The sequence below is a fragment of the Rhizobium moroccans genome (assembly GCF_057559155.1).
Genome location: NZ_JBHFJG010000036.1, coordinates 105,747 through 149,289 on the forward strand (window position 1 = coordinate 105,747; position 43,543 = coordinate 149,289).

Genomic DNA, 43,543 nt, shown 5'->3' on the forward strand with positions numbered 1-43,543 from the left:
GCATCCCCCCCCCCCGCTTCCCGGAGAATACCCATGTCAAAGCTCTTGACCGTCCGCGATCTCGTCGTCGAGGTCCCTGCACGAAACGTGACGATCATTGGCGGGATCAGCTTTTCCTTAGAGGCCGGACAGACGCTCGGCCTGGTCGGTGAGTCCGGCTGCGGCAAGAGCATGACCTGCTATGCGATCGCCAACATGCTGCCGCGCGGGATCGCCCGCACCGGCGGCAGCATCGAGTTTGCGTGCGACCTGTTGAAGTCAGGCAAGGCCGCCGATCCGACGATCGCAATGATCTTTCAGGATCCGACCAGCAGCCTCAACCCGGTTCATACGATCGGATATTATCTGGAATCTGCGCTCTACCGGCATCAGGGTCTGAAGGGCAACGACGCCCGGCTCGAAGCCATGCGGCTGCTGGAACGGGTCGGCATCGACCGTGCCGAAAGCCGGCTGCGCGCCTATCCCCACCAGTTTTCCGGTGGCATGAACCAGCGTGTGATGATCGCCCATGCGCTGGCAGCCAAGCCGCAACTGTTGATCGCCGACGAACCGACCACAGCGCTCGACGTCACAATGCAGGCCCAGATTCTGCACCTGCTTGAGGAATTGAAGGCCGAGACGGGCATGGCTCTGATCATCGTCTCCCACGATCTCGGCGTCATTGCCCGGCTCGCTGACCGCGCGGCCGTGATGTATTGCGGCAAGATCATCGAGACCGCGCCCGTGGCCGAGTTGCTGCTGCGCCCGGCGCATCCTTATGCCCGCGCGCTGATCACCTGCATGCCGAGCATCGATCCCGCCGATCTCGAACCGCCCGTTCCCATTCCCGGTTCCGTTCCGCTTCTCGACAGCCTTCCCGGGGGATGCCATTTTCATCCGCGCTGCTCGCGCGCGAGCGGCGAATGTGCCGCCCATTTCCCTGCTCCCGCCATGATCGGTCCCGTTCACGAGGTCTCCTGTTTTCATCCGGTGGCCGCATGAACACGCCTCTGCTCCTTGCCCGTGATCTGACCAGAGCCTATCGTCACAAGGCCGGCTTCTTCGCCAGGCCGACCAGCCAGTTGGCGGCCGATTCCATCAGCTTCGAGTTCATGGCCCGCGAACGCATTGGCGTCGTCGGTGAATCGGGAAGTGGAAAATCCACCCTTGGCCGCCTTCTCCTCGGCCTCACGCCGCCGACCCGCGGCGACGTGTGGTTCGAGGGTGTCAACCACAGGGACCGCAGCGCGCAGGACTGGACGACATTCCGCAAGTGCACATCGTTGGTACAGCAGAACCCGCTGTCGGCCCTCAATCCGCAGATGACGATCGGCGAGCAGGTCGCCGAGGGAATACTGGTCCACCGTGTCGCCGGTCGGACCGAAGCATATGAGCGCACGGCCGCGATGCTGGAGCGCGTCGGCCTGTCCGGCGCCATGATGAACCGCTTCCCGCACCAGATGTCCGGTGGCCAGCGCCAGCGCGTCGTCATTGCCCGTGCGCTGATCCTCGACCCGAAGCTGGTCGTCTTCGACGAGGCAGTCTCCGCGCTCGACGTCTCCGTGCAAGCCCAGGTCGTGGCCCTGCTGAGATCGCTCTGGCAGCAGTTGGATCTCGCCTATGTCTTCATCACCCATGATCTCCGGATCGTGCGCCATCTGGTCGATCGCATCGTGGTGATGTACTTCGGCCGCATCGTCGAGACCGGTGACATCAGGGCCGTCTATGAACATCCGCGTCATCCCTACACGCGCGCGCTGCTCGCCTCTGTACCGACCATGGACTCATCGATCCGTAGTATCGAGCCGCCGATCAAGGGCGAACTCGATGCCGGCAAGGTATCGCAGGGCTGCGCTTTCCGATCGCGCTGTCCTTTTGCTATCGACAGGTGCGCTGTCGAGACGCCGCTGCTCCGGGCATTCGACCGACAGCAGGCGGCGTGCCACCGGGCCGATGAGTTCGTCGGGCCGATCAAATCGCAGGCAACTGCGCCGCAACAGAAGAAAATAGCGCGATGACCGGGTTCATTGTTGCCCGTGCCTTCAGGGCGATCGTCGTGCTGGTCTTCACCGTCACACTGGTCTTCATCGTGTTGCGCCTAAGCGGCGACCCGGCCCAGCAAATGTTGTCCGACAATGCCAGCCCCGAGGCGCTCGCCGCTTTCAATGCCAAATGGGCGCTGGATCGATCGATTTTCGAACAGTACCTGTTCTATCTCGCTAACGCGCTGCGAGGCGATTTCGGTGTCTCATTTGCCGACGGTCGCGAAGTCTTCTCGGTTGTTAGCGAGCGGATCCCCAAGACGCTCGCCCTGACCGTTCCGGCCTTCATCCTCAGCCTGCTGATCGGCATCCCGGCGGGCATCATTGCGGCTGTGCGCCGGGAATCCGCCGTCGACAAGGGCGTCATGGCAGGCGCCGTTCTCGGTTACAGCATTCCCAACTTCCTGCTCGGCCTAGTCTTCATCTTCGCCTTCGCGGTCTGGCTCCGCGTGCTGCCCAGTTCCGGCAGCTCGACCTGGAGACATGCGATCCTGCCCGTGGCCACCTTCGCACTGTTCAACGCCGCCGCTGTCGCCCGCTTCATGCGCTCGACCCTCATCGATGTGCTCGGCCAGCCCTACATCGCGGCGGCACGCGCCGATGGTGTCCCGAACTGGGAGATCATCCTGCGCCATGCCCTGCCGAATGCGGCGATCCCGATGGTGACGACACTCGGCTTCGTCGCCGGCGGCCTGCTCGGCGGCGCCGTTCTTGTCGAACCCGTTTTCGCCTGGCCGGGCCTCGGTAGCGGCTTCGTCAATGCGACAAGCACCGGCGATCTGCCGGTCGCGCAGGCGATGATCGTGCTGTTCACGGCCTTTATGGTGATAATCAACTTTGGTGTCGACGTTCTCTATGTCGTCCTTAATCCGAAAATCAGGAAGCACTGACATGACGGTCGTGACCTCATCCCGCCCGATCCGGGGTTCGTTATGGGCTCCCTTCCGCCGCATGCCGACCAGCATTGGCTTGTGCTGCCTGTGGATCGGCATCGTTGTCGCCATCGGCATCACAGCGCGCTGGATATCGCCTTTCGATTATCTTTCGCAGGACCCGCTTTCGCGTTTCGCGAGGCCCTTCGCGTCGGCAAGCCATCTGCTGGGTTCCGACTATCTTGGCCGCGATGTGCTGAGTAACGTGCTGGTTGCTACCCAGACCACGCTGATGATCGCGCTCGCCGGGTCGATCGTCTGCGCGCTGATCGGCATCACACTCGGCCTGCTAGCCGCTCATTTCGGTGGCTGGATCGACAACGTCCTCATGGGATTTGCCGATTCAATGGCGTCGATCCCTTTCATCATCATCGCGCTCGGCGTGCTCGCCATGTTCGGTTCCAGCCCGTTGTTGTTCGTCTTCCTCGTCGGCTTCCAGAACTGGGAACGCTATGCGCGCCTAACGCGCGGCCTCGTCATCAGCGCGCTGGAGGAAGGTTATGCGGAAGCGGCGCGCATCGTCGGCGTGCCGCCGCGACGCATCTACTTCCGCCATATGCTGCCCAATATCGCCGGCCCGCTCATCGTACAGTTCACTGTGAACTTTCCGGAAATCATCCTGCTCGAAAGCGGATTGAGCTTCCTCGGTCTCGGCATCCAGCCACCGGCGACCAGCCTGGGATTGATGGTGGCCGATGGCCGGACTTATCTGGCGATAGCCTGGTGGATCGCCGCGTTCCCCGGTGTCGTCATCGTCCTCACTACCCTCTCCATCAGCCTGCTCGGCGACTATTTGCGCGACCGTTTCGACGCGCGCCTGCGTTAGTCCAAAAAGGAAAAGACAATGAATCCGCTCCGAATGAACCTCGAAACCTTGCGCGTTGGCGGCCACCGTGGTCACAGCGCCGGCGCTCCGGAAAACACGCTGGCCGCATTTCGCAAGGCCTTCGAACATGCCGGACCGCTCGTCACCTGCGAGACCGATCTTAGCATGACGAGCGACGGCGAGCTTGTGCTGATGCACGACAAGACCGTCGACCGCACGACCAACGGCCACGGCATCGTGCAGAACATGACCTATGCGGAACTCTCCAAACTGGATGCTGGCAGCTGGTTCGGCAAGGAATTCGCTGGCGAGCGCATCCCGCTGCTGCGCGACGCGCTTCACCTCGGCCGTGAACTGGGTATCGTCTTCCAGCTCGAACTGAAGATCTATGACCGCAACGAGGTGATCATTGCAAAGCTGCGCGCCTTGATCGATGAACTGGGCTGCGCCGACCTGCTGCAGTTCTCCTCCTTCGACTTCGTTCAGCTGAAGGCTGTGAAGGCCGCGATACCGGAAGTGGCGACCGTCGGCCTGATGCATTCGCGCCTGATCGACCCCGCCGCTCTTGCCAGGCAAGCCGATCTCGATGCGATGAACATCGAGATCTATCACTTTGCAAGCGGCGAGGCGCGCCAGCTGCATGACGAGGATTTTGCCGTCTTCACCTATCTGCCGGGGGGCTATCATGAAAAGCTGATGCAATATGGGATCGACGTCGAGGCTCAGATCGTCCAGTGGGTTCGGGAAGGCCAGCTGGACCAGCTCATGGGCGACGATGTCGCGCAGATGGCAAGGCTCAAGGAGCTGGCGCGTGGCTGATGTGCGCGCCTCTCGCTCTTCCTCTATTTCGGTCAAGGCCATTGTTGAAGGCATCGCACGGGACGCTGGAAAGCTGGCCCTGACCCATTTTGAATCTCTGGCGAGTTTGCCGGTCGAAGCGAAGGGCCATCTCGACCTGGTGACCGCAGCTGACAGGGAGGTCGAGGAACTCCTGATCCGAAAGCTGCGGGACGCCTTTCCCGAGGATGGCATTTTCGGCGAAGAGGGTGGCAATGTCCCCGGCAGGTCCGGGCGCATCTGGGTTATCGATCCAATCGACGGAACGTTCAACTTTGTCCGCGGCAGCCAGAACTGGGCGGTGTCGATCGGTCTTTACGAAAACCGCCGGCCGGTGTTCGGCGTGATCCACGCGCCCGCCCGCGACTTGACAATTGCGGGCGGGACGGCGGTCCCGGCACAGCTTAACGGCAAGCCGATCAAGCCACTCCCGGCATTCGTCATGTCGCGGGCATCGACGGGCTTCAGTTTCCATCCCACGGTATCGACAGCTGACCGGCTCGAAGCCATTCGCTTCATCTCGGAAGACCTCGGCATCAGCTTCCGGCTTTGCGGCGCCGCCACGATCTCGCTGATCGAAGTCATGCTTGGCGAGACCGATGGGTACCTCTCCATTGGTGATTCAACCTGGGATGTGATGGCCGCGCTTCCAATTCTCGCAAGTCTCGGTGTCTCGCATACCATTGACTGGGATCGAACGGAGCTTTCCCAGAAGCTGCGCTTCGCCTGCGGTAGCGAGGCGTTTCTCGACAAGGTTAGACCGCTGCTGCAGACCTTGTCGATCGCCATCTGACCGCGGCCAGGCGGTTGATCGCTTTACGGCCGCTCCTCTTTTGTCCAAAGAACTCCGACGCAGTCGCGCAGCCAGCCGTGTCGGTCGAGAATGGCATGCGCCGTGCTTTTGGCAGGCACATCTATCTCTCTGGTCGATCAGTTTATCCCGCCAAACTTGGAATATGCCGCTCGACCAATCGCAGGAATCGTTGGTTGCGAGTCCCCGCAACCAATTCCTACTCCATTCCAGCCCACGCCGCAGGTCGTCGATCGCCGAGACTGAAGGCAAAACCGGCATCATCAATATGAAAGGGACGCCGTGGCGAGATATCTAGCTTAGGCGGTTTCGGATGGCTTTTGCGTGGCCAGGTACGCCCCTGAAGGGCCAGGGCTGGCTGCAATCCTGCTTTGTCGGATGACATCCTCCGGGCGCGACGTGGCGGCAGCTTTTAATGGGGGGAGATCGAGATGGGTCTTTCAAACGCAACCCATCGCCGCTCACGCCTCTGGCTGCTGCCAATGAGGATAGGTCACATAAGCGGTCACGGCACCGTTCTCGTGGGAGCGGATAGTCACCCTGTCGCCTTTCTGCATGGCGATGATCTCTCCGGGGCCTGCCGTCACTGTTTTGTGGCCATTGGAGACGGTGATCTTTCCTTCAAGGATCACCATTGTGTCGTGCACGGCCATCGTCTCTTCCAGGATCTGGTCTGGCCCGTAGCGCCCGAAACCGACGGTGACCGGCCCGCCATGGCGCTGATCGAGGAGGTTGCCGGTGAAGATGTCACCGTCCTGCCCTGGCGAGCGCTCGAATGCTGCGTCGGCAATGGTCAACTTGTGAATGGTCATGGACCGACTCCTTTGAGATTGGCTCGGGGAACCCGAGCTGGGGGGCTGGGAAAGGCGCTGACTCGACTGAACTGCGGAACAGAGCCGGGCGCTCCGTCCCGCAGGCTCTCAGTTGGTAATGAACTTCAAGATATCCGCACTCAGCACATCGGCATTGACCGTCAGCATGCCGTGAGAATAACCGGGATAAGTCTTCAGCGAGCCGTTCCGCAGAAGTTTGACCGCCTTCAAAGCCGAGGCGGCTATCGGAACGACCTGATCGTCCTCGCCGTGGAGCACCAGCGTCGGCACGGTGATTGCCTTCAAGTCCTCTGTCTGGTCGGTTTCCGAAAAGGCCTTGATGCCATCATAGTGCGCCTTGGCGCTGCCCATCATGCCCTGCCGCCACCAGTTCTGGATCACGCCTTCATGGACCGTCGCGCCCTCGCGGTTGAAGCCGTAGAACGGGCCCGCCGGGACGTCCCGGAAGAACTGGGCACGGTTGCTGGCCAGTGCCGACCGAAAGCCGTCGAAGACCTCAATCGGCGTGCCTTCGGGGTTGTCGTTTGTCTTCAGCATCAGCGGAGGAATGGCGGCGACCAGGACAGCCTTGGTCACCCGGCCCGCGGGCTCGCCGAACTTGGCCACATAGCGGGCCACTTCGCCGCCACCGGTGGAATGGCCGATGTGAACCGCGTTCGTCAGGTCCAGCGCCTTGGCGACGGCAAAGGCATCGGCCGCGTAGTGGTCGATGTCGTGACCTTCGGCAACCTGCTCCGAGCGCCCATGTCCGCGCCGATCATGCGCGACGACCCGATAGCCCTTCGACAGGAAGAAAAGCATCTGCGCATCCCAGTCGTCGGAACTGAGCGGCCAGCCATGGTGAAAAACGATGGGCTGGGCGTCCTTCGGACCCCAGTCCTTGTAGAAAATCTGAACGTTATCGTTGGTCGTGACAAAGCCCATGGTGAGTTCTCCTTCTGACAGTTTGAAAGTGACATGTTTGCCGGCACGCGCGGTGCTCGGCAGGAATGCGAAGCTCGCGGCAAGTGCTGCGCCCGCGATCAGGGCATCGCGGCGGCTGAGCGGCAGGCCTGGGATTGAGATTGGAGGCATGGAGAGGTTCCGTGGATTGACCCGGAAAGCGGATTTAAAGGGGTTATGAATGTGTCCTTGGCTGCCCTTCGAGCTTGAGCAGGTTTGCCGGTGGACATGCTCCCAAGTGCACGTCCTGAGGCCTTGATCTCATCTCGACAAACGATGCGATAGTCCGCCATGGCGCGAAGCTGTGTCGCTAAACGGGGAACGCCGAATGGATTTGGCCCTCGCGCGTCCTGAAGCCGATAACGCGGAAGGGAACGCCGTGGATCGCAGATCGTGGCTGGTGTAAGTCAACGCAAGAGCGGCGGACTATCCGAGGCAGGATTCAGCGTTGCAGGTCAGCCACGGGTGCAGTGCCAAACATGCTCTTATACTCTCGACTGAATTGCGACGGGCTTGTGTAGCCTACCTCATATGCCACGCGCGATACGTTGGTGCTCCCGGCGGTAAGAAGCTTTCGCGCTTCCAGGAGGCGTATATGACGTTGGAAGGCCAGCGGGCTAAATCCCGTGACAGCCTTGAAGTGCATGTGAAAGGAGGTGACGCTCATGCCGGAAGAGGCCGCCAGGTCGCGGATGACAATCTGTTCGCTGTGGTTGGCGGCGTGCCAGTCAGCCGCAGTCTTCAATCGCGGTCTTGCGCGCGAATTGAATGCGCAGGTAGTAGAGTAGGTCACCTCAACTCTTATCGCTGCACTCGGGATTACTTGCAGAGCTGTATCGCTGAAATCAGGGATTGCGTTCCACTTTTTGGGACACAGTTTTGCGAATATGGAGACTATTCAGCCTAAAACTGCAACGCTACCAACGCGGTGGAGACTGAATGGCGGGTATGGTCTATCTTCGGCGGGCGCGCGGTTGCTCGAGCATGTGAGATCGGAAGGGCGAATGCATGGCTGAAGCGAGCTTGGGGCAGACGATCGGGCCTGCGATCGTTCTGATGGGAGCGGCCGTTGTCGCGGTGCCCTTGTTTCGGCGGATCGGTCTCGGTTCGGTTTTGGGCTATTTCGCTGCCGGCGTGCTTGTCGGTCCGTCGGTGATCGGATTGTTCACCGATGCGCTGTCCATTCTGCATTTCTCCGAACTCGGGGTGGTGATGTTCCTGTTCGTGATCGGACTGGAGTTGCGCCCGTACAAGCTGTGGGCCATGCGTGGTCAGATTTTCGGGCTGGGCCTCGTGCAGGTCGCGGCGGCAACCGCGGCCCTGACGCTGACGGGCATGCTGGTTTTTGGCCTTTCCCGCCCCGTTGCCTTCATCGCAGGGGCAGGTTTCGTCCTTTCCTCGACGGCCGTCATCATGTCGGTCCTGCAGGAGCGCGGCGAGATATCGAGTGCCGAGGGCCAGAAATCGGTATCTATCCTCCTCTTCGAGGACCTGATGATCGTGCCGCTTCTGGCGGTGGTTGCCTTCCTGTCGCCTCTGTCCCAAGGACAGTCGGGGTGGATGGACGTTTTGCTGGCGATTGGCGCGTTACTGGTACTTCTGGGCGTATCAAGATGGGGCCTGAACCCGTTTTTCGCCTTGCTGGCGCGTGCGCGAACGAGAGAAGTGATGACGGCCGGTGCGCTGCTGGTGGTGCTTGGAGCAGCATTGCTGATGGCCGGCGCTGGTCTTTCCATGGCGATGGGCGCATTCCTTGCCGGGGTGATGCTGTCGAGCTCCAGCTACCGGCACCAGATCGAAAGCGATATCGAGCCGTTTCGCGGCCTGCTGATGGGCCTGTTCTTCATGGCCGTCGGCATGTCGCTCGACCTTTCCGTCGTTGCCGCGGAATGGCGGCTTCTGCTGTCCATGCTGGTCGCATTCACCGTCGCAAAAGGCGTCGTGGTCTATACAGTTGCTCGTTTGTTTGCCAGTTCCAGCCGCCAGGCATTGCACCGCACCTCGATGTTCCTGCAGGGCGGCGAATTCGCCTTTGTGCTCTACGCCGCCGCGTCCGCGGGCGGCGTGATCGATGCGCGCGAGAACGCGCTGTTCACCACCGTCGTGATCTTCTCCATGGTTCTGACGCCGCTTCTCATGATCGCGGCAGACCGGCTGCTGCGAAGCGAGGCCTCTATGGAGGGCGTTGAGGCGGCCCGGGATCTCGATGGACGGGTGCTCATCATCGGTTTCGGCCGCTTCGGACAGATCGCTTCGCAACTGCTGCTTTCCAAGGGAGTCAGGCTCTCCGTGATTGATATGAGTCCCGACCGGATCCGGGAAGCGGGGCGGTTCGGGTTCAAGGTCTTTTTCGGCGACGGCACCCGGCTCGATACTCTGCGCCATTCCGGCGCGGGTTCCGCCGAAGCACTGATGATCTGCATCGACGACCCGAAGGCCGGAATGCAGATCGTGGAGCTGGCGCAGCATGAATTCCCGCAGGCAAAGATCCTCGTGCGCAGCTATGATCGCGGGCATGCGGTGGACCTGATCCGCGCCGGCGTGGACTATCAGATCCGCGAGACGGTCGAATCCGCGTATCTGATGGGAGCGGAGGGCCTTCGCGCATTGGGTTATGCCGAGCTTGACGTGGAGGAAGCCGCCAAAGACGTCCGTCAACGGGACAACGAGCGACTGTCCGAGCAGGTGCAGGGTAACATCATGTCCGGCCAGGATCGCCTGCACGTCCGGCCCGTTCCTGAGCCGTTTAGCGGAGTAGCAGTGTCGAAATAGACAGCGGCAGGTACTCCATCGCAAGCTTCCCTCATCAAAAAGGAAAAGCGCATGAAAGCCGCAGTCTACGACAACCCCGGTCCTCCGGCAGTCTTGAGATATGCCGATGTGCCCGATCCGATTTGCGGGCCGGATGATGTTCTGATTGCCGTCGAGGCGATTTCGATCGAGGGCGGCGATCTGATCAATCGCCGGTCAACGCCACAGCAATTCCCTTGGATCGTCGGCTATGCTGCTGCCGGGACCGTTATCTCGATCGGGGCAAATGTGCGCGACCGGGCAGTCGGCGAAAAGGTGACTGCCTTCGATATGCATGGATCCCATGCGGAGCTCTGGTCCGTCCCCGCCTCGCGGACATGGCTGGTTCCGGACGGCGGTCAAATGGCACAGGCCGCCGCGCTGCCGATTTCCTTCGGCACGGCCTATCACTGCCTGATCACCAAAGGCGGCTTGCGTGAAACCGAGACGGTCCTGATTCAGGCTGCCGCTGGCGGCGTCGGTCTGGCGGCCATCCAACTGGCGCGTGACGCCGGGGCGACCGTTATCGCCGTGGCCAGCGGCAGTGAGAGACAGGCACGCCTGGCTGAGCTCGGCGCATCACATGTCATCGATCGCCTGGAGAAGGATGTCGTGGAGGAGGTTCTTCGACTGACCGGGCGTAAGGGTGCCGACCTCGTTCTCGATCCGGTTGGCTCGACCTTGCAGGCCTCGCTATCCGCACTCGCGCCCGAGGGTCGCCTCGTATTCGTCGGGAATGCAGGTGGCGGCAGCCTCAATGTCGACCTCTGGCAACCGATGCAGAACAATCAAACGCTTCACGGTGTCTTCATGGGGCCGCTTTTCGAGAGGCCGGCCGTATACAGGACCGTCAGCCAACTTCTCGAGGCCGTGACCGAGGGACGCGTGGAAGTCGTGATCGATCGCGTGTTTCCGTTGAGCGACGCATCGAAGGCGCATGAATATGCGGAGACAGCCAAGCCGCTGGGGCGTGTTGTGATGGTGCCCTGACTTTGAGGATACAATCGCCTCCTGTCGCATACCCATTTACATGCGGGGTAACCCTTTGGCACCAGGGCCGTGATCAAAGCACTCGATCAGCATTTCGGTCAGCACCCGGACTTTTCTTGCGGGATGCTGCCCGGGCGGTCTGACGACATATATTCCGGCCGGGGGCGGTGGATGGCGTTTCATGACCGGAACCAACTCTCCTGAGTCGAGATAATCTTTTATGAGGTCGTCAGGGAGTGCGGCGATACCCAGACCGGCTGCTGCGGCGACAGCGAGAGCGGCCCCGTTATCGGCCTTGAAGCGTCCCTGTGGGCGAACGGTTATCACCTTGTCTCCATCCATCACTTGCCAGGCTTCCGTTCCCTGCATGAGAGCCTGATGGGCGACAAGCTCGTCCGGCGTCTCCGGAGAGCCATGGGCTTTGATATAATCCGGGCTTGCGACGTAACTCCCATAGAGGGGACCGACGCGTTTTGCGATCAGGCTGGAGTCCTGAAGGGTGCCAACGCGGATCGCACAATCATAGCCTTCCGCGATCAGATCCACGAAACGATCACTGTAACAGGTCTGGATCTGAAGATGAGGATGGCGGCGTGCCATTTGCGCAATCACCGCTGCGAAATGCGTCGGACCGAAGGAAAGTGGCGCGGCAACCCTGAGGCGACCGCGGAGCTCACCGGCGGGCACAATTGTTTCCCTGGCCACATCGATCTCGGCGGAAACCCTGGCTGCATAGTCCCGAAACGTTGCGCCGGCCTCGGTCAGGGAAGCCCCGCGGGTGGATCGGGCAAGGAGCTGGACACCAAGCTCCGCTTCGAGCCGCATGAGCCGGCGGCTGACCATAGACTTGGAGACGCCAAGTCGCAGCGCGGCAGCTGAAACACCTCCGGCATCCGCTACTTCAACAAAAGTCCGCAGGTCTTCAATGTCCACTTTGGCGTTCCCCGTCTTGCGACACAGCTCATCAGGAACGAGCACTACCGCATCACAAACGGGAATGACAAGTTTCGTCCCGCGGCAGCGCCTCGGAGGGCGCATGTCTTTTGAGCAAACGCGCTTCAATAAACCGCCAACATAGGATGAAACCATGACCTTTCGTAACGGCCTTGATTCACTTCTCCGCCCTGAAGACTCCGTCCTCGTCCTGATAGATCATCAGCCCTACCAGCTGGCCAACCTCAACAGCCATGACCCGCAAGCTGTGGTCAACCAAACGACCGCGCTGGCGAAGCTGGCAAAAGCCTTCAATGTTCCGACCATTCTCACCAGCGTGATCGCGGCGCGCGGCGGACTTCTCTTTAAGCAGATCACCGACGTATTTCCGGACCAGGAAGTCATCGATCGCACCTGGGTGAACACCTGGCAGGACGAGAATGTGGTGAACGTCGTCAAGGCGACCGGCCGCAAGCAACTGATCATCGCTGGGCTGTGGACCGAGGTCTGTGTCGCAATGCCTGTGATACAGGCTGCCGGCGAAGGCTGGGACGTGACCGTGATCACCGACGCGTCGGGCGGGATTTCAAAGGAGTCTCATGAAGTTGCCATCCAGAGAATGATCGCGGCCGGCGCGAACGTGATGACCGTGATGGCGCTCGCTGGCGAATGGCAACGCGATTGGGCGCGCACCGGGCATGTCGAGGAGCTGACCCAGATTCTCATCCAGCACTTCAGCGGCAGCGGCATCGCGTATCTTTGGGAGCAGCAGTTGCTCAACACGCCAGTGCCGACCACCAAAGGCGGTCACTAAAATCTAACAGACAATGACGGGGTTCTCGATGAACGTATCGCAAGAGCCTGGACGGTGCGTTGAACCTCGTCGTCCCTTTTTCATGACAGGTCGAAGTATCTGAAGCACCCGCTTGATTGTGCGCATGATGAATTTCCAGCGTCAGTCACCGGCGTAAACTGGCAAATATCCAGGAGCCAAAAATGGAAATCGGTATCGACAGTTTCGCAGCTATCCTCCCGGATCCGGCGACAGGCAAGCTTCCTTCGGCGACCGAGCGCATGGCCGAGCTCATCGAGGAGGTCGTCGTCGCGGACCGCGTCGGGCTCGATGTGTTCGGCATAGGCGAGCATCATCGCGGGGAGTTTCTCGACTCCGCACCGACTGTCATTCTGGCTGCGGCAGCGGCCCGGACCAACCGGATCAGGTTGACCAGCGCGGTGACCGTTCTGAGCGCCGCCGACCCGGTGCGGGTTTTTCAAGAATTCGCAACGCTCGATCTGATCTCTAAGGGCCGCGCGGAAATGGTTGTCGGCCGAGGTTCGTTCGTTGAGGCCTACCCGCTCTTCGGCCTGGATACGCGGGATTATGACGACCTTTTTGCGGAGAAGCTCGATCTGTTTCTCAAGCTTGGCGAGACGACGAGCATCAACTGGGAAGGTCGTTTTCGCCCACCGCTCAGGGGGCAAGGTGTTTTCCCGCGTCCTCATCAATCACGGCTCCCGATATGGATCGGGGTGGGTGGAACGCCGCAATCCTTCGTTCGCGCCGGTGCGCTTGGCCTGCCGCTGATGATCGCAATCATCGGCGGCAGCTTCGAGCGCTTCCGTCCGCTTGTCGATCTCTATCGCGAAGCTGGCAGCCGCGCGGGGCATAGCCCCGAAGTGCTCAAGATCGGCGTTCACGCAATGGGTTTTGTCGGCGAGACCGACACTGCAGCGAAGGACGCTTTCTTTCCCGGCTGGGCGCATCTCACCTCGAAGATCGGTCGAGAGCGCGGCTGGTCGCCCCCGTCGCGCCAGCAGTTCGAAGCCATGGCAGGTCCGGAGGGCGTATTCCTGGTCGGCGATCCGCAGACGGTCGCAGCCAAGATGCTGCAGGCCAGTGAAACGCTTGGCGGCGTCTCTCGCATCACCTTCCAGATGAGCACAGCCTCTCTCGACACGGCAGCGATGAAGAGATCGATCGAACTTCTTGGCACTGAAGTCGCGCCAATCGTGAGGGCAGCGCGATAGCTGAAGGCCAGGCCGTATCGCAAAGCGGGGAACGCCGAATGGATATCGAGGATCTACGGTCTTTCGTCGAAGTTGCCGATGCCGGGGGCGTTTCTCCCGCGGCACGTCGACTGGGGGTCTCCAAGTCAATGGTCAGTCGGCGCCTCATCCGGATTGAGGAAGCGTTCGGCATCCAACTTCTTGCAAGAACGACCCGTGGCGCCGGTCTCACGGAAGCTGGGACTACGTTTCGAGAACATGCCGCCAGGATTTGTGCCGAGATCGACCTTGCGCGGGAAACGATCTCGCCTGCTGGTGATCTTCGCGGGCGCCTGCGGGTGGCCGTCCCGTTAACATCGGGCCCGATACACTTTGCACCCGTGCTTGCGGAGATGGCACGCCACCACCCGCGGCTTCAGATCCATGCCGACTATAGCGATCGCTTCGTCGATCTGATTGCGGATGGCTATGATTGCGCGATCCGGGTCGGGGCCTTGCGCGACTCGAACCTGATTGCAAGACGCGTCGGTCAGATTTACGGCAAGCTGGTAGCGAGCCCGGACTATATCAGAGCGCATGGTTCGCCTGAAACGCCGGACGAAATCGTCGCTCATCAAGCCCTGATTGGTGCCGAGGCGTGGCGGTTTATGGATGGCGACAAGGTCGTCACTGTGCAGCCGCAGGGGCGCTTCAGTTCCGACAACGGCGCGGCGCTCGCCAGCGCGGCCGCAGCAGGGCTTGGTATAGCGTGGCTTCCCGATTGTGTTACCCATGAATATCTTGCGTCCGGCGCACTCGTTCCAGTCATGACCCGCTTTCCGCTGCCTGTCGGTGGGGTCTACGTCGTGCGGCCATCCAGCCCGCACCCCGCGCGAAAAGTACGCATCCTCTCCGAGTTCCTGATCGGATCATTCGAAAGAAGCCCGCTTTTGTAGGGTCTGCGTGTTGACACATCGACTGCGCGTTCCGCCTTTTGCGACACAGTTCACCGCGCCGCGCAACTAGTCGCGGAGGCGCTCACCCGTTAGTCACTTGGGGCCATGCAGCGACCCCTGCGCTCCACGCAGGCAGGAGATCGCCAAACGGATGAGGTGAAGGCGCATGAGTTGGAACCCTGCAATCGAACCAGGCTGTCCTGACGAGGTCGGCATCGATTCGATCCAAACCCTTATCGTGCCGCGCTCTCGCGACCTTGGCGGCTTCGAGGTTCGGCGCGCCCTGCCGGCGCCGAAGCAGCAGATGGTGGGACCATTCATCTTCTTCGACCAGGCTGGCCCTGCCGAGCTGTTGACCGGCCAGGGCATCGATGTTCGGCCGCACCCCCATATCGGTCTTGGCACGGTCACCTATCTGTATCGCGGTGACTTTCACCACCGCGACAGCACCGGGGCTGACCAGATCATCCGTCCCGGTGAGTTGAACTGGATGGTTGCTGGGCGAGGTGTTTCCCATTCCGAGCGGACATCCGCAGCAGCGCGGACAGGGCCGAACGGCTTGTTCGGGATCCAGACCTGGCTGGCCTTGCCGGAAGCCCACGAGGACATCGCGCCGATGTTCGAACACCACGGCAAGGAGACGCTGCCGATGATCGAGGATCATGGTGTGTCGGTGAGGCTCATTCTCGGGAACGCCTATGGCAAGTTCGCTCCCGCGACCATGTTTTCCGAAACATTCTATGCCGATGTCAGGCTTGAAGCAGGCGCTCGGCTGCCGATGCCGGACGATCATGAGGACCGGGGCATCTACATTGTCGAAGGCTCGATCTCGATCGCCGGCCGGGAGTTCGAAGCAGCCCAGATGATGGTGTTTCGTCCTGGCGACAGGATCACGGTCGCAGCCGGGGAAAAAGGCGCGCGGCTGATGATCTTAGGCGGGGCGACACTTTCCGGCCCACGCTACATCTGGTGGAACTTCGTCGCCTCATCCAGGGAGCGGATCGAGGAAGCCAAGGCTGAATGGCGGGCACAGAACTGGGGCGCGGGGCGCTTCGATCTTCCGATCGATGACCGGGATGAGCACATCCCGCTTCCAGAGTGATGGGGCGCGGGGAATTAGCATGTCAGCACGCCCTTTGAGGTCAGGCGCTATTGCGCGGCGGGTTGCGCCGCCGCTCCACGGTCCCTCTGGGGACTGGTGGGGGCAAGTGCGGTGGCGCGCGGGTGATCTATTTCTAACACGACACCGATATGCCGCTCTTTGCGCTTACCGCCTATGCCAAGAACGGCTTCTGGCAGTTGACCATGGTGCTTATGGACAGGTTCAAGAGGAGAAAGCCATGAGCAATGTTGCCGAAGCATCCGTCGTGGGCTTGAGCAGGCGGTGGCCTATGTCGAAGGCAGGGCCACCGCGAACGCCTATCGCGTCAATGTTCCCGAACGGATCGACGTGAAGGCGATCCACGCCAACCTCGACATGATGCAGGAAGAGTTCGCGGGCCGGTTCAGGCTTATCTTCAAGTTATCAACCGTGCGCCAAAGGCCGTTCAGAAGGCGTTGCAGGCGGCTTGACTGGAGCGGTCGCTTTGAACAAGCCGTCCTATGCAACGCTGATGCCTCGCCAGCGCCGCACGATGAAGATTTATGTCTTCAGCGGCACACTTTATCCCTCAACTCCACGATGGCATCCACTTCCACCAGCGCGTTGGCGGGGAGGCTTGAGACGCAGACTGCCGTTCGTGCGTGGCGTCCGCGATCGCCGTAAAGGGCGATGAAGAGTTCGGATGCGCCGTCGGCGATTTTCGGGCCGTCAGGGAAGCCCGCCGGCGCGGCAACGAATGCGCCGAGCCTCAGGACCTCCGCCAGGCAATCGAGGGAGCCTGCGGCGGCCCGAATGTTGAAGAGAAGGTTCAGAGCGCACATCTCAGCTGCCTTCTTCGCAGCAGCGAGGTCGTAGTCCGGCGCGACCGGACCGAAATAGCGCGGATTGCCGTTCCATTCGCAGATCTGCCCGGCAAGGAAGAGCAGATTGCCGCTCCGCTTGTAAGGAAGGAAATTGGCGCGGGACGGCGAGCTTTCCGGCAGAGAAAGGCCGAGCTCGGCGAGCCGTGCGAGCGTTTGATCGGTCTGGTCAGCCATGATAGTGCCTTTTCATCCTATCGTTTTTTCGGGCAGCATGTCTCGTATTCTCCTTATCAATCCGAACAGCAATCGGGAAACCACCGAGGCAATGGTCGCGATCGCCGCTTCCGCCATGCCCGATCACCACTTCGCGGGCAGGACGGCCCCCTTCGGGGAGAGCATGATCGTCGAACCGCAGGCGCTTGTGATCGGTGCGCGCGCCGTCTCCGCCATTCTCGCGGGTGAGATTGCCGAGGGGACGGTCTTCGATGGCGCGATCATCGCGGCTTTCGGTGATCCGGGCCTCGATGAGGCGCGTCGTCTCGGCACCGTTCCAGTCTGCGGGATCGGTGAGGCAAGCTTCCATGAAGCGGGTGCGGCCGGACGCAGTTTCGCAGTCGCCACGACGACACCTGCCCTTGAGCGGGCCATCGCGGAACGGGTCGAAAAGACGGGGCTTTCCAGCCGGTTCATAGGCTCCTTCTTTACCCCCGGTGATCCCTTTGCGGTTATCGCTGATCCCGCAAGACTGAAGGAAGAGCTTAGCCTGACGGTGGAGGCGGCAATTCGGGCCGGTGCGGAGGCCGTCATCATCGGTGGCGGACCTCTGGCCATGGCTGCGCGCGATCTGGGAAGGCGCCATGCGGTGCCGATCATCGAGCCGGTTCCGGCTGCCGCCCGGCGCATTGCCGCCATGCTTCATCCGTGTTGATACCCGGCGAGCCTTGCGGCAAATCCGATGAGCGAACGGTCGGAGCCGCGCGGGCCGATAATGGAAAGCCCGTACGGCGCGCCATCGACCTTGCCTGCTGGAAAGACCACTTGCGGAAGTCCGGTCATGCCCGCCACACATAGAAACGGCATCGCAAGGTGGCGAAAGCCGTCGAAGACTTCCTGCGGTGCGTCGAGCCGGAAGGGCGCATCATGCACTACCGGCGCCAGCAGGACGCCGTCCGTGCCGAGCATGTCATCCATTTTGTCACGGAAAGCAGCGCGCAGGGCATTTGGTCCTTCAGCTTCGGCGGCGCTGATGGATCGGGCCTGGGCGAAGCGCTCGTCGATACCGCGGGCAAGCGGCATGCCGCTCTTTTCGATCCAGGGAACGACGGATTGCTTGGCGTCATATGCCTGCAGGATACGATAGGCCTCATAAAGGGCATCAGCGCCGCCTGCGGGGTAAATCCTTGCTTCCTGAGCAGAAAGATCACCAAAAAAGGAGTCGTAAACGGCTTTCTGCTCTTCGCCGAGGCGGGCCACCATGTCGACGGGCCGGATGAGACGCGGGGTTTCCGGCAGTTCGATCCGATCGTTCCCAAATACGACGGCGCCGGTCTCGGCAAGGGTTTTCGCATCGCGAGCGAAAAAGCCGCAGGTATCGAAGCTCGCCGCAAGCTCCATGCAGCCCTCGAGCGAAATGCGAGCGTGGGTTGGGCGGATGCCCCATAGCCCGCAGAAACTGGAGGGCGCGCGGACGGATCCGCCCGTATCGGTCCCCAAGCCGATATCGGCAAGTCCGGCGGCGACCGCGGCAGCCGAGCCGGAGGAGGAACCGCCCGGTATCCGATCGGGTGCCGCGGCATTGATGGGTGTGCCGAAATGCACGTTCATCCCGTAAAGCGACCAGGCAAGCTCATCGGTATGGGTTTTGCCGACAAATCGGGCGCCTGCATCGAGAAGCTTCTGTACGACAGGCGCGGTTTTGGTCTTGATATCGCTTTCGGCGAGCTTGGTTGGGCAACCGCAGCCGGTGCGGTATCCGGCGACATCGAAAAGATCCTTGACGGCAAGCGTCAATCCGGCAAGCGCCCCCTCAGGGGAGGAGGCGACCGCCACAGGCGGGTAGGGCATGAAGGCGTGGACCGGGTCGTGTTCAAGAAGCATGGAATTCCCGTATGGAGTTATCAAGCGATCGCCGGCGCGGCGGTAAGGCCATTTGAGGCGGGTGAGTGCCCCTCTTCGAGATTGCAGGCCACCTGCCGGCCGGGGCTGGGGGCAAAGAAGGGCGGCAGCGCCCTCAGACATTGCGGCTGCGCTTCCGTACACCGCGGCGCGAAAGAACAGACATCCGGCTTCGTTTCCAGCGAGGGCGGCGAGCCCGCAATGGCATCAAGCCGCGTACCGCGGTCGACGCCATGCAGGTTCGCCGCGAGAAGACCGCGGGTATAGGGATGGCGCGCATCCTTGATGATATCGCGGGTGCTGCCGGATTCGACGACATTGCCGGCATACATCACCGCCACGCGATCGGAGATTTCCACCGCAACGCCGATGTCGTGGGTGACGAAAATAATGCTCATGCCGAACTCGCGCTGAAGTTCACGCAGGAGCAGGAGGATCTGTATCTGCACCGTGGCATCGAGCGCCGTGGTCGGCTCGTCGGCGAGCAGCAGCTTGGGGCGGCAGGCCAGTGCCAGCGCGATCATGGCACGCTGGCGCATTCCGCCCGACATCTCGTGCGGATAGTTCTTGAGCCGCCGCTCCGGTGAAGGAATACGCACCCGCGTCAGCATATCGAGCGCCACCTCGCGTGCTTCGGCACGGCCGACGCTCTTGTGACGCATGACCGTCTCGGCGATCTGGTCGCCGATCGTATAGACCGGATCGAGCGCCAATGCCGGCTCCTGAAACACCATGGAGACATCGCCACCGCGATAGGCCGAAAGCCGCGCGCCGGAAAGCGTCATGATATCCGTGCCGTTGACGCGGATCGTGCCGTCGATCTCCGCTCGCTTGGGTGGCAGAAGGCGCAGGAGCGTCTTGAGCGTTACACTCTTGCCCGAACCGGATTCACCCAGCAAACCCAGCATCTCTCCTTCCTGCAGGCGCAGATTGAGCCCATTGATGGCATGGACGGTCCGCTCGCCATTGAAGCGGACATGCAGGTTCTCGATCTCGAGCAAGGGAGCTTCGCTCATGCTGCGACCTCCTTGCCTGCAAGTGAATGGCCGGAAGACGGATCCCGCAGATGGCAGGCGGCGAGATGATCGGGATTTTCACCGAAAGTCGCAAGCGTGGGGGGCTTATCGCGGCACACATGCTCGGCAAACCGGCAGCGGGTGTGGAAACGACAGCCCGAAGGCGGATCGATCGGATTGGGCGGGTCACCGGCCAGTGGCGGCTCTTCCGTGCGATTGTCGGGGTCCATGGAAGGCATCGCCGCGAAAAGCGAGACGGTATAGGGGTGAGCCTGCTTCGCATAGATGGCTTCGACCGGCCCGACCTCCACGACTTCCCCGAGATACATGACCAGCACGCGGTCGGAAATATAGCGCACCACGTTCAAATCATGGCTGATGAAGACATAGGTGAGGCCGAATTCCTTGCGCAGCTCAGTCAAAAGATTGAGCACCTGTGCCTCGACCGATTTGTCGAGCGCCGAGACCGCCTCATCGAGAATGACGAGGCGCGGAGACATGGCAAGCGCGCGCGCGATATTGACGCGCTGGCGCTGGCCGCCGGAAAGCTCATGCGGATAGCGATGAGCGAAACGGTTGGGATCGAGCCCCACCCGCGCCATCAGGTCGCGTGCCCGGTCTTTTGGATCGGAAAGCCCCTGCACTTTCGGTCCGAAGGCGATCGAATCCGCGATGGTGAGGCGCGGATTGAGAGAGGCATAGGAATCCTGAAAGACCATCTGCACCGAGCGGCGCATTTCCTTGAGCGAGATGTCCGAGCCCAGAATATCACCGTCGAAGATGACGGAGCCGTCATCGAGCTCCGTCAGCCCGATCAGGAGGCGGGCGGTGGTCGATTTCCCGCAGCCCGATTCTCCGACGATGCCGAGTGTCTCGCCCTTACGCACTTCGAAGGAGACGCCATCGACGGCATGGACGGTAGCCGTCTGCCGGTTGAGGAGGCCGGAGCGGACCGGAAAATGCTTCTTCAGGTTCTGGGCAAGAATGAGCGGCTGTCGCGGACCGCCGCGATCCGCCGGGTGGGGAAGGACTTCAGTCTTTGACATTCATGGCACTCCTCAGCCCATCACTCAGAAGGTTGAGACAGAGCGACGTAATGAAGATCATCACGCCGGGCAGGGCGGTAACGATCGGGTTTACATAGATGGCGGTGCGCAACGTATTGAGCATCAGCCCCCATTCCGGCTGGGGCGGCTTGACGCCGATGCCGAGGAAGGAAAGCCCTGCGGCAAGGATCATGCACACGCTGGTAAGGCTCGTAGCATAGACGAAGATGGGGCCGAGCACATTGCCGAGCACATGCACGCGGACGATGGTAAATGCATTGCCGCCGGAGGCGCGCGCCGCATCGATATAGTCGAGCGAGCGCACGCTCGAGGTCACGCTCTCGGCAACCCGCGTAATCGGCGGGATGAAGACGATGGTGAGAGAGACAAGGCTGTTGACGATGCCTGCGCCGAGCGCACCGGAAATGGCGATCGCCAGAAGAACGGAGGGGAAGGCGAAGAAGATGTCGACGGTGCGCATGATAATCGTGTTCACCCACCCACCGACATAACCAGCCGCCACGCCGAGAACCGTGGCGATGAAAAAGGCGAACACCACCGGCAAGAGCCCGATGAGCAGCGTCAGCCGGCCGCCATAGATGAGGCGGGCGAGCATGTCGCGGCCCTGTTCGTCGGAACCGAGCGGAAGTCCCTCCGTGCCGATAGGCCGAAGCCGCTTGATCATGCTACCTCGATAGGGGTCTGCGAGATCGAGCCAGGGGGCGAAGATGGCGGCGAGGATCAGGAGAAGGAGAATGACGGCGCAGGCAACGGCGATCCTGTCCTTAAGGAAACGGCGCAGCACATTCGACCAGTAGCTCCGCGTCTTCGCCGCGGTAGCGGTGATCTCGGACGGCGACGATGCCGCCGATGGAGAAATGGCGGATGCCATGGCTCAGCTCCTCTTGATGCGCGGGTCGATTGCGGCTTGAGCGACATCCACGATGAGATTGGCGAAGATGAAGAACAGGGCGAGCACGAGGATCGTGCCCTGCAGCAGCGGCAGATCGCGCTGGAAGATGGCGTTTGACAGGAGAAAGCCCGACCCCGGCCAGTTGAATACGGTTTCGATGAGGATCGAGCCGCCGAGAAGATAGCCAAGCTGGATGCCCATGACGGACAGGGCAGTGGGAGCGGCGTTGCGCACGACATGACGCAGGACGGCACCTTGGTTGAGCCCTTTGGCATAAAGTGCCTGGACGAAATCCATGGAAAAAATCTCGCCGACCAGCGCCCGCACCGTGCGCGCTACGATGCCGATCGGCACCACCGACAGCGTGATCGCAGGCAGGACGAGATGGCGGATATGCGCCCAGTCCCATGCCCAGTCGGCGGAACCGCCGGAGCTGCCGGGGCCGGCGCCCATGGCCGGCAGCCAACCAAGTGTTACCGAGAAAACGATGACAAGGACAATGCCGAGCCAGTAGTTTGGCAAGGATACACCGGTGATCGCCACCGCGGTGATCGCCTTATCAACGACGGTATCGCGGAAATAGCCGGCCAGAAAGCCGAGAATGAGACCGACCGGAAAGGCGACGAAGCTTGCGGCTACCGCAAGCAGCAACGAGTTGCGTACCGCATTGAAAACCTCTCCCACCACCGGGCGCCCTGTCGCGATGGATTCTCCGAGATCCCCGGTGACGGCCTTGCCGATCCAGATGCCGTATTGGACGGGCAACGGCTTGTCGAGACCGTAGGCCGCGCGCATCGCTGCCTGCTCCTCCTGGGTCGCGTCGACCGCCATGATGGATGTCAGTGGATCGCCAGGGGCGATGTGCACGAGCAGGAAACAGATGATACTGACGCCAATGGCGACAGGCACGATATAGAGGAGACGGCGCAGGAGATAGATCAGCATAGGCTCTGCGTTCTTTTCGACGGTTATGATCCCCGGAGCCGCTGCCCTGCCGGGCAGAGGCAAAGAAGCCTCATTCCTCCATGGTGATGCTGGAGAAATTCTGGAACCAGTTTTGCGCCTGGACGTAGCCCTTGACCTTCGGGCTCATGGCGCGGGGAGCGACGTCATGCGTCACCATCAGGAAGAGGGCGTCGTTGACGAATTTCTCATGCGTACGTCGCATCACTTCATCCTGCTTTTCCGCATCGAAAGTGGTGCGAATCTCCTTGAACAGCGCCTCCATGTCGGGATCGCAATAATGGCCCCAATTGGTGCCGTTCGGTGCCGTCAGATCACAGCCGAGGTGACGGATAAAGCCTGTGAAAGGATCCTGGATGAAGTACGTGAAATTGATCGATTGCGAGCCTTCGACGCTCTTGTCCGCGGCGCCTGCGCGCCACAGATTGATCATCTGGTTCCATTCGACGACCATGAACTCGACATCGATATAGACTTCCGCAAGGCTCTGCTGGATGAACTCGTTCATTGGCAATGGCAACATCTGACCGGAGCCGGAAGGCGAGATCAGCGCCTTGACTTTGAGGCGGTTGTCCGGCCCATAGCCGGCCTCTTTCATCAGCGCCTGCGCGGCTTCCAGATCATATTTCACCTCGAAGGTAGGGTTGCCGAACCATTGGCTCGACGGCGGGAAGAAGCCTTTGGCCGGGACCATGAGCCCGCCAAGCAGTTCCTTCATGGAATCCCGGTCGATGGCGAGGTTTGCTGCCTTGCGCACGCGGATGTCATTCCATGGCGAGCCTTCAAGCCGCGATAGATGCCAGGTCCAGTTATGCGGGTAGGCGTTGGAGACGACCTTGAAGCCATTCGCCTCGATTGCCGAAATCGTGTCGGGAGCAGGCGCCTCGATCCAGTCGACCTGGCCGGACATCAGGGCTGCAGAGCGGGCGTTGGGCTCGGGCAATGGGATCAGCACCATACTGTCGAGCTTCGGCACGCGGGTCTTGTCCCAGTAATCGGGATTGGGGATGAATTCGGCGCGCTCGCGCGGCACGAAGCTTGCAAGCTTCCAAGGGCCGGTGCCCGAGGGTGCCTTCGCGACTTCTTCCCAGTTCTTGCCCTTCGCCTCCCAATTGGCCTTGGAAGACATGGTGATCCAGGAAAGCTGATAAGTGAGGGTTGCATCCGGCTCTTTGGTCGTGATTTCAAGCGTGTAGTCATCGATGGCTCGGTAGGAGGCAACAGCGGGAATGCGCGACTTGCCCTGCGCAGCCTGGCGCGGGTCGTATTGCTCGCTGTCCGCCTTCAGAAGCTTGTCGAGGTTCCAGACGGCGACTTCCGCCGTGAATTCGCTGCCGTCATGAAACTTCACACCCTTGCGTATCTTGAAAGTCCATTTGGTCTGATCGCTCGGATCGGCGCTCCATTCCTCGGCTAATCCCGGAAGGAGCTGAGAGGGCTTGTCGGCGCTGGTCAGGTCCCATTCGATAAGGGAGTCGTAGACCGTGTAGCCCATAAAGCGCTGCCCTTCGCCACCCTGATCGGTCTGGCCGGTCGTCAGTGGAATATCCGCGGCCGTCATGCCGATCCGCAATGTCCCGCCCGCGAAAGCCGAGGTGGCGAGAAAAGTAGCTGCGGCAGCGGCGAGGAGGGCTTTTCGAAGGATCGCTGAAACCATCATTGAACTCCTGAATATCAAACACGGAAGGGAGGCTTGCGTCCCTGTGTCGACATCGAAGCAAGCGCCATGCCAGACGAGAATTGCCAAAGCAGTTGCGAAAATTGAGGAAGCGAGCTGAGGGCCATGAATTGTTCAACTCGCCAATTGCTTAATTTTTGGGCAAAATTGAAATTGTATATAATTTGATCTTCCAGGTTCGACTAAATCAGCATACGGCGCGGAAGAATGCGGAGCCTGCCGGCCAGCCAATCGACAACCGGTGCTTCTCAACAGCAATCTGCTAACGGCCAGGCATATTGCTATCACGCTGAGAAATAGCGTCGGATACGGTGAGTGACGCAGCGTCAAAGCTCCCCACAGCGCGCGGATCCGGCCCGAGGGCGAGTGCGGGCGACGCTAAACTTTGGTCGAACGCAGATTCAGGAACGACACGGCGCAAGAGGCTGACCCCAGGCGCCATTCGCGGCGGCCGTGTCAAGCTGACCCACGACGAAATCGTTGCCCACAAGCGGGCTGTGACTGCGTGATCACCCGATTCTAGGCCGAGGGCAAAATCTCAGCTCCACGAAGTTGATCCGTCGAGGAGCTTACTGCTCAGCGCCGGGGCCGAGAGACTTCAGATATGCGATTATATCCTGCCGGTCCTGCTCATTGGTGATCCGCATGGTCATTGTCGTGCCGCGGACAAGCATCGCGGGGGCCGCCAGATAGGCATCGAGATTTTCCTCGTTCCAAACCAGCTCCGATTGAGAGAGTGCTTTCGAATACCGCGCTCCTTCAACTGAGCCAGCCTTGCGACCCAGGACACCCGCAAGCGACGGGCCGGCCCGATTTTGACCGTTTACCGTGTGGCAGCCGCTGCAACGGGAAAAGAGCGTTTCTCCGCGGGCTGAGTCGCCTTCAGCAGCGGCAAATGTGGGACAGAGCGCCAAACTGACGAGGGCGCAAGAGGCGACCAGCTTCATTCTATTCATGGATTGAATGCCCTTTCTACTCTACGCGTCGGCCTACGTGGCAAACCACGTTGCACAATGGTCTCGATCGACCTGGAACCCGCACTTAGGAGGTAATGACAATCAATCCGAGGCGATAGCTCAATCCTGCGTGATTATTGCCCGATCCTGCCGATATCAAAATAACTTGAGAAGATACCCGGACCAAATCGCAGTAGACGACACTCTGGTCAATCAAAGAAAATGAGCAGGACGATGTCTCTAAAACGGGATCTGCGCGAGGAATCGGCGAGCATACGCCAACGTATTTTGGATGGCCTCGCGCTTCTCCGTTGGGACGGCATGAACTTCGAGCATGCAGTGCCGGGACTTACGCTCTATCGTATCGAGGAACCGCCCGGTCCCTTTTCGACCATCTACGAACCGAGCCTGTCGCTTATCATCAAGGGAAGCAAACGCGTAAAGGTTGGCAACGAAACGCTCGTTTACGACGAATCCAGCTTCTTCCTGACGACCATCGGCCTGCCTATGTCTGGACAGATCTGCGCGGTAAGCGAGGGCGAGCCCTATATCGCAGCCACCATCCGGCTTGATCTGGAGAAGTTGCGGCGGATCATCGCCGACTACGATCCACCGACCGAGGTGCCGGAGCGTGACCTCGGCGTCGTCGTCGGCGTCTCCACGCCGGAAATGCTCGATGCGCTTTCACGGCTGATTTCCCTTGCGAATTCGCCGGGAGACATCCCGTTCTTTTCCACCCATATCCATAACGAGATTCTCTATCGACTTCTCACAAGTGAGCAAGGTGCGCGCCTGAGACGCTTTGCACTTGCCGGCACGAACAGCAACCGCGTGGCAAAAGCCATTGCGTGGCTGAAGGAGAATTATACGCGACCACTGCGTGTCGAAGAACTGGCGGAGATAGCAAATATGGGGGTTTCCACCCTGCATCGGCATTTTCGTGCGATGACAGCCATGAGCCCTCTACAGTTCCAGAAGCACCTGCGCCTGCATCACGCGCGGGAACTGATGCTTGCGCAATCACTCGACGCGACGACGGCCGCACTCCGTGTCGGTTACGAGAGCCCGACGCAGTTCAGCCGGGAGTATAGACGAGCATTCGGCCATCCACCTCTGCGTGACATCAGAGCGATCCTGAACTCCGATGAATCGGGCAGACCCAATTCAGTCGGTTAGCTCTCCGCATGCCGACCACGGCGTCGAAAACGCGCTCGAACGAATTGCTTCGGCAAAGCCGGTGAACGCGTTCTCAGCAAGTCGACAGGAATGGGCAATAATCCGGCAGGATTGATCCTACTTCTTTTCCGGTTGGACCTCTAAGCTGACGAGGAAATCTGGCGAACGGCCGCGGGTCTCAAGCCGCATGCCCGGCCACATATCCGGGACGGTATGCCCGGGTCGCGCGCCCCAACATAGGAGAAGAGTTCATGGTGACTGTAACGATCAACGGCACCGAACATACGGTGGAAGCCGATGCGGATATGCCGCTTCTCTGGGTCATACGCGACTTGGTCGGACTGACCGGCACGAAATTTGGCTGTGGCATGGCACAGTGTGGTGCCTGCACCGTCTATCTGGACGGAACGCCGGTGCGGTCCTGTCAGACCTTCGTCGGCGAGATAGAAGGGGCACAGGTAACGACCATCGAGGGGATCAGCGGCAAGGTTGCAGAAACCGTACAGGCCGTCTGGACCGATCTAGATGTTCCGCAATGCGGGTACTGTCAGTCCGGACAGATCATGTCGGTGACGGATCTGCTCACGAACAATCCAAAGCCCACGGACGAGGACATCGACGCAGCAATGGCAGGCAATCTCTGTCGATGCGCCACATACCAGCGAATCCGCGCCGGTATTCACGAGTCCGCGAAGCGTCTGGAGGCCTGAGACATGATCCCGAAACTGATGCAATCCGCCATCATTCCCACCGCAAAGGTGCAGGCCTCCCGCCGGCAATTCCTTATCGGCGCAATCGCGGCCGGTACCGGCCTTGCGGTCGGCTATCGCCTGCTATCCGCGTCGCCGGCTGCTGCCAGCGAGACAGCGGCAGCAAACGAGGCGCATGCCTTTTCGCCCTATGTAACGATCGATGCAGATGGCAAGGTAACTGTCCTCTCGTCGCAGTTCGAAATGGGCCAGGGTTCCTACAATGGTATCGCCACCCTCGTTGCCGAAGAACTTGAAGCGGACTGGGCAACCATCGACGTCAAAGGCGTGGCGGGCGATGTAAAAGCCTATGGCAACATCGCTTTCGGCGGCGCGTTGCAGGGAACAGGCGGTTCCACCTCGATGGCTACTTCATGGGAACGCTATCGCAGGGCAGGGGCTGCCGCCCGCTCCATGTTGATCGCCGCCGCAGCCTCCGAATGGGGCGTGCCTGCAACGGAGATCACCGTCGAGAACGGCATTCTCTCGCACCCGTCCGGTAAAAGCAGTGGTTTCGGCACGTTTGCAGCCAAGGCGGCGACTCTGCCGGTGCCGACCGACGTGACGCTCAAGCAGCCGGGCGATTGGAAACTCATCGGCAATGCCGGTCTGAAGCGCTTCGACAGCGCCCGCAAGGCGAACGGAACAGAGCAATATACGATCGACGTGAAACTGCCGGGCATGCTGACGGCAGTGATGATCCATCCGCCGCTGTTCGGCGCCAGGGTCAAATCCTTCGACGCCTCGGCAGCCCGCGCCATCAAGGGCGTCGTCGACGTCGTCGAAACACCGCGCGGTGTCGCGGTCGTCGGCGAGAACATGTGGACGGCGCTCAAGGGGCGTGATGCCGTTACCGTCGAGTGGGACGAATCAGCGGCGGAAAAACGCGGCACGCCCGAGCAGATGTCGATCTATCGCGACCTCGCGAGCAAGCCTCCGGCAGCGATTGCCCGCAAGGACGGTGATGCCGACGCCGCATTCGCAACGGCTGCCAAGGTGATGGAGGCAAATTTCGAGTTTCCCTATCTGGCCCATGCTCCGATGGAGCCGCTGAATTCCGTCTCCCGCATGAACGCCGATGGCACGCTCGAAATCTGGGGCGGGCACCAGTTTCCGGACACATACCAGGCACTCGCCGGCGAAATTGCCGGAATCGCCCCCGACAAGGTGATCCTGCATGTCATGAAAACGGGCGGAAGCTTCGGCCGGCGTGCCGTGTTCGACGGGGACGTGGTCGTGGAGTCAGTGTATGTCGCAAAGGCTCTCGGCTTCCGCGCGCCCGTGAAAGTGCAGTGGACGCGCGAAAATGACATGCGCGCCGGCCGCTACCGTCCCGCTTATGTACACGGCATCAAGGCCGGTATCGACGCGAATGGAAAGCTCGTTGCGTGGAGCAATCATGTCGTCGGCCAGTCCATCATGGCGAACACCGCCTTTGCGGGAATGATCCAGAATGGAGTCGATCCCACCTCCATCGAAGGCGCGAACAATCTGCCCTATGCCATACCCAACCAGACTGTCGGCCTGACAACCACGGAATTCGGCGTCCCGGTTCTGTGGTGGCGTTCGGTCGGCTCGACGCATACAGCCTTTGCAGCCGAGGCCTTCCTTGACGAGGTAGCCGAGGCGGCCGGGCGCGACCCGGTCGAATTCCGATTGTCCATGCTCGAGCCGGAATCGCGTCACGCCGCCGTCCTCAGGCTGGCGGCGGAAAAGGCGGAGTGGGACAAGCCTCTGCAGGAAGGTCGCTTCCGGGGCGTCGCCGTTGCCGAAAGCTTCGGCTCGGTCGTAGCGCATGTCGCGGAAGTGTCGAACGACGGGAACGGCCAGATCAAGGTGGAGCGTATCGTCTCCGCGGTGGATTGCGGTCTGGCCATCAACCCGGATCAGGTCCGCTCCCAGGTCGAGGGCGGCATCGGCTTCGGACTTGGCGCCATCCTGAGCGAAGAGATCACTTTGACGAATGGCCAGGTCGATCAAGGGAATTTTGATCTCTATACGCCGCTTAGGATCGACGCCATGCCGAGGGTGGAGGTCCATATCCTCGCTTCGGCCAATCCGCCGACCGGCATCGGCGAGCCCGGCGTTCCGCCCGTCGGACCCGCAATCGCCAACGCTGCCTACAAGGCACTCGGCAAACGGATACGTGTGCTGCCTTTCGCAAAGTCGCTCAACGCGTAATCTCCCGTGCGCGGTCGATTTTGTCGGCCGGGCACATTTCCGCGTGACAAGCGCGAGAGACGCGGCGGGGCTTGATTTCGCCGTCGCGCTCGGTATCACCTACCAGGGACAGATCGCCTCGGACGCCCGGGACCACGCCGTAAAACCTTCCTGAACGTGAAGTTCTGACATCGCGTGAGTGCTCGGTGATTTAATGGGGCGATCGCGGTGACTGAAGTCGTGGCGAGTAGGCGGATACCGTAGGCTGAGTTAGGTGTGCCTCCGTCCCAGAACATCGACGATGCGTTCGAGAAAGCGCTCGCATTTTTCGATTTGGGAAATCTCGACATATTCGTCGGGCTTGTGCCCCTGCGTCATCTCGCCGGGCCCGCAGATCAGCACCGGGATATCGAGACCTTCAGCGAAAAGACCGCCCTCGGTGCCATACGCCACCTTGATCGTCGGCAGGTTGGTGTCCAGAAGCGACGCCACGAGCCTTACCGTCGGACTGTCCTCGGGCGTATCAAGGCCGGGGTAGCCCGACAGCGTCTCAATCCTGATCGCCGCTCCGGCGAAACGATCGCGATGAGGAGCGACGATGGTCTCGGCATCGCGGAGGAGGTTCGACAGGATAGCTGAAGGATCATCCGCGGCGATATGGCGAATCTCGAAATCGATCTCGCAGGATCCGGGCACGATGTTCAGCGCTTCGCCGCCCCGCATGATACCGGCATGGATTGTGGTGTAGGGGATGGCGTAGGCCGGGTCCTGTGCACCGTTTGAAGCGAGTTCCTCTTGGCGGATCTGCAATCTCTGCAGGAAGGCGGCGCCGAGATGAAGGGCATTGAGCGCTTTCGGGGCGAGGGCCGAATGCCCTTCCTGCCCCTGGCAGCAGGCCCTGAGGGCCGTCTTGCCCTTGTGGCCTGTAGCAATGCGCATCCCGGTCGGTTCGCCGATCAGGCAGAGGGCCGGGCGCAGCGGCTCCTGGGCAAGGCTTTCGATCATGCCCCTCACGCCGAGGCATCCCACTTCCTCGTCATAGGACAGCGCAAGGTGCAGCGGCTTTTGCAAGTTTCGTCCCGCCGCATTCAGCATCGCATGGATGGCGGCGGCGACAAAACCTTTCATGTCGACGGCGCCGCGGCCATACCAGCGCCCTTCGTCCTGTCGCAGGACGAAGGGATCGGAGCTCCAGCCCTGGCCGGCAACAGGGACCACGTCGCTGTGCCCGGACAGGATGATGCCGCCATCGATCTCGGGCCCGACAGTCGCCCACAGGTTGGCCCGGCTGCCATCGGCATGAGAAAACCGGCGCACGGTAATGCCGGCCGGCACGAGCAGGCTCTCGACATAGTCGAGAAGCTCCAGGTTTGATTGCCGGGAGATAGTCGGGAAGCCGATCAGTCGGGACAGGATTTCGGATATTTCAGGTGCCATTGGCTTGGTATCCGGATTGTGGGCGGGGAGCCGTGACTCCAGCGACGGTGGCGTGTCTACCATTACGCCTTGGGAGAGATCACGATGCCCGGCAGACCGCCGTCGTCGGCCGCTTCGTGGCAGTGATCGATGAAGGCCTGGATGGTGCGCGACACATGCGCGACCCGGGACATGGCAAGCCCCAGTTGAAGCGGCTGGACGTCGCTTTCGAGCGGAATGAATTTCAGAGGCCGGCCATCGAGGGATTCTGTCGAAATCGTGCGCAGGTTGGTGATGCCGAAACCGTATCCGGAGGCAACCAGGCTTCGCTGGACGGCCACCTCCACGGTGCGCTCCGAGATGCGCGGGCGCTGCCCCAGGTGGCGGAAATGGGACATGAAATATTCGGCGCTATGGGGCAAGTCTAGAAGCACCATCGGGTGATCCAGCAGATCCTCCGGCCGCAGCCGGTCGCGGCGCGCCAGCGGATGGTCGGGGAATATCAGCACGAAGGGCGGCAGCGCGTGCAGCGGCTTGAAAGCGATATCGCTCGGCAGCGCCAGATCGTAGGTGAGGGCGACGTCTATCCGCCCTTGCCCCAAAGCCTCGAAAATCTGCGCCTGATCGAGCTCCTGCTGCGAAAAGTCGACGTTCTCGTACTTGTCTTCGAAGCTGCGCCGGAGCTGCGGAATGATGGTCTGGACGAAGGTTCGCATGCAGCCGACGCGCAACGATCCCCGGATCATGCCGGTGAAGACCGTCGCCAGCTCGTTCAGCCGGGCGGCCTCTTCCAGAACCACGCGCGCCTGTTCCATGAACCGCTCGCCCGTCGGTGTTAGCACGGAGCCCTGGGCATGGCGGCGGGTGAAAAGCTGTACCCCGAATCCCGACTCCAGCTGGGCGATGGCGGAGGACATCGATGGCGCGGAGACGTTCTTCCTGTCGGCGGCCGTGGCGATACTGCCCGCTTCGCCAACGGCGATGAAATACTCGAGCTGTCGAAGCGTGAATCGAAGCGGCATAGTGCTTTCATATCCTCTAGCTGTCGGCCGCTGCGGTCACTCGTCGCCCGGCACACCGTAGGAGGGGGCGCTGCGTGGGTCGAGCGCGCGCGTCACATAGGCGTTCATCTGCGGTTCGAAGACCTTCCATGCTTCGGTGAGAGCGTCAATCGGGCATCCCATGGTCCAGTCGATACGCAGTTCGGCAATCGGCCAGCTTTGCCGGTCCACCATCAGCAGGCCAGCCGAATGCACGGGGCCTGCCTCGCCGCCGGCAGTCAGACCCGCGGCAAGCGCCGCCATCAGTCGACCGCCCAGTCCACCTTTAGTGCTGCGAAATGTGGTGACCATTGCCTCCGGGACGGCGGTATCGGCAAGCAGGTTGCCCGCCGCAGCCACGTCCACGTCCTGCGCCTCGCTCCACAGGCCGAGCACATGGGAGCCGGAATAGATCGCGCTTTCGCCGGTGCGCCCGACTGCGAGCACCTGGCGCCAGGCCATATGCTCGCCGGTCCGCTCAAGGATCGCCAGTGCCTCGCCAGGCGTGGCTCCACGCTCCATAAGGTCCAGCGTTTTCGGCCCCAGGCGCGGATCGGTGACGTTTTGCGTTGAAACGGCCCCGACACCCGCCCGGGCAAAGGCGCAACGGGCCGCCACGGCAGGGGAGGAGGAGGAGATGGCGAGACCGAACATCCCCGTTTCGGGGCAGTGGCCAACGATGGAAAAGGTCATGTTCTATCCTCGATGCGTTTGCTACGGGCGGGTTGGTTCAGGCGAGGCGATCAATCAGGAATGACGGCGGTCGCGTCGATTTCGACCAGCCATTCGGGACGGGCCAGCGCCACGACCACCAGACCGGTGCAGACCGGGTGCACGCCGCGGATATAGTCGCCCATGGTGCGATAGACGGCTTCGCGGTGACGCACGTCGGTGAGGTAGACCACGAGTTTGGTTACATGCTCCATCCTGCCGCCGCATTCCTCGACCAGCTGGCGGATGTTCTGCATCACCTTATGGGTCTGTTCGACCGGGTCATGACTGTCGATGTTCTTTGCAGTATCCAGGTCCTGCGGGCACTGGCCTCGCAGGAAGATGGTCGTTCCGCGGGCGACCACCGCCTGCGCCAGATCGTTGTCGAGCTTCTGCTCGGGATAGGTTTCGCGAGTGTTGAATTTGCGGTGACGGATATGGGCCATTTGGTACCTTTGTTTGTTTGAGCTGTGCTCTCGGCCGCAGCACGGTTGTGGTTAAGGATGGCCGACAGCGGGATGCCGTGCCGGCGGAGCGGATGTGGCAGTCCTCATGCCCACGGGCGCGTCGCGATCATGGCGAAGCGATCGTCATAGGCGGAGTGCCAGGCGGCAAGCGGCTGGCGGCCGTTGCGCCAGTCGAGATCGGGAAAGCGGAAATCGAGCCACCCGAGCGCGCAAGCATAGGCGATGCTGCCAATATCCACAGTCTCCGGGTCGGGGATGTCGGAGAGCATCGCATCCAGTGCATCCGATATCTTTTCGCCCTGCTTGTCGACCCATTGCGACCAGCGCAGCGGCTCCGGCCTTAGCAGGGTCTCGTAGCGCACCAGCAGCGCGGCATCGAGCAGCCCGTCGGCCAGCGCCTGGCGCCGCAAGGCGCTCCAGCGGGCAGGGCCCGCGGTGGGGAACAGGCGGAGCGTCGAACCTCCGCCCTCTTCGGCCGCGAGAGCATCCATGTATTCGCAGATGACCCGGCTGTCATACAGCGTCGTTCCGTCCGACGTGCTGGCGGCAGGCACCTTGGCCAGCGGATTGAACGCCTGGATACGGGTGTCGCGTTCGATCGGGTTTGCGGCGCTGTCGAGGATGTCGATCCTATCGGCGAGGTCGAGCTCGTGTGCGCACACCATGACCTTACGCACAAAGGGCGAGGCCGAGCCCCAGTAGAGCGATATGCGGATCATGCTTCCGTTTCCTCTGCTATCTGCAGGACGATCTTGCCGAAATTCGAACCGCTCTCGAGCAGGCGATGCGCCTCGGCGGCTTGCGCGAGCGGCAGAATGGAAGAGATGACGGGACGGACACCTGCGGCGCCCATATGCGGCAGCAGATGCCGGACGATATCCTGGACGATGCCTGCTTTTTCCTCATCCGGCTTGGGCCGCAGCGTCGAGGATGTCAGCCAGAGCCCCTTGCGCATCAGCAACCCGAGATCGATGCTGGCCACAGCACCGGTCATGAACGACAGGCCCACATGACGCCCGCCCGGCGCCATCAGCGTCAGATGCCGGTTGACGGCCTCGCCGCCGAGGATGTCGAGAACGACGTCGACGCCTCGACCTTGGGTCAGCGCAAGGATGCGTTCGTCCTGGCCGGGTTCGCGGTAGTCGATCGCCGAGACGCCCATCGTGGCGAGCCTTGCGCATTTTTCGGGCCCGCCTGCAGTCGTGATCACGCTTGCGCCGACGACTTTTGCCAGCTGCAGCGCCAGCGTGCCGATGCCCGACGCGCCGCCCTCGATGAGCAGGACGTTCCCGGAGCGGAGCGCACCCCGGTCGAAGAGGTTGTGCCAGATGGTAAACAGCCCCTCCGGAAGAGCCGCGGCCTCGACCAGGGAAAGTCCCACAGGGATCGGCAGGCAATGGTCGGCGCGGGCACAGACATGCGTCGCATAGCCACCCGCCTTGACCAGCGCCATGACGTCGCTCCCAATCAAATTGGGAGCCACGCCCTCGCCACAGGCCACCACGCGTCCCGCCACCTCCAGTCCGAAAATGTCGGACGCGCCGGCCGGCGCGGGCAAGGCGCCGGATCGCTGCATGATGTCGGGTCGGTTGATGCCGGCCGCAGCAACGGCGATCAGCACTTCACCAATGGCCGGGCGTGGAACGTCGCGCTGCACGCATGTCAGAACCTCAGGTCCGCCATGGGCTTCGGCGATTACGGCGGTCATGGTTCGCGGGATGGCGGCAGCCTCGGCAGTCATAGGTCAGCTCTTCCGAAAAGTGTAAGCGTTGAGACGCTCGGGCGGAGACAGCGCCCCCCGATCGAGCTTCGTTGAAAACCGACTATTCCTTTTCGTAGGCAGCGTAATTTCGCTGCACCACGATGTGGGTGGCGATGTATTTCGCGTCGTACCAGCAGCCATAGATGAAGGATGACGCACGGTTGGTCAGTTCGGGAAGGCCAAGGAAATAGATACCCCTTTCCGCCGAGATCCCGCGCTTGTGGAACGGCGTGCCGTCCTCGTGGAAAGCATCGACATCCAGCCAGCTGAAATCGAACTTGAAGCCGGTTGCCCAGATGATCGTCTTGATCCCGGCCTCGGCCAGATTGAGCTGCAGGATCGGATTGGCGATGCAGTCGGGGTTCGGCGCGATATCCCAGGCTTCCGGCTCCAGCGGCAGGTCGATGCCGTTGCGCTCGACATAGGCGTCGGCCTCACGCAGCACATCCAGATAGGCCCGATCCCCCTCGGCAATGTTATCCGCGAGGTCGTTGTTGATGTTCAATATTCCGTCGCCGTAGCCGCTGGTCATGCCAAGAACCGTGACCCCTCTTTCGGCCAGACGGCGGAAATCGACAGTCTTGCCGCCGTCGTAACCGCTGACGGCGAAGGCCACGTGCTTCTTCTTGGCAATCGTCTTGATCTCGTCCCACTTGCCGAGGACGCCCAGCCACCAGACGTAATCGCGCGCGCGGTACGAGCGGGGCGGGCGGTAGTGCTCGCCGATCGACAGATAGACCTTGCGGCCGGCGCGCTGCAATTCCTCGGCAATCTGCGAACCGGAGGCACCGCCGCCGACGACGAGGATGGCACCGTCGACCAATTGCCCCGGGTTCTTGTAGGCGGAGGAATGGAGCTGCTCGATCCCGGCTTCGGCCGGAACGATGTCGGGATATTGCGGCACCTGGAACGGACCGGTGGCGGCCACCACCCGCTGCGCTTCGATCAGGCCCTCGGACGTGGTGACGAGGAAGCCGGGGCGTCCCTCGTTGCGCTGGACACGTTTGACCTCGACGCCCGTGCGAATTGGGGCGCCGATCATGTTCGCGTAGTCTTCGAAGTAGCGCGCCATTCTTTCCTTGGGCGGAAAGGTGTCGGGCGAAACGTCGTCGAATTCGAGGTTCGGAAAACGGTCGTGCCAAGCCGGCCCATTGGCAACGAGAGAGTCCCAACGGCCCGACCGCCACTGCTCGGCCACCCGGTTCCGCTCAAGAACGATGTGCGGGACGCCGCAGTCCTTCAGGTGTTCGCTCATGGCGATCCCGGACTGACCGGCGCCGACGACGAGCGTATCTATCTTTTCGATTGTCATCTTCATTTCCTAGATTTGGGCAGTGCGATCAGACGGGGTGCCCCTTGCTTCAGGGGGAGCGGGACTGGCTGATCAGACGTCTCCCGCAGAAAATTGCGTGCGACGGGCTGCGGTGAAAAGAAGTATCTTCCTTGTTAGAAGCTCGGGAAAACCTTGGTGGCTCAAACCGAGCACGTTTGTCCGGCCGGGGCGTCGACCCGACGTGCTGCCGGGTTGACTGCATGATTGCTGGCGAGCACCGTCCTCCCGGCTTTGCTGGCCGGCCAAGAAAACTCGAACTGTTTGAGCAATAACGCTCCCCGTCTCCGCTATTTCAAAAGGTTCGGAAGGGCCGTCGACAGGACGGGGAACAGCGTCAACAGGATCAGGAACAGGAACAGCGCAATGAGAAAGGGCATGTTTGCCTTCGTCACCCGCACGACATCCTCGTTGCCGATCTTCGCCGCAACGAGAAGCGCGATCGCGACCGGTGGGGTCACCTGCCCGATGACGACCGTCGTCACCATCAGCACGCCGAAATGGACAAGATCGACATCCATCACCATCAGCGACGGCAAAAGCACGGGCATTATCATGGGGATCAGCGGATCAAGCACCATGCCGGCGATCAGCGCGATCGCGAGAAGTGCAAAGATCTTGAGCGTCGTGTTCTCGAACGGGAAAACCGTTTCCAGCCCGTGCGCAAGTGCCGCGGGAACGCCCGCCTGCGAAAGCGCCCAGCCGAGCGCCGTCGAAAAGCCGACGACCATCAGTACTTCGCCGGTCAGGATGCAGGAATCCACGAGGGCGCGGCGCAAGTTGGAGAGCGTCAGCGTACGATAGACCACAGCCGCCAGGACCAACGCGTAGGCGACCGCAAACGCACCTGCCTCTGTGGCGGTGAATACGCCAAACATCAGGCCGAAGAGGATGAGACCCGGCATGCCGAGCGGCAGGATCGCATGCTTGCCCGTGCGAAGAACCTCTTTCCACTGAAACGTTCCGACAGGTTTCCAGCCGTTACGGCGCGCAAGAACGGAAATGGTGATCATCATCGCCACCGCCATCAAGAGTCCCGGAATGACACCGGCCAGGAAAAGCGCTCCGAGCGAGGTGCCGGTAACGGCGGAATAGAGGATCATCGGCGAGCTTGGCGGAATGAGAACACCTATGCCCGAAGAGGTTGCCGTGACGGCTGCCGCAAATGGACCCGGATAGCCGTGGGCCTTGAGTTTCGGGATGGTTACCGAGCCGCTGCCGGCGAGATCGGCGACCGAGGTGCCGATCATGCCGCCGAACATGACGCTGGCGACGACATCGACATGGGCCAAGCCGCCGCGAAGCCAGCCCACCAGAGCGACGCCGAAATCGAAGAGCTTATCGGCGATCCCCGTCGCGTTCATGATGCCGCCGGCGAGGATGAACAGAGGAAGCGTGATGAGAATATAGTCGCCGACGCCACCGAGCGTCTGCTGCGGCAGTGCCAGTTCCCACCCGCCACTGAATGCGAGGAAAAAAAGGACCGAGGCCGCGAGCGATATGACGATCGGCAGTCCGATCAGCACGAAGGCGCAGAGAATGAAGAGCGTTATGGCTGCAAGACCCAGCATCAGTCTTTCCTCCCTTCGATGATGTTGAGGGCGAAAGCGACGCCGAGTCCCGCGCAGGTGGCGAGAATGCCCGAGATGGCGACGGCCTTCGATATGCCCAGGATCGGTGTCCGGTCAGAACCGAAAATGCCGAGGTAACGCCAGGCGAGTACGCCGACGACCGCCACGACCGCGATCGAAAACACCGACTGGAAGATAGCAAGGGCGTATTTGGAGGTCCCGGTCAGGCGTCGCGTCCAGATCGCGCAGCTGATGAGTTCGTTCTTGAGCGCAGCGATAGTGATACCAAGTGCGCCAAGCCACATCAGCAGCGCCGTCACGATTTCCTCGGTCCAGGGCAGGGGCTTTGAGAAAAGATAACGTCCGAGCGAGTTGGTGAGCACGAGACCGACAAGGAAGACGAGCAGCACAATGGCGGCGGTCTCGACCAGCCACTGGAACGCGCTGCGGAGTTTCGAGCGACGCCTGACCTCTTCGCTGAGGATCTCGCTGGGTGTCGGAGCGAGGGCTTCCGTCATCGTTCGCTTCCTTCGCAGACGCTGCCGTCGAAAAGGCGGCCGTAACCGGGGCGGGCGCCTGCAACGCCGGCCAGCTCCAGGCAGTGCCAGAAGGACGCCTGGTTTGCCGATATCACCGGCTTGCCGAGACGCTCTTCCAGCGCTTCGATCGCGCCGACGGTGCGGAAGTTGGTGCAGGAGACGAAGATCGCGCTGGCATCGGGATGATCGACGGAAAGGACATGGTCGTAGACTTCTTCAATCGTGACCTCCGCCAGCGCATGGTCGTCCGAGATGCCGAGATGGCCGCTCTTGACGACGGCGTGACCGTTCTCCTCCAGGAAGCGAATGGCCCGCTCATGGATTTCCGGCAGATAAGGCGTGGCAAGCGCCACCTTGCCGGCCTTTACCTTCTTCAGCGCCGCCAGCGTCGCAGTCGATGCCGTCGTCACCTTGGGGCCCGGCACCCATTGCCTGATCTTCTCGATCAGGGCCCTGTCATAGGCCGTGCCGTGCAGGAACGAGGCGCTGGTTCCGCCGAACAACAGGACATCGATTGGAGCGGCGCCGGCCATACGTGCTGCGGTTTCGAGTTCCGGCGCGCCCATCATCTCCTCGATGCCCTGAACCGTCACTTTCGGCAGCTTGATGCGAGCCGTATGGGTCGAGACGCCTTCTGCCGACATCGCCCACATCTCTTCCTCCATTACCACACTGGAGGCAATATAGATGAGGCCGATGCGCGCCAGGTTGCCCGAGCCGTCATAGCGAAAGCGCGGGTAGGCTTCGGCTTTCGCCGGAGCCTGGGATGCTGCGACGGTCAACGGAGGGTCTCCTCGACCTTGGTCATGAACTCAGGGGTGACGACTTCCGCGATCTTGGTGCGAACCGGAGCTGCGGCAGACTGGAAGGCGGCGATATCCGGCTTGGTGATCGTCACGCCGGCTTTTTCGAATTCTGCAACAAGGTTTGCGTCGCTTTCATCCGACAGGACACGGGTCTTCTCGACGCCGACCATGGCGGCGGCTTTGACCTTGGCTTTGAGATCGTCCGAAAGCGCATCGAAGGCTGCGCCGTTCATGACCAGCGTGATCGGCGTGTAGATGTGGTTGGTCAACGAAATGTGGGGCTGGGTCTCGAACAGGGAGAATTCCTTGATTACCGAAAGCGGGTTCTCTTGCCCATCGATAACGCCCTGCTTCAGGCCCATATAGACGTCACCGAGGGCGAGCGTCGTGGGCGCCGCGCCGAGCGTCTGGAAGGCCATGATACGTGTCGGGCTGTTCGGGGTGCGGATCTTCAGGCCGCCGAGATCTGCCGGTGTATTGATCGCGCGCTTGGAATTGCTGATGACGCGTACGCCAAGCTCGCCGAAGGCCAGAACCTCGAGATTGGCCTTTTCCTTCAGGGAGGCGGCCATGATCTGCCCGAGTTCGCCGTCGAGCATTGCACGCGCCTGTTCTTTGCCGGAAAACAGGAAGGGCGTATCGAAGATCGAGAATTTCGAGTCGAGTGCGGCAACGCCATCCGAGCCGAGCGGAATGACTTCCACCACGCCGGCGCGGATAAGCTCCGCCAGCGCATTCTCGTCTCCAAGCGAGCCGCCATCGGAGAATTCGATCGAAAAGGCATCGCCGGTCGAGTTCTTAAGTTCATCCCGGAAAGCGGCCAACATCACATTGGTCGGATCACCGCTGGTGGTCTCCACCGCCAGCCGCATCTTCGTCTGAGCTGCCGCCAGATCAGCCGAAAGGACGCTAGCTGCGAGGCTGAAAGCAAAGCCTATCTTCTTCATCACGGACATTCTGATCACCCTCTTTTATTGTTGGTGATCGAATATTCCTGATGAATAGCAAAATATTCAAGGGGCTAAGCGGCTATATAGTAGGCATTGCGTCGCTTTAATTTGTATATTTTTTGTTCATTTGCCGAATAATTGGAGCCTATATTGCACGTCAATTCATCACATAGTCCATGGCTATCTCGAATCCGAAATTGAATAGCTTTTGGCTGTTCGGTGCACAGCCCGGTGCTATTTGACTATACGGTTTTCAGTGGCGGAACGGTTGATATTTGGGAATGTCATAATCCCGTTTCTGGGCGCAGGTGAGGTCATTCTTCGCTGCCCAAATTCGGTCCTCCGGCGAGGGAAGCGCATGGCGGCAGCGCAACGTTTGTGACCCGGCAAGTCGAGGAAGGTTGACGTTGCTGCGGTCAGAATCGGAGAATTGGCAGCCCTGCTGGGGTCGCGCCGCCGCCTCCGTGGAACGGCGTTGTGACGCGCATGGTTTTTACCACGCAAGGCCACCGATCAATTCGGGGAAATGTTTTCCGAAGACACTGGCGGCGTCAGAACGCATGTCGTCTTGACGCCAAAATGCGGCGTCAGTCGTCCTGCTTCGGAAAGGCGACCAGATCCGCCGAGATTGGCCGAACGCGAACGACATCGCCCGCCTTCCATTTCGAAGGTGCGAGGGCGGCGGACGACCTGAGCAGCACGGGCTGCGCCGCATGGTCGCCCAAATCGATGTACAGATCGACGTGACCGCCCTGGAAAACCTGGGTCCTGACGGTGCCGGCAAGGCTCGGGGCGGTCGCATCCCCATCCCCGTCGACCGGCACCAGATGTTCGGGCCTGACGAACAGGTCGACATCCGCCCCGGCGGCGAGCCCGGCCAGGGAGGCTGCCGGCACCTCCACCGACAGCGATCCGACCGCAACCTGTGCCACGGCGTCGGTCACCGCCAATAGTTTTCCCGAGAGCACGCTGGCGTCACCGATGAAGGAGGCGACGAAACGGTCCTGCGGCCGGCAATAGATATCCTGCGGTGCAGCGATCTGGCGGATGCGCCCGGCCGACATGACGGCGATCCGGTCCGACATTGAGAGCGCTTCACCTTGATCGTGCGTAACGAAAACGGTGGTGACGCCGAGGCGCTGCTGGATTTCCTTCAGCTCGATCTGCATGGAGGCGCGCAGGTTCTTGTCGAGCGCCGAAAAGGGTTCGTCGAGCAGCAGCACTTTTGGGCGGATCACCAGCGCGCGCGCAAGCGCCACCCGTTGCTGCTGGCCGCCCGAAAGCTGCCGGGGCTTGCGGTCGCCGAAACCGTTAAGTTTGACGAGGGCGAGTGCCTCGTCGACGCGCCTTTTGATTTCGCCAGCCTCGACGCCCCGCGTCTTCAGGCCGTAGGCGATGTTGTTGGCCACCGTCATATGCGGAAAGAGCGCGTAGTTCTGGAAGACGATGCCGATCTCACGCTTATGGGCTGGCGTCTCGGTCACCAGGGCGCCATCGATGAAGATCTCGCCGCCATCGGCGTCGAGAAATCCGGCAATCAGGTTGAGAAGCGTGGTCTTGCCGCAGCCGGAGGGGCCGAGCAGGGTCATGCATTCGCCGGGAGCGATTTTCAACCATGCCTCGTGCAGCGCGATCGCATCGCCGAACCGTTTGGTGACGCCGTCCAGCTGGACCACAGGCTTTGCTGTGGAGAGTGATGGAGCGGGGGTGGCAATATCAGTGCGCGTCAACATTGAGGATTTTTCCAAGACCGAAGAACAGGTTTGCGAGGGTCAGCAGCAGGGCCGTGACGACGATGTAGATCACCGAAAGAGCGGCAAGCGTCGGGTCGGCATATTCGCGGACGTAATTGTACATGGCGACCGGCAGGGTCTGGGTTGTCTGGTTGGAGACGAAGAGCGTGGCGGTGAACTCGTTGAAGGACAGGATCGCGGCAAACAGCCAGCCGCTGACCAGCCCCGGCACAAGCAGCGGCAAGGTGACGGTGAAGAGAACGCGGCGAGGCGTGGCGCCGAGACTGCTGGCCGCCAGTTCCAGCCGCCCGTCAAGATTCTGCAGCGAGATGAAGACGCTGCGCAGCACGAAGGGCAGAACGAGGATGACATGCGCCAGAACCACCAGTGGAAAGCCGCGGCCGACCGTCAACTGAGCCGACAGGATCAGCAGGCCCAGCCCGATGGTGAAATGCGGAATGACCAGTGGTGACAGGAGCAGCGCCTCGAGCGTCGATTTGAGCGAGAACGTGTAGCGGTGGAGGGCAAGCGCGAAGCCGCTGCCAACGATCAGCGCGATCGTGGATGCCCATGCGGTGACGATCAGCCCGTTCCAGAAGCCCTTTCGGAAATCGTCATAGCTGAGCGCGCGGGCAAACCAGCGCCAGGAGTAGGATTGCGGCGGAAACGCCAGAATGGCCTTGTCGTTGAAGGCGGTGATGGTGACGACGATCGCCGGCAGCATGACAAAGCCGAGAATGACCGCCACCAGCAGTATTCCCGCCAGCGCGAGCGGAGATTTGCGCATCGGAAACGACATCTCACTGTTCTCCCAGGCGTTCGACCGGGCGCATTGCCCGTTTCATCAGGGCGATGACCGCAAAGGTCATCACGAGACCGGCGAGGGACAGGCTTGCGGCAAACGGAAAGTTGAAGGAGGCGAAGCCCAGCTGGTAAACGAGGGTCGACACGGTGTTGACCTTGCCGCCGCCGATCAACTGCGGGGTTGCGAACGCACTGAAGGTCCAGGCGAAGGCGGTCGAGAAACCGGCGACGATACCGGGCATGGACAGCGGCAGGGTCACCGTCATGAAACGGCGGATCGGACCGGCGCCGAGGCTTTCTGCCGCCTTCTCGTAGTTCCTGTCGATATGGGAAAGGCCCGCAGCCAGCATGATGACCATGATCGGCATCGTTACATGCACAAGCGCGGCCACGACGCCCGGCGTCGTGAACATCATCTGCAGCGGACGGTCGATAATGCCGAGCGACTTCAGGACGCTATTAATGAAGCCGTTGTTTCCGAGCACGATCATCCAGGAATAGGTGCGCACCACCTCGCCCAGGAAAAGCGGCGTCACAGAGGCGATCAGGATAAAGGATTTCAGCGCCTTGCTTCTGACGCGCACCAGCGCATAGGCGACCGGATAGGCGAGGATCAGCGTGAAGGTCGCCGTCAGCAGGCAAAGAAGGATGGTTCCCCAGAAAGCCCAGGCATAAAGGGGGCGCAGCAGCGCCGTGAAATTTTCGAGCGTCAACCCGCCTACATCGAGCGAGCCCGGCACATAGGCGCGCACGCTGTATTGCAGGATGGCTGCCATGGCAGCAGTCAGCCCGAGCGCCACAAGGACGGCGGGCGAAACGAACCAGCCCAGGAATGGCCGTTGCTTCATATGATATCCCTCACTCGCGGCATCGCCCGCCG

42 protein-coding genes are annotated in these 43,543 nt (G+C 61.3%); 16 read left to right on the forward strand and 26 right to left on the reverse strand.

What is annotated here, in order from left to right:
- Positions 1-33: 33 nt before the first annotated feature.
- From ACE04I_RS17340 to ACE04I_RS17365, 6 genes are read left to right on the forward strand one after another with little or no spacing between them, the layout of a single operon-like run.
- The gene (locus ACE04I_RS17340; RefSeq protein ID WP_046796902.1) at positions 34-981 is read left to right on the forward strand and encodes an ABC transporter ATP-binding protein; all 948 of its coding nucleotides are present in this window, start codon (positions 34-36) and stop codon (positions 979-981) included.
- Positions 978-1,997, forward strand: a complete 1,020-nt coding sequence (locus ACE04I_RS17345; protein WP_487207381.1) for an oligopeptide/dipeptide ABC transporter ATP-binding protein — start codon at positions 978-980, stop codon at positions 1,995-1,997. The genes ACE04I_RS17340 and ACE04I_RS17345 overlap by 4 nt, the downstream gene beginning before the upstream one ends.
- Positions 1,994-2,911 (forward strand): ABC transporter permease, encoded by a 918-nt coding sequence (locus tag ACE04I_RS17350; protein ID WP_225525101.1) that lies wholly within the window; start codon positions 1,994-1,996, stop codon positions 2,909-2,911. The genes ACE04I_RS17345 and ACE04I_RS17350 overlap by 4 nt, the downstream gene beginning before the upstream one ends.
- A 1-nt stretch (position 2,912) precedes the next feature.
- Positions 2,913-3,779 (forward strand): ABC transporter permease, encoded by an 867-nt coding sequence (locus ACE04I_RS17355; protein ID WP_487207382.1) that lies wholly within the window; start codon positions 2,913-2,915, stop codon positions 3,777-3,779.
- Between the two features lie 18 nt (positions 3,780-3,797).
- Positions 3,798-4,598 (forward strand): glycerophosphodiester phosphodiesterase, encoded by an 801-nt coding sequence (locus tag ACE04I_RS17360; RefSeq protein WP_487207383.1) that lies wholly within the window; start codon positions 3,798-3,800, stop codon positions 4,596-4,598.
- Complete coding sequence (locus ACE04I_RS17365; protein WP_046796897.1) at positions 4,591-5,409, forward strand: inositol monophosphatase family protein; 819 nt, start codon at positions 4,591-4,593, stop codon at positions 5,407-5,409. Before ACE04I_RS17360 ends, ACE04I_RS17365 begins: the two co-directional genes overlap by 8 nt.
- A gap of 479 nt (positions 5,410-5,888) precedes the next feature.
- On the opposite strand, the gene ACE04I_RS17370 is transcribed toward ACE04I_RS17365, so the two are convergent.
- The 3 genes from ACE04I_RS17370 to ACE04I_RS17380 form a co-directional block, all read right to left on the reverse strand.
- Positions 5,889-6,239, reverse strand: a complete 351-nt coding sequence (locus ACE04I_RS17370) for an ethanolamine utilization protein (RefSeq protein WP_487207384.1) — start codon at positions 6,237-6,239, stop codon at positions 5,889-5,891.
- Positions 6,240-6,347: 108 nt separating this feature from the next.
- Positions 6,348-7,334 carry an alpha/beta fold hydrolase gene (locus ACE04I_RS17375; protein WP_082118486.1) on the reverse strand — a complete coding sequence of 329 codons (987 nt, stop codon included), beginning with the start codon at positions 7,332-7,334 and terminating at the stop codon, positions 6,348-6,350.
- A 310-nt stretch (positions 7,335-7,644) separates the two neighbouring features.
- The gene (locus tag ACE04I_RS17380) at positions 7,645-7,995 is read right to left on the reverse strand and encodes a helix-turn-helix domain-containing protein (protein WP_487207385.1); all 351 of its coding nucleotides are present in this window, start codon (positions 7,993-7,995) and stop codon (positions 7,645-7,647) included.
- 215 nt (positions 7,996-8,210) lie between these two features.
- On the opposite strand from ACE04I_RS17380, the gene ACE04I_RS17385 reads away from it, so the two are divergent.
- Together ACE04I_RS17385 and ACE04I_RS17390 are read left to right on the forward strand one after the other, a co-directional pair.
- Positions 8,211-9,974 carry a monovalent cation:proton antiporter-2 (CPA2) family protein gene (locus tag ACE04I_RS17385; RefSeq protein WP_046796895.1) on the forward strand — a complete coding sequence of 588 codons (1,764 nt, stop codon included), beginning with the start codon at positions 8,211-8,213 and terminating at the stop codon, positions 9,972-9,974.
- Between the two features lie 51 nt (positions 9,975-10,025).
- Positions 10,026-10,982 (forward strand): quinone oxidoreductase family protein, encoded by a 957-nt coding sequence (locus ACE04I_RS17390; RefSeq protein ID WP_487207386.1) that lies wholly within the window; start codon positions 10,026-10,028, stop codon positions 10,980-10,982.
- A 36-nt stretch (positions 10,983-11,018) separates the two neighbouring features.
- Here the strand turns inward: ACE04I_RS17390 and ACE04I_RS17395 are convergent, their stop codons facing one another.
- Positions 11,019-11,915, reverse strand: a complete 897-nt coding sequence (locus ACE04I_RS17395; RefSeq protein WP_046796973.1) for a LysR family transcriptional regulator — start codon at positions 11,913-11,915, stop codon at positions 11,019-11,021.
- 154 nt (positions 11,916-12,069) lie between these two features.
- On the opposite strand from ACE04I_RS17395, the gene ACE04I_RS17400 reads away from it, so the two are divergent.
- From ACE04I_RS17400 to ACE04I_RS17415, 4 genes are all read left to right on the forward strand, one after another.
- Positions 12,070-12,729 carry a hydrolase gene (locus ACE04I_RS17400; protein WP_046796893.1) on the forward strand — a complete coding sequence of 220 codons (660 nt, stop codon included), beginning with the start codon at positions 12,070-12,072 and terminating at the stop codon, positions 12,727-12,729.
- A 182-nt stretch (positions 12,730-12,911) separates the two neighbouring features.
- Positions 12,912-13,943, forward strand: coding sequence for an LLM class flavin-dependent oxidoreductase (locus tag ACE04I_RS17405; protein WP_046796892.1), 1,032 nt, complete (start codon positions 12,912-12,914; stop codon positions 13,941-13,943).
- Between the two features lie 38 nt (positions 13,944-13,981).
- On the forward strand, positions 13,982-14,857 hold the full coding sequence (locus tag ACE04I_RS17410; protein WP_046796891.1) for a LysR family transcriptional regulator: 876 nt from the start codon (positions 13,982-13,984) through the stop codon (positions 14,855-14,857).
- Positions 14,858-15,023: 166 nt separating this feature from the next.
- Positions 15,024-15,959, forward strand: coding sequence for a pirin family protein (locus ACE04I_RS17415; protein ID WP_487207387.1), 936 nt, complete (start codon positions 15,024-15,026; stop codon positions 15,957-15,959).
- A 548-nt stretch (positions 15,960-16,507) separates the two neighbouring features.
- Here the strand turns inward: ACE04I_RS17415 and ACE04I_RS17420 are convergent.
- Positions 16,508-16,996: a RidA family protein gene (locus ACE04I_RS17420; protein ID WP_487207388.1), complete on the reverse strand. Its 489-nt coding sequence runs from the start codon at positions 16,994-16,996 to the stop codon at positions 16,508-16,510.
- Positions 16,997-17,033: 37 nt separating this feature from the next.
- Between ACE04I_RS17420 and ACE04I_RS17425 the strand changes: the two genes are divergently transcribed.
- On the forward strand, positions 17,034-17,690 hold the full coding sequence (locus ACE04I_RS17425) for an aspartate/glutamate racemase family protein (RefSeq protein ID WP_046796888.1): 657 nt from the start codon (positions 17,034-17,036) through the stop codon (positions 17,688-17,690).
- On the opposite strand, the gene ACE04I_RS17430 is transcribed toward ACE04I_RS17425, so the two are convergent.
- The 7 genes from ACE04I_RS17430 to ACE04I_RS17460 form a co-directional block, all read right to left on the reverse strand.
- Positions 17,678-18,859: an amidase gene (locus ACE04I_RS17430; RefSeq protein WP_046796887.1), complete on the reverse strand. Its 1,182-nt coding sequence runs from the start codon at positions 18,857-18,859 to the stop codon at positions 17,678-17,680. The two genes, ACE04I_RS17425 and ACE04I_RS17430, sit on opposite strands and share 13 nt — an antisense overlap.
- Before the next feature lie 20 nt (positions 18,860-18,879).
- Positions 18,880-19,893 (reverse strand): ABC transporter ATP-binding protein, encoded by a 1,014-nt coding sequence (locus ACE04I_RS17435; RefSeq protein WP_046796886.1) that lies wholly within the window; start codon positions 19,891-19,893, stop codon positions 18,880-18,882.
- Complete coding sequence (locus ACE04I_RS17440) at positions 19,890-20,939, reverse strand: ABC transporter ATP-binding protein (protein ID WP_487207389.1); 1,050 nt, start codon at positions 20,937-20,939, stop codon at positions 19,890-19,892. The genes ACE04I_RS17435 and ACE04I_RS17440 overlap by 4 nt, the downstream gene beginning before the upstream one ends.
- Positions 20,926-21,831: an ABC transporter permease gene (locus ACE04I_RS17445; protein ID WP_487207390.1), complete on the reverse strand. Its 906-nt coding sequence runs from the start codon at positions 21,829-21,831 to the stop codon at positions 20,926-20,928. Before ACE04I_RS17445 ends, ACE04I_RS17440 begins: the two co-directional genes overlap by 14 nt.
- 3 nt (positions 21,832-21,834) lie before the next feature.
- Positions 21,835-22,797: an ABC transporter permease gene (locus ACE04I_RS17450; protein WP_046796884.1), complete on the reverse strand. Its 963-nt coding sequence runs from the start codon at positions 22,795-22,797 to the stop codon at positions 21,835-21,837.
- Positions 22,798-22,867: 70 nt separating this feature from the next.
- The gene (locus ACE04I_RS17455; RefSeq protein WP_046796883.1) at positions 22,868-24,472 is read right to left on the reverse strand and encodes an ABC transporter substrate-binding protein; all 1,605 of its coding nucleotides are present in this window, start codon (positions 24,470-24,472) and stop codon (positions 22,868-22,870) included.
- 590 nt (positions 24,473-25,062) lie between these two features.
- Complete coding sequence (locus ACE04I_RS17460; RefSeq protein ID WP_052760497.1) at positions 25,063-25,440, reverse strand: c-type cytochrome; 378 nt, start codon at positions 25,438-25,440, stop codon at positions 25,063-25,065.
- A gap of 243 nt (positions 25,441-25,683) precedes the next feature.
- Between ACE04I_RS17460 and ACE04I_RS17465 the strand changes: the two genes are divergently transcribed.
- The 3 genes from ACE04I_RS17465 (at position 25,684) to ACE04I_RS17475 (ending at position 29,555) form a co-directional block, all read left to right on the forward strand.
- Entirely contained in the window at positions 25,684-26,625 is a 942-nt protein-coding gene (locus ACE04I_RS17465; protein WP_487207391.1) for an AraC family transcriptional regulator, read from the forward strand.
- A gap of 251 nt (positions 26,626-26,876) precedes the next feature.
- Complete coding sequence (locus tag ACE04I_RS17470; RefSeq protein ID WP_046796880.1) at positions 26,877-27,335, forward strand: (2Fe-2S)-binding protein; 459 nt, start codon at positions 26,877-26,879, stop codon at positions 27,333-27,335.
- A gap of 3 nt (positions 27,336-27,338) precedes the next feature.
- The gene (locus ACE04I_RS17475) at positions 27,339-29,555 is read left to right on the forward strand and encodes a xanthine dehydrogenase family protein molybdopterin-binding subunit (protein ID WP_046796879.1); all 2,217 of its coding nucleotides are present in this window, start codon (positions 27,339-27,341) and stop codon (positions 29,553-29,555) included.
- 249 nt (positions 29,556-29,804) lie between these two features.
- Here ACE04I_RS17475 and argE read toward each other — a convergent pair whose 3' ends face one another.
- The 14 genes from argE to ACE04I_RS17545 all read right to left on the reverse strand — a co-directional run.
- A complete protein-coding gene (gene argE / locus ACE04I_RS17480; protein WP_046796878.1) occupies positions 29,805-30,971 on the reverse strand; it encodes an acetylornithine deacetylase in 1,167 nt (388 codons plus the stop codon).
- A gap of 62 nt (positions 30,972-31,033) precedes the next feature.
- Complete coding sequence (locus tag ACE04I_RS17485; protein WP_046796877.1) at positions 31,034-31,972, reverse strand: LysR family transcriptional regulator; 939 nt, start codon at positions 31,970-31,972, stop codon at positions 31,034-31,036.
- A gap of 36 nt (positions 31,973-32,008) precedes the next feature.
- The gene (locus tag ACE04I_RS17490) at positions 32,009-32,683 is read right to left on the reverse strand and encodes a DUF1028 domain-containing protein (protein WP_046796876.1); all 675 of its coding nucleotides are present in this window, start codon (positions 32,681-32,683) and stop codon (positions 32,009-32,011) included.
- Between the two features lie 50 nt (positions 32,684-32,733).
- A complete protein-coding gene (locus ACE04I_RS17495; RefSeq protein ID WP_046796875.1) occupies positions 32,734-33,147 on the reverse strand; it encodes a RidA family protein in 414 nt (137 codons plus the stop codon).
- Between the two features lie 104 nt (positions 33,148-33,251).
- A complete protein-coding gene (locus tag ACE04I_RS17500) occupies positions 33,252-33,878 on the reverse strand; it encodes a glutathione S-transferase (protein ID WP_487207411.1) in 627 nt (208 codons plus the stop codon).
- Between the two features lie 5 nt (positions 33,879-33,883).
- The gene (locus ACE04I_RS17505; RefSeq protein WP_046796873.1) at positions 33,884-34,909 is read right to left on the reverse strand and encodes an NAD(P)H-quinone oxidoreductase; all 1,026 of its coding nucleotides are present in this window, start codon (positions 34,907-34,909) and stop codon (positions 33,884-33,886) included.
- Positions 34,910-34,991: 82 nt separating this feature from the next.
- Complete coding sequence (locus tag ACE04I_RS17510) at positions 34,992-36,242, reverse strand: flavin-containing monooxygenase (RefSeq protein WP_046796872.1); 1,251 nt, start codon at positions 36,240-36,242, stop codon at positions 34,992-34,994.
- A 308-nt stretch (positions 36,243-36,550) separates the two neighbouring features.
- Positions 36,551-37,831: a TRAP transporter large permease gene (locus tag ACE04I_RS17515; RefSeq protein ID WP_046796871.1), complete on the reverse strand. Its 1,281-nt coding sequence runs from the start codon at positions 37,829-37,831 to the stop codon at positions 36,551-36,553.
- The gene (locus ACE04I_RS17520) at positions 37,831-38,349 is read right to left on the reverse strand and encodes a TRAP transporter small permease (RefSeq protein ID WP_046796870.1); all 519 of its coding nucleotides are present in this window, start codon (positions 38,347-38,349) and stop codon (positions 37,831-37,833) included. The genes ACE04I_RS17515 and ACE04I_RS17520 overlap by 1 nt, the downstream gene beginning before the upstream one ends.
- Positions 38,346-39,152, reverse strand: a complete 807-nt coding sequence (locus ACE04I_RS17525) for a maleate cis-trans isomerase family protein (protein WP_046796869.1) — start codon at positions 39,150-39,152, stop codon at positions 38,346-38,348. The genes ACE04I_RS17520 and ACE04I_RS17525 overlap by 4 nt, the downstream gene beginning before the upstream one ends.
- A complete protein-coding gene (locus ACE04I_RS17530) occupies positions 39,149-40,132 on the reverse strand; it encodes a TRAP transporter substrate-binding protein (protein ID WP_046796868.1) in 984 nt (327 codons plus the stop codon). Before ACE04I_RS17530 ends, ACE04I_RS17525 begins: the two co-directional genes overlap by 4 nt.
- Before the next feature lie 581 nt (positions 40,133-40,713).
- The gene (locus tag ACE04I_RS17535; RefSeq protein ID WP_046796867.1) at positions 40,714-41,859 is read right to left on the reverse strand and encodes an ABC transporter ATP-binding protein; all 1,146 of its coding nucleotides are present in this window, start codon (positions 41,857-41,859) and stop codon (positions 40,714-40,716) included.
- Positions 41,843-42,658 (reverse strand): ABC transporter permease, encoded by an 816-nt coding sequence (locus ACE04I_RS17540; RefSeq protein WP_046796866.1) that lies wholly within the window; start codon positions 42,656-42,658, stop codon positions 41,843-41,845. The genes ACE04I_RS17535 and ACE04I_RS17540 overlap by 17 nt, the downstream gene beginning before the upstream one ends.
- Before the next feature lies 1 nt (position 42,659).
- On the reverse strand, positions 42,660-43,543 hold an 884-nt coding region (locus ACE04I_RS17545; protein ID WP_487207392.1), incomplete at its 5' end, for an ABC transporter permease.

Bases quoted from the DNA above. Each gene is read 5' to 3' on its own strand.
- ACE04I_RS17490 (WP_046796876.1), bottom strand. From the start codon at position 32,683: ATGACCTTTTCCATCGTTGGCCACTGCCCCGAAACGGGGATGTTCGGT.
- ACE04I_RS17400 (WP_046796893.1), top strand. From the start codon at position 12,070: ATGACCTTTCGTAACGGCCTTGATTCACTTCTCCGCCCTGAAGACTCC.
- ACE04I_RS17445 (WP_487207390.1), bottom strand. From the start codon at position 21,831: ATGGCATCCGCCATTTCTCCATCGGCGGCATCGTCGCCGTCCGAGATC.
- argE (WP_046796878.1), bottom strand. From the start codon at position 30,971: ATGGCACCTGAAATATCCGAAATCCTGTCCCGACTGATCGGCTTCCCG.
- ACE04I_RS17415 (WP_487207387.1), top strand. From the start codon at position 15,024: ATGAGTTGGAACCCTGCAATCGAACCAGGCTGTCCTGACGAGGTCGGC.
- ACE04I_RS17495 (WP_046796875.1), bottom strand. From the start codon at position 33,147: ATGGCCCATATCCGTCACCGCAAATTCAACACTCGCGAAACCTATCCC.
- ACE04I_RS17460 (WP_052760497.1), bottom strand. From the start codon at position 25,440: ATGAAGCTGGTCGCCTCTTGCGCCCTCGTCAGTTTGGCGCTCTGTCCC.
- ACE04I_RS17470 (WP_046796880.1), top strand. From the start codon at position 26,877: ATGGTGACTGTAACGATCAACGGCACCGAACATACGGTGGAAGCCGAT.
- ACE04I_RS17450 (WP_046796884.1), bottom strand. From the start codon at position 22,797: ATGCTGATCTATCTCCTGCGCCGTCTCCTCTATATCGTGCCTGTCGCC.
- ACE04I_RS17435 (WP_046796886.1), bottom strand. From the start codon at position 19,893: ATGAGCGAAGCTCCCTTGCTCGAGATCGAGAACCTGCATGTCCGCTTC.
- ACE04I_RS17520 (WP_046796870.1), bottom strand. From the start codon at position 38,349: ATGACGGAAGCCCTCGCTCCGACACCCAGCGAGATCCTCAGCGAAGAG.
- ACE04I_RS17345 (WP_487207381.1), top strand. From the start codon at position 978: ATGAACACGCCTCTGCTCCTTGCCCGTGATCTGACCAGAGCCTATCGT.
- ACE04I_RS17485 (WP_046796877.1), bottom strand. From the start codon at position 31,972: ATGCCGCTTCGATTCACGCTTCGACAGCTCGAGTATTTCATCGCCGTT.
- ACE04I_RS17430 (WP_046796887.1), bottom strand. From the start codon at position 18,859: ATGCTTCTTGAACACGACCCGGTCCACGCCTTCATGCCCTACCCGCCT.
- ACE04I_RS17405 (WP_046796892.1), top strand. From the start codon at position 12,912: ATGGAAATCGGTATCGACAGTTTCGCAGCTATCCTCCCGGATCCGGCG.
- ACE04I_RS17420 (WP_487207388.1), bottom strand. From the start codon at position 16,996: ATGGCTGACCAGACCGATCAAACGCTCGCACGGCTCGCCGAGCTCGGC.
- ACE04I_RS17465 (WP_487207391.1), top strand. From the start codon at position 25,684: ATGTCTCTAAAACGGGATCTGCGCGAGGAATCGGCGAGCATACGCCAA.
- ACE04I_RS17425 (WP_046796888.1), top strand. From the start codon at position 17,034: ATGTCTCGTATTCTCCTTATCAATCCGAACAGCAATCGGGAAACCACC.
- ACE04I_RS17350 (WP_225525101.1), top strand. From the start codon at position 1,994: ATGACCGGGTTCATTGTTGCCCGTGCCTTCAGGGCGATCGTCGTGCTG.
- ACE04I_RS17355 (WP_487207382.1), top strand. From the start codon at position 2,913: ATGACGGTCGTGACCTCATCCCGCCCGATCCGGGGTTCGTTATGGGCT.
- ACE04I_RS17385 (WP_046796895.1), top strand. From the start codon at position 8,211: ATGGCTGAAGCGAGCTTGGGGCAGACGATCGGGCCTGCGATCGTTCTG.
- ACE04I_RS17535 (WP_046796867.1), bottom strand. From the start codon at position 41,859: ATGTTGACGCGCACTGATATTGCCACCCCCGCTCCATCACTCTCCACA.
- ACE04I_RS17515 (WP_046796871.1), bottom strand. From the start codon at position 37,831: ATGCTGGGTCTTGCAGCCATAACGCTCTTCATTCTCTGCGCCTTCGTG.
- ACE04I_RS17455 (WP_046796883.1), bottom strand. From the start codon at position 24,472: ATGGTTTCAGCGATCCTTCGAAAAGCCCTCCTCGCCGCTGCCGCAGCT.
- ACE04I_RS17510 (WP_046796872.1), bottom strand. From the start codon at position 36,242: ATGACAATCGAAAAGATAGATACGCTCGTCGTCGGCGCCGGTCAGTCC.
- ACE04I_RS17360 (WP_487207383.1), top strand. From the start codon at position 3,798: ATGAATCCGCTCCGAATGAACCTCGAAACCTTGCGCGTTGGCGGCCAC.
- ACE04I_RS17505 (WP_046796873.1), bottom strand. From the start codon at position 34,909: ATGACTGCCGAGGCTGCCGCCATCCCGCGAACCATGACCGCCGTAATC.
- ACE04I_RS17340 (WP_046796902.1), top strand. From the start codon at position 34: ATGTCAAAGCTCTTGACCGTCCGCGATCTCGTCGTCGAGGTCCCTGCA.
- ACE04I_RS17540 (WP_046796866.1), bottom strand. From the start codon at position 42,658: ATGTCGTTTCCGATGCGCAAATCTCCGCTCGCGCTGGCGGGAATACTG.
- ACE04I_RS17475 (WP_046796879.1), top strand. From the start codon at position 27,339: ATGATCCCGAAACTGATGCAATCCGCCATCATTCCCACCGCAAAGGTG.
- ACE04I_RS17410 (WP_046796891.1), top strand. From the start codon at position 13,982: ATGGATATCGAGGATCTACGGTCTTTCGTCGAAGTTGCCGATGCCGGG.
- ACE04I_RS17390 (WP_487207386.1), top strand. From the start codon at position 10,026: ATGAAAGCCGCAGTCTACGACAACCCCGGTCCTCCGGCAGTCTTGAGA.
- ACE04I_RS17530 (WP_046796868.1), bottom strand. From the start codon at position 40,132: ATGTCCGTGATGAAGAAGATAGGCTTTGCTTTCAGCCTCGCAGCTAGC.
- ACE04I_RS17370 (WP_487207384.1), bottom strand. From the start codon at position 6,239: ATGACCATTCACAAGTTGACCATTGCCGACGCAGCATTCGAGCGCTCG.
- ACE04I_RS17440 (WP_487207389.1), bottom strand. From the start codon at position 20,939: ATGTCAAAGACTGAAGTCCTTCCCCACCCGGCGGATCGCGGCGGTCCG.
- ACE04I_RS17375 (WP_082118486.1), bottom strand. From the start codon at position 7,334: ATGCCTCCAATCTCAATCCCAGGCCTGCCGCTCAGCCGCCGCGATGCC.